Origin of the sequence: Nonomuraea sp. NBC_00507, from assembly GCF_036013525.1 — a bacterium.
In the GTDB taxonomy this organism is placed as follows: Bacteria; Actinomycetota; Actinomycetes; order Streptosporangiales; family Streptosporangiaceae; genus Nonomuraea.
On the sequence record NZ_CP107853.1, the window covers coordinates 6906321 to 6963681 of the forward strand.

Consider the following 57361-nt stretch of genomic DNA (forward strand, 5'->3'; position numbering starts at 1 on the left):
GCCCGATGGCGGCCTGCGACCTTCTCGCGGGCGAGCGGGGTCCGGAGCCGCGCACGTTGACGAGCCTGCGAGCGGCCCTCTTCGGCGCCCCCGAGCCCGTGCAAGGTGATCGGGTGCTGGCGCCAGGCCGGGCCGAGGGTGTGCTGTCCGGGGGCAACCTGTCGTTGCTGGCGTCCATGTGCGGCACGCGATGGCAGCCGTCGTTCACCGGCAGGATCGCGTTCCTGGAGGACGTGGGGGAGGAGCCCTACCGGATCGACCGCATGCTCACCCAGCTGCTGCAGGCCGGGGTGTTCGACGGGGTGCGGGGGATCGCGCTCGGGTCGTGGGTCGACTGCGCCGACCCGTATCCCGTCCTCCAGGACCGTCTCGGACGGCTCGGAGTGCCTGTCCTGGCGGGGCTTGCGGTGGGACACGGGTCACCTCAGATGAGCGTGTGGCTGGGGAGACTTGGGGTTATCGATACCGAATCGTGCTCGCTAGCTGGCACCCTCAGGGATGGGGAGCAGGCAAGGTAGGAGGGACGAATCCGACAGAAAGGGACACGGCGCGTGAGTTTGTTCAAGCGTGACGGAGCCCGCCGGAGATCGCCGGAGTTCGGTGAGTCCCGAGCTCCGAAGCGCAGGCCCGTCGAGGATGTCGATCTCGACTCCCTGCTCGCGCTCGTCGCCGAATCCCGTGGATTCGCCTGCGAGTTCGCCCGTGACGGCGCCGCTGTGACACTCAGAGGCCCGTTGGCCGGCGACACCCCCCTGGTCGTGCGGCTCACCGGGCTGCGCCGCGAGGCCGGGCGCCGGGCCAGGGAGGACTGGCCCGTGCTGGTTTCCGAGCACCTCGCGCACGCGGTGGCCACCGCCGGCGAGCAGGTCGACGTGTGCGACCTGGAGCAGGCCGGGCCGCTGCTGCGCGTCCGCGTGGAGTCCGTGGACGAGGTGGGCGACCTGACCAAGGTGGTGGGCCGCCACCTCAACGCCGACCTGGTCGAGCTGCTCATCATGGGCTCGCGCCCGGTGCGTCCCGAGGAGGCAGGGTGCTGGCCCGTGCCCACGGCGCACGCGCTCGACCTGGCCGTCAGGAACGTCCGCGAGGACGAGCGGCTGCTTGCGGAGAGCATCGAACTGTCGGGCACGCCGGTGACGCGGCTGACCGCCCGCACGCCCTCCGCCGCCACACATCTGCGCTGGCTGGGCGACTACCTGCAGGTGCCGGGCGACGGCGTACTGGCCGTCCTCCCCGATCCCTACACGCTGCTCGTGCATCCGGTGGACGGCATCGGGGTGGTGCGGGCCATCGAGCGGCTGCGGGTCCACGCGCTGACCACGGACGGGCTCAGCCCTCAGGTCTACTGGTGGCACGAGGGCCGGTTGACGCTCATCAGGGCTGACATCATCGTGCAGCAGGGGCAGACCAGGCTCGTGGTCGCTCCGCCTCCGGAGTTCGCCCAGGTCCTGGCCCGCCTCGCCGTCTGACCCCGGACGCCTACGCGCGTCCCACGTACTCGCGCAGGTGGATCGCGGTCAGCGTGGTGCCGGTGCCGGTGCCGACCAGCTCGGCCGGCGGGCCGGCGAAGACCACCTGGCCGCCGTCGTGACCGGCCCCCGGACCCAGGTCGATGATCCAATCGGCGTGGGCCATCACGGCCTGGTGGTGCTCGATCACGATGACCGTGTTGCCGTCCTCCACCAGCCGGTCCAGCAGGGCCAGCAGCTGGTCCACATCGGCCAGGTGCAGGCCGGTGGTCGGCTCGTCCAGCACGTACGTCGTGCCGTTCCTGGCCATGTTGATCGCCAGCTTGAGCCTCTGCCGCTCGCCGCCGGACAACGTGTTCAGCGGCTGCCCGAGCCCCAGATAGCCGAGGCCGACGGCGGCCAGCCGCTCGAGGATCGTGCTGGACTGCCCGGTGGGGAAGAACTCGCGGGCCTCGGCCACCGACATGCCCAGCACCTCGCTGATGTTCTTGCCGCGCAACGTGTACGTCAGCACCTTGGGCGTGAACCGCTTGCCCTCGCACTCCTCGCACACCGACGCCACCCCGGCCATCATCGCCAGGTCGGTGTAGATCAGGCCGATGCCCTTGCAGGCCGGGCACGCGCCCTCGGAGTTGGCGCTGAACAGGCCCGCCTTGACCCCGTTGGCCTTGGCGAACGCCGCCCGGATCGGGTCGAGCAGCCCGGTGTAGGTGGCCGGGTTGCTCCGGCGCGAGCCGCGGATCGGGGACTGGTCGGCCACGACCACGCCCTCCAGTCCCGCGACGTACCCGTGGATCAGCGAGCTCTTGCCCGACCCGGCCACGCCGGTGACCACGGTGAGCACGCCGAGCGGGATGTCCACGCTCACGTCACGCAGGTTGTGCAGGCTGGCGCCGCGGACGGGCAGGTGGCCGGCGGGCTTGCGGACGTCCTCGCGCAGGCGTACCCGGTGGTCGAGGTAGCGGCCGGTCAGCGTGCCCGAGGCGCGCAGCCCGTCCAGGTCGCCCGCGTAGCACAGCTGCCCGCCGCCCGTGCCCGCGCCGGGGCCGAGGTCGGCCACGTGGTCGGCGATCGCGATCGTCTCCGGCTTGTGCTCGACCACGAGCACCGTGTTGCCCTTGTCGCGCAGCTGGAGCAGCAGGTTGTTCATCCGCTGGATGTCGTGCGGGTGCAGGCCGGCCGTGGGCTCGTCGAAGACGTAGGTGACGTCGGTGAGGCTCGAGTTGAGGTGGCGCACCATCTTCACCCGCTGCGCCTCGCCGCCCGACAAGGTGCCGGACTCCCGGTCCAGGCTCAGGTAGCCGAGACCGATCTCCACCAGCGAGTCCAGAGTCGACAGCAGCCCGTCCAGCACCGGGCCGACCGTCGCGTCGCCGATGTCGCGGACGAAGCCGGCCAGGTCGTTGATCTGCATCGCCGCGCACTCGGCGATGTTCTTGCCGTTGATCTCGGCCGAGCGGGCGGCCTCGTTGAGCCGCGTGCCGGCGCAGGACGGGCAGACGGTGAGCTTGAGCGCCCGGTCGGCGAACGCCCGCGCGGACGGCTGCATGGACTCCCGGTCCTTGCCCAGGTAGGTCCGCTTGACCTTGAGGACGAGCCCCTCGTAGGTGAAGTTGTTCGTGCCGTACTTGAGCTTCGTCGCGGGCTTGTGAAGGAGGTCCTCCCACTGCTCGGGGGCGAAGTCCTTCAGCTTGACGGCGGGGTCGTACAGGCCGGAGCCGGCCATGACCTGCCACTGCCAGCTGTCCACCGGGAACCCGGGGACCTTGATGGCCCCTTCGTTCAGCGACAGCTCCCGGTCGACGAGCGCGTCCACGTCGATCTCCGACGCCTTGCCCAGGCCCTCGCACTGCGGGCACATGCCCTCGGCCTTGTTGAAGCTGAAGTGGTAGGCGGGGCCGACGTACGGCTCGCCGATGCGGCTGAACATGATCCGCAGCATGGTGTGGGCATCGGTGGCGGTGCCCACGGTGGAGCGGGGGTTGGCGCCCATGCGCTCCTGGTCGACGATGATCGCCGCGCTGAGGTTGTGCAGCGCGTCCACGTCGGGGCGCGACAGGCTCGGCATGAACGACTGGACGAACGCGGTGTACGTCTCGTCGATCAGCCGCCGCGACTCGGCGGCGATCGTGTCGAAGACGAGCGAGGACTTGCCGGAGCCGGACACTCCGGTGAAGACGGTGAGGCGCCGCTTGGGGATGTCGAGGGAGACACCCTTGAGGTTGTTCTCCCTGGCGCCGCGGACCTGGATGAGGTCGTGACTGTCGGCGGCCGTGTGATCGCGGTGCAGGACGCTGCTCGCCCGGGGGTTGAAGTCCACGGAACCCTTCCATCGTCGGCTGACTGTTTATGCCGTAAGGGAATAGCCGGGACAGCCTACCTTGAACCGCGCGGTTCGCACGCATCTTCGATTCGTTCAGCTGATCCGCAGTCCTCGTTCCGCTCCCGTACGCCCCGGCGTCCCCCGCATGCCCCATGTTGTGGCGACATGAACAGATGGCATGCGGTGGTGGCCGCGACGACGGTGGGCGCGGCGATCCTGGCCGCGCCCGGTGTGGCCGCGGCCGACCGGGACAAGCGGTTCGACCTGCAGGCGCACCGGGGCGGGCTCGGGCTCGTCGTGGAGAGCTCGCTGCCGGCCTTCGCCAACGCGCTGGAGCTCGGCGTCGGCACGCTGGAGCTGGACGTGCAGATCACCGAGGACGGCGAGGCGGTCGTCACCCACGACCGGAGGATCAGCAACAGGAAGTGCCGCGACACGGCGCCCGCGGTGCCGGGGGACCCCGAGTTCCCCTACGTCGGCAAGTACATCAACACGCTCACCCTGCAGCAGGTCAGGACCATGGACTGCGGGTCGCTGACGCTGGCGGAGTTTCCCGGGCAGCGGGCCGTGCCCGGAGCGCCCATGGCGACCCTGCGTGAGGTGTTCGACCTGGTCAACCGGTATCGGGCCCACGGCGTCACGCTGAACGTCGAGACCAAGGTCGAGGCCGGTGCGCCGCACGAGACCGCGCCGCGCGAGCAGTTCGTGCAGGTGACGGCCGGCGAGATCCGGCGCGCCGGGCTGCTGCGACAGGTCACGATCCAGAGCTTCGACTGGGGCGCGCTCATGCGCATGCGGCAGGTGGAGCCGCGGCTGCCGCTGGTCGCGCTCACCAACCGCGACTTCCTGCAGACCGGCAAGCCGGGAGCCTCGCCGTGGCTGGGCGGCATCGACATCGACGACTTCGGCGGCGACCCGCTCAAGGCGGTCACGTCGTTCGGGGCGGACGCGTTCTCGCCGGTGCACGGGTTCCCGCAGAACGGCAAGGTGACCGACCCGACCTACGTCCCGTACGTCACCAAGGACATGGTCGACCAGGCGCACGCCCTCGGCCTGAAGGTGATCCCGTGGACCATCGACGACGAGCCGACCATGAACAAGCTCATCGACGACGGCGTGGACGGCATCATCACCGACTACCCGGACCGGCTGCGCACGGTCATGGCCGAGCGCGGGTTCAGGCTGCCCCGGCCGTACAAGCTCCATCAGGGCTAGGTTTCCGCGGGCCGAACAGCTCGTGAACGATCGGTGCCCCGCCGCTCGATGATCTCCTGAAAGCGACAATTGAAGCAGTAAAGGGGGATCTAAGGAGCGTCGGTGGAGGCCGTGCTGGAGCTGCTGCGGCGGCTGGTGGAGTTCCTCGGTGGCGTGGGCCCGGTCCTGTTCGGCATCGTGCTTCTGCTGGTGGCGCCGTACGTGGACCGGTTGCTGGTGCGCCGCAAGCGCATCGGCTTCCGCGTCCTGTACAACTCCAAGATCGGACTGGGCCCCGAGCAGCACAACGGCGGGGCCGACCCGGCCGAGCACGGGCCGCCGCAGCTGCGCCAGGTGGCGCGGCTGCTCGACCGGATGAGCATGGTCGTCATCCGCATCCGCAACAGCGGCAGCTACGACATCGACCCCGACGACTTCGAGCGGCCGCTGTCGTTCACGTTCGGCGGGCGGCTGGTGTGGAACGCCAGGGTGTCCGACGCCAGCACGGGCGAGCTGCGCGAGCGGCTACGCGAGGGCCTGGCCTTCTTCCCCGACGAGGGCACGCCCGCCAAGGACGGCCTGGTCACGGTGCGGCAGCGGCTCTCGGACCGGATGGCCCGCTGGCTCGGCGCCTCGTCCCAGGGGCAGCCCCAAGGACAGGATGCCGAGCCGGCGTGGCACGGCGTGCGGCTGGACGGACTGCGGCTCAAACGCGGCGAGAAGGCCAAGCTCGTCGTCGTCCTGCGGGAGGCGAACTCCGGTGACGGTGACCTCACGAAGGTCGTCGGCCACACCGGCAAGCTCAAGGACGCGGGCCTCATCATGGACGAGCGCGAGAACCGCCGGGTCACGCTGCCGCGCGTGACCGTCGCGCTGGTGATCGCGCTGAGCGCCCTGCTCGTACTCAGCCAGCTCTCCACCCCGCGCAACCCCACTGTCGCCTGCGTGCCCGGCAACCTGCGCATCGTGGGGTCGACCGTGTTCATACCGGCGATGCAGGCCGTCGCCGACGAGTACGAGAAGGCGTGCGGCGGCGACAGCGAGATCGCCACCGAGCCCACCGGCTCCATCGAAGGCGTGCGCAGAGTGATGGAGGCCGGCGCGAACGACGGCCTCGTCGCGGTGGCGGACGGCAAGAGCAAGGACCACGACCGGCTGTACGCCGAGAAGCTGGCGATCGTGACCTACCACGTCGCCGTCAACAGCGGCGTGGGACTCAACACGCTCAGCGTCGACGACCTCCGCAAGATCAACAGTGGCACCTACACGAACTGGAACCAGCTCCGCGACGACAAGACGTCCCTGCCCATCCGCATCATCAGCCGCGACCAGGACTCCGGCACCCGGCAGCTGTACGAGCAGCAGGTGCTGCGCACCGGCGAGAACGTGCTCTCCTCCAACGAGTGCCTGGAAAAGGACCGCAACCCCGCCGCGCCCGTCATCCGGTGCGAGCGCCAGGGGAACCCCGACGTCATCCGCAAGATCAGCACGGTTCCCGGGGCGATCGGGTACGCCGACGAGCCGGCCCTCGAGGCGGCGCGCAAGGCCGGCACGATCACGGCGCTGACCCTCGACGGCAAGGCCTTCGACGCCTCGACCGCCGTGCAGGCCGGCTACCCGTTCTGGACGGTCGAGTACGTCTACACCAAGGAGCGGCCCGCTCCCGGCTCCCTGGCGGCCGCGTTCCTGGAGTTCGCGCGCTCGCACGCACTGGCCCAGGTGCGGCTGTCGTCGGCGGGCTTCGACCCGTGCGTGACGAAGGAGGGCCTGGAAGAGGCTTGCGAGCTGCGCTGAGCGGCCTCACGCGGACAGCGGGTTGGCGTGCCGGTGATGCAGGCCGATCACGGGGATCTCGTGCAGGCTGCCCGAGTACAGGAACTGCGTCATCCCGATCAGCAGCCGCCGCACGTCCTCCTGCGGCCGCACGACCAGCCGCAGGAACTGGCTGGTGGTGCCCAGCTTGTTGCCGCACTCGCGGACGTAGACGCCGTGCTCGGTCAGCAGGTGGTCACGCAGCGGCACCCCGTCGTGCCCCGGCGGCAGCTTCACCAGCAGGAAATTGCCCTGCGAGGCGAACACCGACAATCCCGGCATGGTGCTGAGCTGCTGGAACATCGCCCGCCTGTCGCTGGCCAGCCGCTTGAGGCTCTCCTGGTACTCCACGTCGAACTGCTTCATCATGAACACGATGACCTCGGCGAAGGAGTTCAGGTTCCACTTGGGCAGCGCGTCGCGGACCCGGCCGGCCAGCGCCGGGTTGGCGACCATGTAGCCGAAGCGGATGCCGTGCAAGCCGAAGTTCTTGCCCAGGCTGCGCAGCACGATCACGTTCGGCCGCACCGCGGCCTCGGCCGCCACGCCCGGGTACGGCTCGGCGTCCACGAAGTCGCCGAAGGACTCGTCGATGATCACCAGGTCCAGGTCGATGAGCTTGTCCATGAGCCGCACGACCTCGTGTTTGGGCAGGTAGCCCCCGTCCGGGTTGTTGGGGTTGCAGATGACCGCGACGCGGGAGCCGCGCGTGCGGATGAACGAGACGTAGTCGTTCACGTCCAGGGTGAAGTTGCGGCTCTCCAGCAGCGGATACATGTCCACCCGTTTGCCCGTCTCGAGCGGCTGGTCGGTCCAGCGGCCGAAGGTGGGGATCGGCACCGCCAGGCTCTCCCGTACCAGGAGGTGGTCGATCCAGGTGATCAGCTCGGTCGACCCGTTGCCCATGGCGACCGTCTTGGGGTGGAGTCCGAGCGTGGAACAGAGCTCCGCGGTGATCGTGCCCGCGTCGCTCGGATAGAACTTCAGTATCGTCTCCAGATTCCTCCCGAGGTGCTCGAAGATCTCGGGCGTCGGGAAGTACGGGTTGCACGGTATGCAGAAGTCCACTGGGGCGCGCTCTCCGGACGAGCTGCGCATCAGTGTGAAGTACGACGGGCTGTGCGCCTGTGTACGCAAGAGGCTGAGCTCCACGACACCTCCATGGAACACGTGTCCGATGTGTGTAGGTACGCGCCGATGGGTCGACCGGTTCACGGCGGTCTGCACGTGTTCGGTCGGACATTCGGCGAAAAGGGCGACAGAAAATCGAAAACGGCCGGGCGGGAGGCCATTGGCCGGATCGCCCCGCGGGTTCGAGCACGCGCCGGCCCGGCCCGCCGGTTATTCGCCGGTGAAAATCTTCCGCCATTGTTCGGCGGGGAATTTCCGGCCTCCGCCTGGAGGCCGCTCGGCGTCGCCTCTCACGCGTTGTACAGGCAGGACAGGCGGACGACTACGGAAAGTAAACAATCGGTGTCCCGTATGGAGGCATTTGCCGTTGTTGGCGGGCAATCCTCCGCGAGTTGCATTGACGTTAGGTCACCACTCTCCCTTTTTTCTCATGCGAGAATGCATTGACATGGAAAAGTGATCTTGTAAGCATCTGGCGTGGGCGTGCTTTCTGAATTCGCCGCGGGAGAAAGAGGGGCGCGTACATGGCTGCCGAGTGGACCCTGTTGCCCGCCGTGCTCGTCCGCAGCGCCGGGTTCCCCTGGGAGCTCGTCGCCTCGCTGGCCTACCCACGGGCGGCGGAGACCGCCGCGGCGGTCGTACGGCTGGAGCGGCAGGCGCTCGACCTGCTCGCCTGCCCGCAGGCAAGCGGCCGGCTGCCGCGTGGGCTGCGCGGCCGCCTGCGCCGGCTGCGACCCCTGCCACCCGGCACGCCCGGCCCCGCCGACTGGCTGGCGAGCTGGAACCGGGTGACCGGCCTGCTGGAGGACGCGCGTCTCGCGCTGGCCGACATGGTCGCCGCCGACGGCGCGCGGGCCAGGACGGCCACCGCCGCGATCGCCGCCGACGAGCGCTTCCTCGACGCCCTGGTCAGCTCGGCCCCCGCCGCCTACCGCGACCTGCGGCGAGGCCAGGCCGAGACGGCGCGGCAGCTCGCACCGCACCTGCAACGGCTGGCCACCCGGTGCGCCAGGACCGGGTTCTACGCGCCCATCGACTTCGCCCGCATCGAGCCCGGCCGCGACAGCGGCTACACCTGGGCGGGCCACCGCGAATGCGCCCGGCGGATCGCCTACCCCGCCGGCCGCATCGGAGAGGCGCTCCAGCAACGCATCCTCGCCGACCCCGCGCTCGTCGCCGGGCTCGTGCCACGGCGGCGGACAGCGACGGGCCCGGGGACGGGCCCGGGAATGAGCACGGGGCACGACGGCACCGCCCTCGCCGGGCACTGCGACGGCCGCCGCACGCTCGCCGAGATCGCCGCCGACACCGGCACCGGCCTCGAGCGGGCCTCGGCGGCGCTCGCCGTCGCGGTGCGCCGCGGGTTGCTCACCCACGACCTGTGCCCGCCCGCCACCGTCCCCGACCCCCTCGGCTGGCTCCGCGACCGGCTGCCCGGCGAGCAGACCCCCGCCGCGCCGGAGCCGGGACTCGTGGCCGCGCAGGGGGTGCCCGCGCAGCGGCGACGCGCCTTCGCTCGCCCGCGGCCGGCCGCCGGGACCGACCTGCCCGTGAGCCGTCGCGTCAGGGAGATCTCCGACCTGCTCGAGCGTTACCCCAGCGCCTCGCCCGACGTGAAGCTGGCCCTGCAGAGCAGGATCGAGGCCCTCGCCGGCGGCGGCCAGCGGACCGGGCGCGACGAGCACGTCGTCGTGTACGAGGCCGCGGCCGGCACGCTGCACGTCACCATAGGCGACGCCCTCGCCGCCGACCTGCGCGAAGGCGTGCCCGCGGCACTCGGCCCGCTCGCGGAGGAGGCCGAGCAGACCAGGCTCCGCACCAACCGGATGCTCGCCGGGCGGCTCGGCGCGGGCACGTTCGAGCTGGCCGAGGCGCTGCGGGCCGCGGGAAACCTGGAGATCCAGCGCGGCGACCGGATCGCCGGACTCGTCGGCGACGTGGCCCCCGACGCCGTCGCCCTGGACCTCGCCGGGGTGTTGGCGGAGCCGGTCCCGCCGGCCGCGCCGGTGTTGTGCGCGGCCGACGTCATGGTGGCGGCGCCCGCGCTGGAGGCGTACGAGCCGGGCGTGACCCCGCTGGTGCTCGGCGGATTCCACCACGCGCCGCTGCTCACGCCGTGGGAGCTGCGCTTCCACCGGGACGGCCGAGCCCCGGGGAGCTCCGGCGAGCGCCGGAGCGCGGCCGCCATCGCGCGGGCGCTCCGCGGATTCACCGCGCTCAACGTCATCTCGCCCCGCGCCGACGGCCTGCCCTCGCCGGAACTCCCCGGGCCCGTCCTGGAGTCCGGGGGCGCGGCGGCGGACCCGCGGCGGCGCCGCGTCGGCCTCGACGACCTGTACGTGCGCAGCGACGGCCACCGAGCCGTCCTGCACGCCAAGGGCACCGACGAGCCGCTGATGATCCACAACGGCGAACCAGGGCACGCCCTGCACACCGCGTTCGGCCTGCCGAGACTCCAGCCGCCCACCCTGCCGGACCTGCCCCGGACACCCCGCCTGACATGGGGGAATGTCGTCATCTCGCGGCAGCGGTGGCGGCTGGGCAGGATCGCGTTCGACGCGCTCGGCCGGGCCGGGGGCGACCGCGACCTGCTGCTGGCCATGGCCCGCCTGCGCGACCTGCACCACCTGCCCCGCACGTTCTTCGCCGCCGCCTTTGCCCCCGCCTTCGCCGCCGCCGAGCGAAGGCCCGTCTACGTCGACACCCGCGCGCCCGCGCTCATCGAGCAGCTGGCCCGGCTGGCCGGCACGGCCGAACGGCTCACCTTGACCGAGACGCTGCCAGGACCGGAGCAGTGCTGGCTGCGCGACGGCGGACAGCACTTCGCCGCCCGGCTGCGCTGCGTCTACCTGCGGCCGGCGTCGCGTGCGGGGGAGCGCGGCCGGTAAATCGGTTGCCCCGGCATCCGACGGGATGCTGTACTCACTCGCAGCGACAGTCCAGCGATCAAGGAGGCCCGAGATGCGGGAAGCGTTCATGTCCCCCCAGCACCGTGACTCCTTCGACGCAAAGGGCATGACGCTTCTTGAGACGACCGTCCGACCAGGGGATTCCCCCGCATAGCACGTCCGTCCTGCGCCTGCTCCGGCCAGGACCCCGCCCCGCCGCCGCGCTCGCCGCGGCCATCGCCGCCGCCACCGCGCTTCCGCTGGCGGCGCCCCAGATCACTCGCCGCTTCGTCGACGACGCGATCGGCGTGTACGTCGTCCAGCGCGACTAGGGCGGCCATGCGTGCCGTCCGCCTGGGGTCGGTCACGGTTCCTCCTCGATCGGTTGGCCGTCCTCGGAAGCCCTGGAATTGCGCCTGGACCGGACAGGGTAATTCCGAGGACGGCCGGGCCCCTGCTCTCGGAGCCGACCAAGGCCGGAGCAGGGAGTTTTAGGTCTTCTCGGCCTCGCTCCCGCCGTCGCCGTCGGTGTTGGCGAGGACGTCGCGGGCGACGTCGGGGAAACGCTGGATCAGCTCACGCAGCATGGCCTCGTCGTCGGCCTCTGTGGCCGGCTTCGGGGCGGGCTTCCGGCGCTGATTTCGGGGTGGCGCCGGGGCGGGGAAGGGAGTCAGCTGCCCGAGCCGTTTGCGGCTGAGTTGTGCATGGAACGCGGCCTGGCGATTTCGTGTCGTCCACCGCTGCGCCAACCTGACGATCCCGCCTGCGGCGCGCACCTCTTGCTGGAGCAGACGTTCCAACTCCTGCTGGTCCTCACCGTCCTCGACGGCCTCTTTGACGGCGCGCATGATGTCGTCTGGCGTGACCGTCTCCAGACGATCCAGCCACCACGAGCTGTCATAGTCGCCGATCATGCCGGTCCCGCCGTTCCAGTGACCGTGGCCACCTTCGCCAGCCACGCGGCGCACAGGGTGCCGAGCATCTCCTCCGACTCGCCCCACAAGGTGATCGTCCACAGGGCTTTGCCGTCGTCGCCCCGGTCCGGAGTCGGCCAGCAGGTGATGCTGTACTCCGGCGGGTCGGGCACGAGCTGGTTCACCTGCTCGTCGGGGAGCCGGCCCTTCCAGACTGCTGCCCACTGCCGGTGGTACAGGTCGTAGCCAGGCAGTGCCCTGGCGGGCTCGGCGAGCTCAACCCGGTGCTTGGCGAGGATCTCCAGCGTCTGCCCGGCCGTCAGCGCCTGGGCGTCGTTCTCGACCATCTCGGAGTCGCCTGACGAGATGTGCGTGACACGCAGGCCGTAGGAGTCGGCGGCGACCGTACAGCCGGGGACCTCGGGCAGATTGCTCATGTCGTGCCTCCCGTGCGGAACGGCGTCTCGCCAGAGCAGGAGACCCACACCCACTGCGGGCGTTTGAGCGCGGCGGCAGGACACCGACTCCACCGATGCAACTCGTGCCGCCGCTGCCGCGCCGACCCTGGGCGCGGCGGCACGACGGCGGACGCCTGGGGGCTATCGCCACCGTGCCAGTCTGGGGTCGCTGGCTGGTTCATGAGGCTCGCCGCCAGGCGTAGGCGATGCGCACCATCGGCGCTTCAACGCGCTCCAGGGCCTCGAAACTCGGCGCAGTGATGACCGTGCCGCTGGCCTTGTGGACGGCGGTCCACGTCTCGTTCGGCAACTGCTCGACGTCGCGGAATCCGACGATGCGATGTTCGGTCTGCCGGCGCCGAGTCACGGCCGCGCCGCCGGCAGACCTGCTCGTGGCGCTCGCGCGGGGCGAATGCGTGGGGGATGCGGACCCGTGACTGTCCATGTCCCGGACGCTACGACGGCGCTAGGCGCAGCTTGAAGCATTGTGCGCGAAGATGCTCCAGAGCCTCGCTCAACCCTAGAGGGAAGCATCCTGGCGCATCTTGGGCTTTAGTCAGGCGCGAGGACGCGGAGAGCGGACTCGATAAGGTTGCGGGCTTCGGAGCCGTAGACCGCGAGGCCCGCGAGCGTGGCGAACGAGGTGAGGTAGGTGGCGACTTCGGAGGGCTGGCTGATCGTGAGGGCGGCAGTGAGGGTCTCTACCGATACCCACCGGTCATCGAAGATCCAGAATCCATGGACGGGTGCCACCGGGTAGACCTTCTCGAAGGGGATCACGCCGAGGTGGACGGTGCGGAGGGTGGAGGCGATCGCCAGCTTCTCCAGCTGGCCGGCGAGGACATCTGGAGGGCATAGCCGAAGGCGTAGCACCGCTTCGGTCATCACAAAGTGGAACCGTCGCCCAGACGCATACAGGATCTGCTGGCGGGCCATCCGGGCGGCCACGGCCGCCGCGAGATCATCGTGGGCCTCATCCGACGTGATCGCCTCGCGGAGCCGATAAGCCGAGTACTCAGGTGTCTGTAGGAGCCCCGGCACGAAACACGACTCGAAGTTGCGGATCACCTGTGCTTCGGCCTCCGCTTCGGCGAAGGTCTGCTGCTGGGCCACCATTCCGCGGCGGAACATCCGCCGGAATTCGACGTACATGCCCTCAAGCGACCGTAGTGCAGCGATCAGCTCCGGGACTTGCTCGGGTGCGCCGCACGTGGTTGCCCAGGCTTCGATATCGGCGTCGGACGGCGTCTGTTTGCCACTCTCGATCTTGTAGACCTTGGTGCGGTGCCAGCCGTGAGCTTCGGCGAGTTGCTGGCCATTGAGTCGAGCATCTCGTCGAAGCTCACGCAGGCGGAGCCCGAGCGCATCACGGGCTCTCTCGTAGGTGGACATCCTGCTTGGTGTACTCCTGCCACGGGACGGCGTAGTGCTGGGCCACGTCCCGGTAGTAGCAGTGCTTCACGACCACAGCGGGATCGGTGACGAGGTCGGCGCCGAGGAGGACGTCGTCGTCGCCGAATCTCAGGATGAGCAGCGTAGTGGAGTCGATCAGCCAGAAGTCATGGCCCGGCAGGTCGAGCTCTGCCGCCCGATGGCGAGGCAGATAGCGGATATCCTCCCCGGCCTCGACGTTGTAACGGGCGAGAGCGAGGCCGAAGCGGGTGTAGTCGCTGTGCGGCTTGCTGACCACGCGGACCCGTTCCATGCGCTGCCCGTCGGCGATCCGCGGGGTGAGCATCTCGATCCAGTCGTCCATGTACGACTCGTCGAGCCCTCCGCCGGTCAGAAACCGGCGGAGGATCGGGGCCTCGTCGGCCTCGTTGTAGGCCTCGCGGGTCTCCAGCCGGAACGCGGTGTGGCGGAAGGCGAGGACGAGGCCGGCGAAGTCCTGCCCGGCGGGGACGAACCTCACTCGCCCTCCGGGGCCGGAGCGAAGCGGAGCAGGTTCGCGGGGATCTCAACGACGAGCTCATCGTCGCGAAGATCCACGACATCGGCGAGCGCCTCGGGGTCGTGGACCTTCTTGCCCTGGACGACGATCGTGCCGCGGTCGGTCTTGTACAGGGCAGGGCAGCCTGTCTTACCTGAGGACGTGCCGAGGAGCCTGAGCCTCATGGTCATCCGCCTTCGTAGGGGAGCGGGTATCGCCTTCGATGCTCGGCGATGCGGTGATGTGCGTCAAGATGCACTGCTCTTGGATGCATGCTCAGCTGGCCCGCCGATCCGGCACCCCGGCGGCCTCCAGGCGCTGACGGCGCCGCGTTCCTCGTCCCCGGCCGCGCTGCCTACGCGGGCCAGGTTCCGCGCTGTTCTCCGAGACCCTGCGCGAGAACCTGCTCCTCGGCCGGCCCGCCACCGACGATGAGATCGGCCGCGCGCTGGAGCTGGCGGCGTTCGAGGCGGACCTGGCCGAGATGCCGGACGGCCTGGACACGGTCGTCGGCCCGCGCGGCGTGCGACTGTCCGGCGGCCAGGTCCAGCGGGCCACCGCCGCCCGGGCGCTGGTGCGTACGCCGGAGCTGCTGGTCGTGGACGATCTGTCGTCTGCCCTGGACGTCGAGACCGAGCGCCTGCTGTGGGACCGGATCGCCGGCCGCGGGCCGGAGACCGTCCTGGTGGTGTCTACCGGCAGGCCGCACTCGAACGCGCCGACCAGATCATCGTCCTCGACCGCGGCCGCGTCGCGGGGCGCGGTCCCCTCGACGAGCTGCTGGAGCATTGCCCGGAGATGCGCCGCCTGTGGAGCGCCGAGCGCATCACGGAAGCCGAGGAAGGATCGGGCGACTGAGTCCCTTACCCGTCCGTCTTGCCGACGGCCGCCAGGACCTGGTCGAGCTTGGTGTCGAGCGACTGCAGCTTGGCGTCAACCGACTCGAACCTGGCGTTGACCGATCGGAACTCGGTGTCAACCGACCCGAACCGTTTCTCCATAAGCTCAGTCAGCCGCCGCTCGAGGTCGTTCAGATCCTCCTTCGTCGCGAGGGTGGAGCGACCGGCAATGATCTCCCCGAACACCGGCTCGGGGTAGGCCAGGACCTCCTGACGGATCACTGCGGGAAGCGTCTCCACAGCCGCCTTGATGTCCGCCACGTCGGCGCCAGTGCGGAAGGCCCAGGCCTCCAGGCGCTGGACGCGGTCGGCGATGTGGGCTTGGTGCTGTTGAGCGGCCATGCCGTCATGTTAGAAGGCTCACGGGATGAGAGGGGGCCGAAGCCGCACGATCTGTGGATAGGCCGGAGGCCGCTCTGGCGGCAAACGAGACCCCACCGACATTACGGTCGAGTCCTCAGGTGATGGGCCGCGGACGCTTCAGTCAGCCCTGGCGCGAGGCGACTGGTGACTGAGTCGGGCACCATGGACATGTGACTCCAAGCACGACGAAGTCCCCACTCGCGGACCAGGTGGAGGCGGCCGAGTCCAGCGATCCGCGTCAGGCGGCCGACATCGCCTTGCTGGCCGAGCTGGCCGAGCTGGTCGGACAGGGAGGCGTGGCGGTGCTGAGCGGGGCGGGCATCTCGACCGAGTCGGGCATCCCCGACTACCGAGGCCCGACAGGCCGGGCCCGTCGCGCCGAGCCGATGACGTACCAGCGTTTCGTCGGCAGCGCGGAGGCCCGCCGCCGCTACTGGGCGCGCAGCCACGTCGGCTGGCGCCAGATCGGCCAGGCCCGGCCCAACGCCGGCCACCGCGCCGTGGCCGCGCTGGAGCGCCACGGCCTGCTGTCCGGCATCATCACCCAGAACGTGGACAGCCTCCACCAGGCCGCGGGATCCCGCCGCGTGATCGAGCTGCACGGCGGCCTCGACCGCGTCGTCTGCCTGTCATGTCAGGAGCGCACCTCGCGCTCGGACCTGGACCACCGCCTACGTGAGGCCAACCCGCACTGGCACGCGATCGGCCACCAGATCAACCCCGACGGCGACGCCGTGCTCACCGACGAACAGGTCGAGGGCTTCCAGGTGGTGGACTGCACCGGCTGCGGCGGCCTCCTCAAACCAGACGTGATCTTCTTCGGCGAGAACGTGCCCCGGGCCCGCGTGGACGAATGCTTCGGGATGGTGGCACGGGCCCGAGCGTTGCTCGTGCTCGGATCCTCACTGGCGATCAAATCAGGCCTGCGATTCGTCACCAAGGCCGCGGCGCTCGGCCTCCCCATCGCCATCGTCAACCAGGGCCCGACCGGCGGCGACGCCGACGCCACGCTCACCTTGGACGCCCCGCTCGGCGCCACCCTGACCGACCTGGCCACCCAGCTCGGGGCACAATAGCTCGCATGCCTCCTCGATCATGCCTGTGCGGCCTGCCCGCCTCCTACCAGGACTGCTGCGGCAAACTCCACCGCGGCGAGGCAGTCGCCACCACCGCCGAGCAACTCATGCGCTCTCGGTTCACCGCGTTCGGCGTCGGGGACGCGGCCTACCTCCTGCGCACCTGGCACCCGTCCTCCCGCCCCGCCCGGCTGGATCTGGACAAGCGGGTCCGCTGGATACGCCTGGAGATCCTGGAGACCACCGGCGGCAGCGTCGTCCACACCGAAGGCACGGTCCGCTTCCGCGCCCACTTTGTCGACCGCGGCAAGCCAGGGGAGATGGAGGAACACAGCCGCTTCGTCCGCCTCGACGGCCGCTGGGTCTACGCTGGCGCCGTATAGACCCTTGAAGTGAACGAGTACCGGCTTGATCGTGCGAAATGGACACCGTCCGGCACCGAACTCATCGCAAGCCTGCGCCAGGTGCCCAGCACGCCAGCCGGAACTGCCGTCCCGCCGACACTATTCTGAACGGTCCTCAAGCGAAGCCAAGGTACTAGGCACCGCTGCGAGAAGGACCAGGCCGTGCAGCTAAACATACAACTATTGACGTTTAAGGATTCTCGAGTGTTATCAATCCGCCGCGGTTGCCGTCGGGCCCATGCGATCAACGGAAGCAGGCGAACCCTCGGGTTCCTCTGTGTCTCGCTCTTACTGGGAGCCTCTGGCTGTGGGGTCCTGTGCGGACATCAGGCCCCCGCCGTTGCCGGGCACGGCGGCAAGATCCGCGTCATCCGAGGGTAGTGATACCCCTCCTTCAACTCCGCGAACCGAGTTGAAAAACACTCAGTCTGTGCCGAGCTTCTTAAGCTGTGTGTAGAGCGCTGCTGGAACATCTGCTTGAACGTAACGATTGTCAACCTTGCAGGCGGCGCCGAAGGCAGTGACCGCGGCGGGTGGACCTTGCCTGTAGTGGAAGATCACTGAGATGTATGGCCCACTGCATTGATGGTCCACTGGCTGGAGGGGTAGCTTGTTGAGAGTTTTTGCAGTCTTGATGGCGACCCTGCGGCCATGCGTCTTGTGCTCAGCGTTCTTCCTGATGCTGCAGACTGTCACCTCTATGGGGTCGTCCGGAATGAGGTGCTTGTCCTGGCCGCGCCGACCAGTGCCAATATCGCACGGGTCTCGAGGAGTGAGTCTCGCCCACTGCCCAGTGTCGTACGCGTGTTTGACAGCATCCCCGATATAAGCGGTTGTGTGGATGCGTCCGTTCGTTGTATTTGTGCACCCACTGATGCCATACGCCGTGCCGACCCAGGAAACGCGTCCGTCTTGATATGACAACTTGATGAGGTAACTCTGCGTAAGAGTGGCAAGCAGGGGGCATGCCTCGCGACGTGGCGCCGTTGGTAGATGGTTGAGATCGGCCGTCATAGTAGCCAAACCGGTCTGGAGGGTACGCGCCTTGCCTTGATGAGCACCATGGACGTCGTATAGGCAGATTTCGGCGCGTGGTGGCTGTCCCGGTACCAGTGTTGATGCGGTGCTTTCGGGCGTTGGGACCCAACCGCCGACGTCGTGAGCGCCCCACCGAGGTGGGCAGGTGGTCTGATGGACCGGCGCCGCAGCGAGGCTGGGGGCGGTGCCGTGACCGTTGGCACATCCTGCGAGAAGCAGCAATATGAGTACGGTGGACCGGCCTCGTCGGATGGTCAGCATATCTGGTCGGACGTCTCCGGAACGTTTTCGGTTGCAAGGGCCCAGCCTGCTTTGCCGGCGGCTGGGCCCAGAACGGTACCAGTTACCCTGTGCTAGGTGACGGCACGAGATTGAGGCTCGAGAAGCCGGATGCGGCCCTGATGCGACGCCACCCCATGAAGGCCAAGGTCTCCCTGACGCCATCGCCGTCACGATCTATGATGGCATTCTGGATGCCGATGGCGGAAACTTGATTGATGTCGCTGCCGTTCAGCATGAAGGCTGGACAGCCGCCGTCTCTTCCCTTCTGGACAGAACTCCCGCCTGAATCCTTCCCTCAGCGGCAAGCTGGGAGAGACAGCACCCAAGGCCAACCCGACGGTCCGCGATCTCCTGAAATTACAGCCGGGCAATCCGCCGCGCTCCTTCAAGATGGCCAGATCCCACCACCCGTTCGGATGATGACCTGATAAATTCCGTCTTCCACCCTTCGGATAAGCACTTCATATCCTTACACCGCTCGCACCCCCGGAGTCCTCCTGCAGGGCAACCATCGGCGCTACCAACTCATCGCGCGGGCGGAGGATCCCAACTCCAGAATCACCTGGGATACTGAGATCTTCATCAACAACTTTAGGAAATGATGCGCCCCTTCAACAGCCGGAACAGGAAGAAATGGCCCACAATCGATATCTGGCAGCCCGCCGGCCGGGGTGACATCAAAACGCTGACGGTCGAATCCCTGGGTGCTCTCGTCGCGACGGCGCAGCGCCACCAGTGGAGTGCCGAAGGGCGGCCGGAGTGGCTCCGGGCGCACCGCGACAGGCTCAGGCAGCTGTTCCTCGTCATATTCGGGAAAGAGGACGCTTCCGTATATCGCTGCATCGTTGCGGTCATCCTGAACGACGACAGCGAACACAGCTTCACCCTCGACGTCGCCGCCGACGACTTCGATGCCCTGCCCGACCTCGGCTACGATGCGCTCGTTACGCTCGGGCACTCCTACATCGCACGATTCGAGCACGTACCACTGGATCCATCCCAGGAAGCGGCCTGGCGAAGCCTGGAGGACGGCGATGGCGGATAGATCTCCTACGGCTACCAGGTCACCTGCTCAGAGCCGGCTTGTTCATATCCCGTTCCGGGCCTCGCATCAACCGGTTCGCTCCCCAGTGAGCCCGAACGCCACTCCAACAGCCAGATCCCTTGGATAGTGTGCAGCCGACATAAATACGAGAGAAGGCCACCGCTTCTGATCATTAGCGCGGCTTGCGCGCCACCGCCCCCACGAACGTGTGATAGGTGATCCCGGGCTCGGCCCGGTCCTCGGCGTCCGGCCGCCACTCGGGGAGCGGCACCAGCCCCGGCTCCATCAACTCCAGACCGTCGAAGTACGCGAGAATCTCCTCGCGCGCACGCCACCGCCCCGTCCCCAGCGACTCGTTGAAGATCTTCTCGGCCGAGTACGCCTGCCGGGACACCTCGGGAAGCGCCTCGCCCGGATTGTGGAAGTGGGACACGGCCAGATAGCTGCCCGGGGCCAGGCGGTCCATGATGCGCGCCGTGATCCCGCCCGGATCCTCATCGTCGGCCAGGTGGTGGAGGATGGCGAACATCAGCAGGGCCACCGGCTCGGTGAAGTCGATCAGCCGCGTCACCTCGGGATGACTGAGGATCGCCTCCGGATCCCTGAGGTCTGCCTCGACCACCGTGGTGGTGTCGTCCACGGCCAGCAGCGCGCGGCCGTGCACCAGCACGATCGGGTCGTGGTCCACATAGACGACGTGCGCGCGGGTGGTGACGGACTGGGCGATCTCGTGGACGTTGCCCTGGGTCGGGAGGCCTGAGCCGAGGTCCAGGAACTGGCGGATGCCGGCCTCGCCCGCCAGGTAGCGGACCACGCGGGCGAGGAACTCCCGGTTGGCCCTGGCCGCCTCGGGCGCGTCCGGGGCCACCTCCAGCGCCCGGCGCGCCACCTGGCGGTCGATCTCGTAGTTGTCCTTGCCGCCGAGCATGAAGTCGTACACGCGGGCCACGCTGGGCTTGGTCGTGTCGATGCCCTGCGGTGCGCGCTCGTGCTCGCGGTCGCTCACGGCCGGCTCCTCATGGGTCAATGGGGATTTGTGTGATCTTACTTCGCCGTTCCCGGAAAATCGTCGTTTTTCGGGAATGCGTCACACGGGCCCCATTAAGGTCAGGCCGATTCTCTGACCACCAATTCCGTCGGCAGTATCACCGGGTCGACGTGTTTCGCCCCGTCCAGCAGCGCGAAGAGCAGCCGGATGGTCTCCTGTGCCATTTCCGCCAGCGGCTGCCTGATCGTGGTCAGCGGCGGATGTGTCGAGAGCGCCACCGACGAGTCGTCGAAACCGCCCACCGCCACGTCGTGCGGCACCCGGCGCCCCGCCGCCCGCAGCGTGGCCAGCGCTCCGGCCGCCATCAGGTCCGAGGCCACGAAGACCGCGTCGATGTCGGGCGCCCTGTCCAGGAGCTCGGCCATTGCCCGCTCGCCGCTGGCCTGCGTCCAGTCGCCGTGCGCGATCAGCTTCGTGGTCGCCTTGCGGCCGAGCACCTCGGCGAAGCCCTCGAGGCGCTGGATGCCGCCGGGGGTGTCCATCGGGCCGGTGATCATGGCGATGCGTTTGCGGCCCTGGCTGACGAAATACTCCGTCATCTGGCGGGCGCCGAGCCGCTCGTCGGCGGCCGCGTACGGGATGACGTTCTCGTGGCCGATGACGGCGCCACAGGAGACGGCGGGTGGCCCCGAGGTGAGCGCCTCGACCAGGGGGTCGCCGGCGTGCGTCGAGACGAGCAGCACGCCGTCGGCGTGGCCACCGCGCACGTAGCGGACCACCCGCTCGCGGTCGCCCTCGTCGCCGGCCAGCATCATCACCAGCGACATGTCCCGCTCGGCCAGCATCCTGATGGCGACGCGGATGAGCGTGCTGTAGTTGGGGTCCTCGAAGAGCTTCTGGTGCGGCTCCGACAACACCATCGCCACCGACCCGGTCCGCTGCGTGACCAGGCTGCGGGCAGCCCGGTTGACGACGTAGCCGGTCTCCGAGATGGCCCGCTCGATGGCCACGCGCGCCGCCGGGCTCACGTACTTGTCCCCGTTGAGCAGGCGGGACACCGTGCCGCGGGACACGCCCGCGGCGGCGGCGACATCGTGGATCGTGGGGCGTTTCATTTGACGGCTCCGGAGGACAGGTCGGTCCTCCAGTATCGCTGCATCGTGAGGAAGAGCGCGATCAAGGGGACCAGCGACAGGAACGCCCCGGTCAGGATGAGGTTGTACAGCGACGGCTGGTTCGCCCCCGACTGCAGCAACGTGAACAACCCGACCGTGAGCGGGAACTTGCCGTCGTCGCCGAGCATGATGAACGGCAGCAGGAAGTTGTTCCAGATCGCCACGAACTGGAACAGGAAGATCGTCACCATGCCGGGCACCATCAGCGGGATCGCCACCCGCCACATCAGGCGCCCCTCACTGGCTCCGTCGATGCGCCCCGCCTCCAGCAAGGAGTCCGGGATGGCCGCAGCGGCGTAGATGCGGGCCAGGTAGATGCTGTACGGGTGCAGGATCTGCGGCAGCAGGACCGCCCAGTAGCTGTCGGCCAGGCCGATCTTGGAGAACAGCAGGTACTGCGGGATCGCCAGCACCACGGCCGGCACCAGGATGCCGCCGATGAGCAGGTTGAAGATGAGGTTCCTGCCGGGGAAGCGGTACTTGGCCAGGGCGTACCCCGAGACGGCCGAGACCGCGGTGGACAGCAGCGCGCCGCCGCCCGCGTAGATGAGCGTGTTGGCCGCCCACAACCAGAACACCCCGTCGCGGTAGGCGAACAGCTGTGTCACGTTGTCGAAGAAGCCGGTGCCGACGGCCAGCGTCCCGGTGCTGAACAGCTCGGCCGGCGACTTGGTGGCCGCGATCAGCACCCAGAGCACCGGGAACAGGCAGTAGATCGCGCCGATCAGCAGCAGCGCCGTCGGCGCCAGGCCGCCGAACGCCGCCTTGCCGCGCGGCCTGCGATGCGAGACAGCGGTCATCAGCCCTCCCCGAAGGCGCGGTTGCGGACCACGCGCAGGAACCCGAACGACAGGACGAGTGAGATCGCCGCGATGACGATCGACGTGGCGGCGGCCGAGTACAGGTCGCCGGTGACGAACGCGTCGCGGTAGACCTTCATGAGCGGGCTCCACGTGGAGCTGATCGTGTTGGTCAGCGGGCGCAGCGTCGTCGGTTCGGTGAACACCTGGATCGTGGCGATGATCGAGAACACGGTGGTCAGGATGATCGCGGGGACCAGGATCGGGATCTTGACGCGGATCGCGATCTGGAACTCGGAGGCGCCGTCGAGCCGCGCCGCCTCGTACAGGTCGCGTGGGATCGCCCGGAGCGTGGTGTAGAGCACGAGCATGTTGAAGCCGACCCCGCCCCACACCGCCACGTTCGCCATGGAGTACGTGACGGTGGTGGCGCCGAGGAAGTCGACGTCCAGGATCTCCCTGATCGGGCTGAGCGAGGGCAGGTAGAGGAACCCCCACAGCAGGGTGGCCGCCACCCCCGGCACGGCGTACGGCAGGAAGATCGCGATCCGGGAGAACCGCGCCAGCCGCACCCGCGCCGAGTCCAGCAGCAACGCGAACAGCAGCGCCAGGCCGAGCATCACGACCAGCACCAGCGCGCCGTAGCCGAGCACCCGCAGCCACCCGTTCCACAGCTCCGCGTCGGACAGGGCGGCGGCGAAGTTGTCGAACCCGACGAACACCTCCCGCCGCGAGCCCTTCCCCAGGCCGAGCCCCGACACCTTGCTCCTGAGCATCGCCAGGTAGACGGTGTAGCCGATGGGCACGGCCAGGAAGAGGGTGAACAGGACGATGGCCGGGGTCAGGAAGACGTAAGGGGCCGAACGCTTCATGACGCGATCTGGAAGCCGGACTTGCGCATGTCGGCGACCGTGGCGTCCTGCATGGTCTGAATGGCGGCGGAGAACGGCGACTTGCTCTGCAGCGCCTTGTCGAAGGCGTCCTTGAAGGAGTTGTACGTCACGCCGACGTTCGGCCCGAAGGTGAACCCGCGTGCGCCGGCGGACACGGTGGCGGCCTGCTGCCAGAAGTCGGGCTGGTTGGAGAAGTATTCGGGGGCCTCGCCGAGCGCCGACTGAGCCTTGGTCGAGGCCGGGTAGATCGCGGCCTCCTTGACCAGCAGCTCCAGGGCGGCCGGGTCGGTGTTGAGCCAGGTGGCGAACTGCGCGGCGGCGGCCTTGTTCGGCGTCTTGGCCGACACGGCCACGGAGGAGCCGCCCCAGAAGCCGCTGAAGCTCTCACCGGCGTTCCACTGCGGCAGCGGCGCGATGGCCCACTTGCCCTTGGCCTTGGGCGCGTTGGTCGACAGGACGCCCGGCGCCCACACCGCCGACGGCCAGCTCAGCAGTTTGCCGTCGTTGAGCGCCTTGTTCCACTCGGGGGTGAAGAACGGCATGTCGTCGATGGCGCCCTCCTTGACCAGGCCGTCCCAGTAGTCGGCGACCTTCTTGGTGGGCTCGTCGGCGATGTTGACCTTCCACGACTCGCCGCTGATCGACCACCATTGCGCGCCGGCCTGCTGGGCGAGGCCTGTGAACGCTCCCGGGTCCTTGCTGGAGAACGTGCCGAGGTAGGCCTTGGGGTCCTTCTTGCGCACCGTGCGGGCCGCGTCGGCGTACTCCTGCCAGGTCTTCGGCACCGCGATGCCGTACTTGTCGAACAGGTCCTGGCGGTAGAAGAGCATCATGGGGCCGCTGTCCTGCGGGATGCCGTACACGCCCTCGGTGCCGAGCGTGACCAGGTTCCACAGGCCCTCGGAGAACTCGCCCTTGACCGCGGCGGTCTCGGCCTTGAGGTCGGCCACCGCGTCGGCGGCGATGAACGACGGCAGGTGCTGGTACTCGGCCTGCACCAGGTCCGGCGGGTTGCCGGCCTTGCTCGCGGTCAGGTACTTGGCGGCCGCGTCGTCGCCGCCGGCCTGCTTGCTGACCGTCACCTGGATGTCCGGGTGCGCCTTGTTCCAGACGTCGACGATCTTGTCCATGTTGGGGGCCCAGGTCCAGTAGACGAGCTTGACCGGTCCCTGGGCGGCGGCCGTGGGGCTCTGCGCCGCCTCGGTGCTTTGAGCGGGCTCGCCCGACCCGCAGCTCGCGAGGGTGGCCGTGAGGGCGACGGCCAGGGCTGCTCCAAGGCGGTTGGCGCGCATTGCGTACCTCCGTAGGGGGTTCTGTGAACGTGCACAGAGTGGAACAGTCCGGAAATACCCGTCAAGGGGTCGTTACGGTCTCGTTAACCTCCAGGGCGAGCAGGAAAATTCGAGGTCACTGTTCCCTCAAAGGCAGGTCGTGCCTTACTGTGCACGTTCACAGAAGCTTCTCGAGGGGGATGGATGTATCCGGAGCGTCCTGCTGGCATCGCCTACGGCGGGGACTACAACCCAGAGCAGTGGCCGCGCGAGGTCCTCGAAGAGGACGTGGCTCTGATGCGCGAGGCCGGGGTCAACCTGGTCAGCGTGGGCATGTTCTCGTGGGCGCTGATGGAGCCGGCTGAGGGACGCTACGAGTTCGGCTGGCTGGACGAGGTCATCGACCGGCTGCACGCCGCCGGGGTCGCGGTCGACCTGGCGACGCCGACGGCCGCCCCGCCTGCCTGGTTCGTCGCCGCGCACCCCGACGTGCTGCCGGTGACCAGGGAGGGCACGCGGATCGGGTTCGGCGGGCGGCAGAGCGCCTGCTCCAGCGCCCCGGCCTTCCGTGAGGCGACCGCGCGCCTGGTGCGCGCTCTGGGCGAGCACTACCGCGGCCACCCCGCCGTGGTCATGTGGCACGTGCACAACGAGTACGGCGCGCCGCTCGGCGAGTGTTATTGCGAGCACAGCGTGGCGGCCTGGCGCGAGTGGCTTCGCATGACATATCAGGATATTTCGGCTTTGAATGACGCCTGGGGCGCCACCTTCTGGGGCCAGACCTACACCGACTGGTCCCAGATCGACGCCCCCCGCTTCAACCACACGGTCGTCAACCCGGCCCAGCGCCTCGACTACGCCCGCTTCAGCGACGGCCAGCACCGCGAGCACTACGCGCTCCAGCGCGACATCCTGCGCGAGCTCACCCCGGGCATCCCGGTCACCACGAACTTCGCCGGCACCGTCAACTGCAAGTCCACCGATCTGTGGCAGTGGGCCCGCGAGCTCGACGTGATCGCCAACGACCACTACCTCGCCGCCGAGCGGCCCGACAACCACATCGACCTGGCCATGTCCGCCGACCTGGCCCGCTCGGTGGCGGGCGGTGCGCCGTGGATGCTGATGGAGCACTCGGCCGGCGCGGTCAACTGGCAGCCGCGCAACATCGCCAAGCGGCCGGGGGAGATGCGCCGCAACAGCCTGGCGCACGTGGCGCGCGGCTCCGACAGCGTGCTGTTCTTCCAGTTCAGGGCTTCGCGGTTCGGGGCCGAGAAGTTCCACTCCGGCCTCGTCCCGCACGCCGGCACCGACTCCGAGCAGTGGCGCGAGGTGGTGCGGCTCGGCGCCGACCTGCGCAAGCTCGCCGATCTGCAGGGGAGCCGGGTGCGGGCCGACGTGGCGATCGTCTGGGACTGGGAGTCGTACTGGGCGCTGGAGCTCGACTGGCGGCCGTCGGTGGACCTGACGTTCCGGGAGCGGGTGGACGCCTTCTACGAGGCGTTGTGGCGGGAGCACGTCACGGTGGACTTCGTGCACCCTTCCGCTGATATTTCGGGATATCGGGTCGTGGTGGCGCCGAGCTCGTACCTGCTCACCGAGGCCTCCGCCAAGAACCTCCACCGGTACGTCGAGGCCGGCGGCAACCTGCTCGTGTCGTACTTCTCCGGCATCGTCGACGAACACGACACCATCCACCCCGGCGCCCACCCCGGCGCGCTGCGCGAGCTGCTCGGCCTGTCGATCGAGGAGTTCCACCCCCTGCGCGCGGCCGAGACCGTGATGCTGACCGGCGGGGACACCGCCCGCATCTGGTCGGAGCGCGTCCGTCCCGCCGGCGCGGCCTCCGTACGGGACTTCGCCGCCGGCCCCGACGCGGGCCACCCCGCCGTCACCCGCCACGACCTCGGCGCCGGCACCGCCTGGTACCTCGCCACCGCGCCCGTTACCGGCCTGCGCGACCTGCTCGCCCAGGTGCTCGACCACGCGGGCGTCTCCCGCCCGCGCGGCCTGCCCGACACCCTCGAGCTGGTCCGCCGGGGCCGGCACGTCTTCCTGATCAACCACGGCGACGAGCCGGTGACGGTCGAGGGGGTGACCGGCACGAGCGTGTTCGACGGTGTACGCCACGACGGGCCGGTCACCGTCGCGCCCGGCGCGGTCACCGTCGTCGTGGAATCCCCCCACCCCTAGGGAGACCCGATGAAACGCATCCTGACCGCACTGCTGTTAGCCGCCGCCCTCGTCGTCGTGGCGCAACCGGCGCAGGCCGGGGCCCGCCTGCAGATCAGGGGCGCCGACATCTCGAGCCTCGCCAAGTCCGAGGCCTTCGGCGGCGTCTACCGCGACGCCCGCGGCCGCCCCGCCGACGCACTCCGCATCCTGTCCCAGGCCGGGCTGAACTACATCAGGCTCAAGGTGTGGGTGAACCCCGCCGACGGCTACAACACCAAGACCCAGGTGCTCGCCATCGCCAAGCGGGCCAAGGCCCAAGGCATGAAGCTGCTGGTCGACTTCCACTACTCCGACACCTGGGCCGACCCGGGCAAGCAGTTCAAGCCCGCCGCCTGGGAGGCGCTCCCGTTCGACCAGCTCAAGCAGGCGCTGTACGACCACACCTACGACGTCCTCGACGCGCTGCGCCGCCAGGGCACCACGGCCGACATGGTCCAGGTCGGCAACGAGATCAACGGCGGCCTGCTCTGGCCGGACGGCTCCAACTCCACCTGGGCCAACACGGCCGCCCTGCTCAACGCCGGCTACGACGCGGTCAAGGCCGTGTCCACCTCGACGAGAGTCGTGCTGCACCTGGCCAACGGCGGCGACAACGGCCTCTACCGGTGGTGGTTCGACAACGCGAACGCCAACGGCATCCGGTACGACGTGATCGGGTTGTCGTACTACGCGTACTGGCACGGCACGCTGGAGGCGTTCCGAGCCAACATCAACGACGTGGCCACCCGGTACGGCAAGCCCGTCGTCGTGGTCGAGACCGCCTACCCGTTCACCACGGCCGACGACGACGGCTGGGAGAACATCATCCTGTCGCCGGAGCCGTACCCCGGCTACCAGGCCACCCCGCAGGGCCAGGCCGCGATGCTGGCGAAGGTCGCCGACATCGTCCGCCAGGTGCCGGGCGGGCTGGGTCTCGGCCTGTTCACCTGGGAGGCCACCTGGACCGGCGTCAAGGGCAACGGCTGGGACCCGGCCGACCCGTCGTCCGGCAACGGCTGGGAGAACCAGGCCCTGTTCGACTACTCCGACCGCGCCATGCCTGCCATGCGGGTACTCGGCCACAGCTGATCCACGGCCCTCGTCCCGTCCCGTCGTCGAGGCTCACGGCGGGACGGGACGCATTGACGCAATGATTGCGTCATGCTGTTCCCGACTCCCGCGCTCACCGACGCCGACCGGAGAGTTCTCGAAGAGATCGAGGTGGCTCGGCAAATACTCCGCCACCAACTGCAGTCCACGCCGAGTAAGCGGACCGAAGGGCTGCGTAAGTTCCTCACGGCCGACGCCGTCGCCGCCTCCAACTCGATCGAGGGCTTCAAGGTGTCCACGATCGATGTGGAAGATCTCCTCGAGGGTGAGCGAGACGTGGACGTCTCCGATGAGAACCGCGAGGAAACCCTCGCCTACCAGCGGATGATGACCTACATCCAGACCCTCCATGATGTGGAGGACTTCTGCTACAGCACGGGGTTCCTGAACGCTCTGCATTGGATGCTCCAGGGGCACAGGCACACGCAGCGCAAGCCTGCGGGACAGTGGCGCCGAGGGCCTGTCTATGTCACCGACGCGCGCGACCCCAGCATTGCGGCCTACACGGCCCCGGACGCGGAGGACGTCCCCGCGCTGATGCGGGAATTGTCCGGCTGGCTCAATACCGACGACGGCTCCCACTTGCTCATCAGGGCCGCTATGGCCCACCTCCATCTGGTCTCCATCCACCCATGGGCAGACGGCAACGGGCGTATGCCCCGCTCCCTCCAAACACTGGTGATCGCCAGGAACGGAGTGCTCGCACCCGAGTTCTCCTCCATCGAGGCGTGGCTTGGGCGGCCGGGCAACACCTGGGAGTACTACGCCGCGCTCGCCCGGCGCGGCTCCACGTACCGGCCAGATCAAGACGTCTCGGATTGGATCCGCTTCAACCTCACCGCCTATCATCAGCAGGCGCAGACCGTGAAGAACCGTCTTGACCGCTCCACCCGTGTGTGGACGCTGCTCGGCGACATCGCGGAGCGGCGAGGCATGGACGAGCGCATCGTCACCGCTCTGCACGATGTGGCCATGTCCGGCCGCGTCCGCCGCAGCCGATATGAACGTGCCGAGGGCCTCAGCCTCCAGCAAGCTCAGCGGGACCTGCGCGACCTCGTCACAGCCGAGATCCTCACCCCGATCGGCCGCACCCGTGCCCGGTTCTACACGGCTGGACCCAACTTCCCCCAAGCCGCCCTGGACGCCGCCCGCACGCCCCTGCCCCTCACCGACCCCTACAATCCCTGATCGCGTTGTGCAGGCACAAGCCGTGCCGACCAGGCGGGCGCCGGCGATTCAGCGACTGCCACGCGCGGCATGGCCGTCGGCGACACCCTGACGGTGCTGGCCCAGGGCCGAGGTCGAACGGGCCCTTTGGATCACCCGGTGACGTTGACATGATGGGCGGCATGACGCCCGATGAGCTGCTCACCACCACCCGCAGCGTCCGCAAGCGCCTCGACCTGACCCGCCCCGTCCCCCTCGACCTCGTCCGCGAGTGCCTGGAGATCGCCCTCCAGGCCCCCACCGGCGGAAACCGGCAGGGCTGGCACTGGATCGTGGTCACCGACCCGGAGGTACGGAAACAGATCGGCGACTACTACGGCCGCTCCTTCCGCGCCTACTACGAGTCGGGGGCCTCCGCCGGGTCGCTGTTCCAGGACGACCCGGAACGGGCCGCCACGCAGCGACGCGTGGCCGGCAGCTCCGTCCATCTCGGCGAGCACATGGGCGACGTGCCCGTGCTGGTGATCGGCTGCATCACCCTGCCCGGCGGCGGGCTGCCCGAGGGCAACCAGGCAGGCCTGTGGGGGTCGCTGCTGCCGGCCGCGTGGAGCTACATGCTGGCCGCCCGCGCCCGCGGGCTCGGCACGGCCTGGACGACCCTGCACCTCGCATACGAGAGTGAGATCGCCGAGTTGCTCGGCATTCCCGCCGACGTACGCCAGGGCGTGCTCCTCCCCACCGCCTACTACATCGGGGACACGTTCAGGCCCGCGCCGCGCCGGCCGCTCGACGAAGTGCTGCACCTCGATCGCTGGTGAATGGAGGGCCCGTGACATCTCTGCCGCTGCTGCCGACGTCGCTGGTAGGAAGCTACGCCCAGCCCGAATGGCTGATCGACCGCGCCAAACTGGCGGGCCGGTTCCCGCCCCGGGTGCGGGCCAGGGAGCTCTGGCGCATCCCGCCCGAGCAGCTCGGTCAGGCCCAGGACGACGCCACCGAGCTGGCCATCAGGGCCCAGGAGCGCGCCGGTCTCGACATCATCACCGACGGGGAGATCCGCCGCGAGAGCTACTCCAATCACTTCGCCACCGCCCTGGAGGGCGTCGACCTGGACAATCCGGGTACGGCGCTGGACCGCAGCGGCCACCCGAACCCCGTCCCGCGCATCGTCGGCCCCATCCGCCGCCCGCTCCCGGTCGAGGTGGACGACCTGCGGTTCCTGCGCACCCACACCGATCGCCCGGTCAAGATGACGGTGCCGGGACCGTTCACGATGAGCCAGCAGGCGCAGAACGACCACTACCCGGACGCCGAGGCGGCCGCGATGGACTACGCGGCGGCGGTCAACGCGGAGATGCGCGACCTGTTCGCGGCCGGGGCCGACATCGTGCAGATCGATGAGCCGTACATGCAGGCCAGGCCGGAGGCGGCGCGGGCGTACGGGCTGGCCGCGCTCAACGCGGCACTGGATGGCGTGGTCGGCACGACGGCGGTGCACATCTGCTTCGGGTACGCGGCGATCATCCACGAGCGGCCGGAGGCGTACTCGTTCCTGCCGGAGCTGGCCGGCTGCCCGGTCCAGCAGGTGTCGATCGAGACCGCGCAGTCCGGACTGGACCTCGGGGTGTTGTCCGACCTGAAGGACAAGACGATCATTCTCGGGGTGATCGACCTGTCGAGGCCGGACGTGGAGCCGATGGAGGTGGTGGCGGGGCGGGTGCGCAGGGCGTTCGAGTGGGTGCCGCCCGAGCGGATCGTCATCGCGACCGACTGCGGCATGAAATACCTGCCGCGGGCGTCGGCCGCGGGCAAGATGCGGGCCATGTCCGGCGCCGCGCGGCTGCTGCGCGGCGAGCTCGGCGGCTAAGATCATCCGTGTAGCCCCGACCCCGTCGCAAGGAGCCGGCTGTGCCCGAGAGCGAGCAGGAAACCGCGCCCCCAGGGATCGACACCACCAAGCCGAGTGTCGCGCGCGTCTATGACTACATGCTCGGCGGCAAGGACAACTACGCGATCGACCGCCACGTGGCTGAGATGGCGTTGAAGGTCGCGCCGGACGCGCCGGAGGCGGCCAGGGCCAACCGGGAGTTCCTCCGCCGCACCGTCCGCTACCTGGCGGGCGAGGCCGGGATCCGGCAGTTCCTCGACATCGGCTCCGGCCTGCCGACGCAGGGCAACGTGCACGAGATCGCCCAGTCCGTCGCCCCCGGCACGAGGGTCGTCTACGTCGACCACGACCCGATCGTGCTCGTCTACGGCCAGGCGCTGCTGGCCGCGGACGCCACCACCACCGTCATCGAGGCCGACGCCCGGGAGCCCGAGAAGATTCTCGGCGACCCGCAGGCGCGCGCCCTGATCGACTTCAGCCGCCCTGTCGGGCTGCTGTTGTTCGGGCTCCTGCACCACCTGTCCGATGACGAGGACCCCGGTGCCATCCTGGGCCGGCTGGTGGCCCCGCTCGCCCCGGGCAGCCACGTGGTGATCTCCCACTTCCACAACCCGGGCGAGGCCCACCCCGAGGTGTCGAAGCAGGCCTACGCCGCGGAGAAGATCTTCAACGAGTACCTCGGCACCGGCCGGTGGCGCACCCGCGACGAGCTGCTCGCCTACTTCGGCGGCCTCGAGCTGGTGGACCCCGGCCTGGTGCCGCTTCCGGAGTGGCGCCCCGACGACGGAGACACAGCCACTCCGGGCATCACCTACCACACCTTCGTCGGGGCCGTGGCCAGGAAGCCCTAGCCGGGCAGCTTGCCGGTGGCGACCACGTCCCGGTACCAGTGGGCGCTGTCCTTCCAGGTGCGCTCCATCGTGTCGCGGTCCACGCGCACGATGCCGAACCGCTTGGCGTAGCCGTGCGCCCACTCGAAGTTGTCCATCAGGGACCACACGAAGTAGCCGCGCACGTCCGCTCCGCCCTTGATCGCCTCCGCCACGGCGGTCAGGTGCCGGTGCAGGTAGTCGACGCGGTCCGCGTCGTGCACACGGCCGTCGGCGCCCACCGGGTCGGGGAACGCGGCGCCGTTCTCGGTGATCATCGTGGGCATGGACGGGTAGTCGCGGTGCAGGCGCAGCAGCAGCTCGGTCAGGCCGGTCTCGTCGATGTTCCAGCCCATCTCGGTGTACGGGCCGGGCTGGTGCACGAACTCGACGTCCTCGCAGGCGATCCACGGGGACGCGGCGCCGTCCTGGTGCCCGTCGGCGGTCTCCCGCGCGCTCACCCCGTCCCACTGGCGCACCAGCGTGGGGTTGTAGTAGTTGACGCCGAGCATGTCCAGCGGCTGGCAGGCGGCGGCCTCGTCGCCGTCGCGCACGAACGACCAGTCGGTCACGGCGGCGGTGTCCTCGATGAGGTCGCGCGGGTAGGCGCCCTCCAGCATCGGGCCGAGGAAGGCCCGGTTGGACAACCCGTCCGCCTTGCGCACCGCCTCCGCGTCGGCCGCCGACACGCCGCGCACGTGGTGCAGGTTGAGCGTGACCGACATCTGCGCGGACGGGGCGGCCACTGAGCGCAGCGCCTGCACGGCCAGGCCGTGGCCGAGGTTGAGGTGGTGCACGGCGGCCAGCGCCGCGGCGGGCTCGGTCCTGGCCGGGGCGTGCACGCCCGAGGCGTAGCCCAGGTAGGCCGAGCACCACGGCTCGTTCAGCGTGATCCACGTGTGCACGCGGTCGCCGTACGCCTCGCCCATGAGGGCGGCGTACTCGGCGAAGCGCAGCGCGGTGTCGCGGTGCGGCCAGCCGCCCGCGTCCTCCAGCTCCTGCGGCAGGTCCCAGTGGTAAAGGGTGGCCACCGGGGCGATGCCCCGCGTGAGCAGGCCGTCGATCAGCCGGTTGTAGAAGTCGACGCCCGGCTGGTTGAGGGGCCCCTGCCCGCCCGGCTGCACGCGCGGCCAGGACAGGGAGAACCGGTAGGCGCCCACGCCGAGTTCGGCGAGGATGTCCAGGTCCTCCTCCAGCCGGTGGTAGTGGTCGCAGGCCACGTCACCGGTGTCGCCATTGGTGACCAGGCCGGGCGTGTGGGAGAAGGTGTCCCAGATCGACGGGCCGCGCCCGTCCTCGTTCCAGGCGCCCTCCACCTGGTAGGAGGCGGTGGCGGTGCCCCACAGGAAGTTGTCGGGGAAAGTGGTCATGGTGCTCCTTCAACAATGATCTCGATCTCGTCGGTGCCGGGCTCGGCGGCCACCCGCACGCCGCCGGGCGTCGTCTCCACCCGGGGGTGCCGGGCCTCGCGCACGCCGGCGAGCAGCAGGCTCCAGCGGGCGGGCGCGCCCTGCAGGCGGCGGGCGCGGATCCGGTCGCCGGTGCGGGACACCTCGAAGACCGCGCCGGCGCCGCCGTCGGCGTCCGGGACGGTGACGGTGCGGACGTCGCCGTCGGCGAGCTGGTGCGCCTGCAGCGTGACGTCGTCGGCGTAGTCGTAGTCGGGCCGGTCCTCGCGGGACCCGATCGGCAGCACCGCGCCGGGCCGCACCAGCAGCGGCAGGCTGTCGAACCCGTGCCGCTCGCTGCGCCAGCCGGGGCCGGTGACGGTCTCGCCGTCCAGCAGCCGCGTCCACACACCGTCAGGGACGTAGTACGAAATGTCGCCCTCTGTGGACAACACCGGCGCCACCAGCAGGTCCGGCCCCAGCATGTACTGGGCGTCCAGGTAGTCGCAGCCCCGGTCGTCGGGGAACTCCAGGTGCATGGCCCGCATCACCGGCAGGCCGTCCGTCGTGGCCTGCACCGCGGCGCCGTACAGGTAGGGCATCAGCCGGCTCTTGAGCCGCGTGAACGACCGCAGCACGTCCACCGACTCCTCGTCGAACAACCACGGCACCCGGTACGAGCCGCTCCCGTGCAGCCGGCTGTGCGACGACAGCAGCCCGAACGCCACCCACCGCTTGAACACGGCCGGATCGGGCCGCCCCTCGAACCCGCCGATGTCGTGGCTCCAGAACCCGAACCCCGCCATGCCCAGCGACAGCCCGCCGCGCAGCGACTCGGCCATGGCCTCGTAGGTCGACTCGCAGTCGCCGCCCCAGTGCACCGGCAGCCGCTGCCCGCCGACCGTGGCCGAGCGCGCGAACAGCACGGCCGCGCCCCGCTCGGCCAGCACGTCGTGCACGGTCTGGTTGTAGAGCAGGGAGTAGTAGTTGTGCATACGCTCGGGATCGGAGCCGTCGGCGTAGACGACGTCGGTCGGGATGCGCTCGCCGAAGTCGGTCTTGAACGCGTCCACCCCCATGTCGAGCAAGCCGCGCAGCTTGCCCGCGAACCACTCCCTGGCCGACGGTGAGGTGAAGTCCACCAGCGCCCGCCCCGCCTGCCAGTGGTCATCCTGCCACACCGTGCCGTCCGGCCGGCGCAGCAGGTGCCCGGCCGCCATGCCCTCGTCGAACAGGCTGGACGCCTGCCCGATGTACGGGTTGATCCACACGCAGACCTTCAGCCCGCGCTCCTTCAGCCGGCGCAGCATGCCCTCCGGGTCGGGGAACACCTCCGGGTCCCATTCGAAGTCGCACCACCGGTACTGCCGCATCCAGAAGCAGTCGAAGTGGAACACACTCAGCGGCAGGTCCCGCTCGGCCATCCCGTCTGCGAACGACGTCACCGTGGCCTCGTCGTAGTCGGTCGTGAACGACGTGGACAACCACAGCCCGAACGACCAGGCGGGCGGCAGCGCGGGCCGGCCGGTCAGCGCCGTGTAGCGGCGCAGGATGTCGGCCGGCGTCGGCCCGTGGATGATCAGATACTCCAGGTCGTGGCTCTCGACGCTGAACTGCACGCGCGAGACCGTCTCCGACCCCACCTCGAACGACACCCGCCCGGGGTGGTTGACGAACACCCCGTAGCCGCGGTTGGTGAGGTAGAAGGGGACGTTCTTGTACGCCAGCTCGCTGGTGGTGCCGCCGTCGTCGTTCCAGATGTCGACGGCCTGCCCGTTGCGCACGAGCGGGCCGAACCGCTCGCCCAGCCCGTACACCAGCTCTCCGGCGCTGAGCCGCAGCTGCTCCACCATGAAGTGCCGGTCATCGGGGTCGTGCACGATCCCGAGGCTCTTGCCGTCGCTGCGGGTCAGCTCGCGCCCGCCGGCGCTGAAGGTCATCTCCCACGGCGTGTCCCTGCTCAGCCGCACCGTGAGCGCGCCGCTGGTCAGGGCGGCCGTCTCCGCGTCCACGAAGATCTTGACCTCGGGCGCGTCGTCGCGTACCTCGAAGGCGGGGGAGTCCGGCACGGACCCGGCGAAGTGCACCGTGCGGACGCGGATGACGTCCGGCATCGGCGACGACACGTCCACCCGCAGGACCGGGCCGTCGATGGTGTTGCCGCGGCGGGTGATCGGCCGGGTCGGCGCGAGCACCCGCAGCGAGGCGGCGTCCGCGGTCACGTCGTGCGCTGCGACGGCGTACGCGGCCCGCACGCCCGCCCGCATGCGCCAGTGACCGTCCTTGAACTTCATCCTGATCCGTTCTCGAGGGGGACTTGATCAACCGTGCGGGCGCAGCGCGGCGACCGCGCGAGGAGCCAGCGCGACCTGGCCCTCCGAGGTGGCTCCGGTCAGCAGGTCTTCAGCCGCCTCCGGGATGGGCACACGCACCGGCTCAGGGCCGTGGTTGAGCAGGAACAACACGTCGCCGCGGCGGACCGCCTCGACGCCCGGCGGCAGCCGGACTCCGTCGGGCAGGACCCCGCGCACGCCGGCGTCGGCCAGCGCCCGCGCGGTGATCTCGCCGAGCGCGGCGGGCTCGGGCATGGTGGCGACGTACCAGGCGACGCCGTCGCCGGCGCGGTGCCGCAGCACCGCAGGATGCCCCGTTTCGCTGAACGTGGCCACCGCTTCGGCGCCTTCCGCGGCGATCAGCTCGGTCCAGGTGTGCGCGGTGAACTCGGGACCGCCGTCCCATCGGCAGCGCACCTCGCCCGCGACGGGCTGCCACTCCTCGCCGGACGCGCCGAGCACCGCGCGCAGCGGCGCGGGGAACCGGCCGGTGCGGATGTGCGCCCGCTCGTCGGCGATCCCGGAGAACGGCCCGACGACCAGCACCCCGCCGCCGCGTACGTAGCCCGTCAGCGCCGCCGCGTCCGCGTCGGTCACCAGGAACAGGTTCGGCACCACGACCAGCGCGTACGCGCTCAGGTCGGCGGAGGGCGGCACGAGGTCCACGCTCACGCCGCGCTCCCAGAGCGGCACGTAGTAGGCGAGCAGCTGGTCGGCGGCGCCCAGCCGGTCGCTGGGGCGGCCGCGCTCCTCCAGCGCCCACCAGCTCGTCCAGTCGAAGACCATCGCCACCCGCGCCGGCACCGGCTGCCCCGCCACGGAGGCGAGTTTGCGCAGCTCCTGGCCGTGCGCGCGGACCTCGGCGTGCAGCCGCGTGTCCGGCCCCGCGTGCGGCACCATCGCGGCGTGGAAACGCTCGGCGCCGAACCGGGATGCCCGCCACTGGAAGTAGCACAATCCGTCCGCGCCGCGGGCGAGCGCCTGCAGCGACTCCAGCCGGAGCTGGCCGGGCGGTTTGGGCAGGTTGTGCGGCCGCCAGTTGACGGCGCCGGCGGACTGCTCCATCAGCAGCCACGGCAGCCCCCGGCCGAGGCCGCGCATCAGGTCGTGGGTGAGGGCGGTGCGGGCGGGGGAGAGCGGGTCCTCGGGGTCGGGGTAGCAGTCGTTGGAGACGATGTCCTCCTCGCCGGCCCACGCCCAGGAGTCCACGGGCTTGAACAGGCCCATGAAGTTCGTGGTGATCGGCACGTCCGGGGTGCGCTCGCGCAGGACGTCGCGTTCGGCGCGGTAGCAGGCGAGCAGCGCGTCGGAGCAGAAGCGCTGCCAGTCGAGCTGCTGCGTCGGGTTGATGATGTACGGGGCGCGGCGGGGCGTGATGATCTCGGCCCACTCGCTGTAACGCTGGCTCCAGAACGTGGTGCCCCACGCCTCGTTCAGCGTGTCCAGGTCGCCGTACCGCTGCTGGAGCCAGGCCCGGAACGCGGCCGCGGTCTCGTCGCAGTGGCAGACCTGGCCGTACTCGTTGCCCACGTGCCAGAGCGCCAGGGCGGGGTGGTCCGCGTACCGGTCGGCCAGGTCGGTCACGATCGCCAGTGCCCGCTCCCGGTAGACCGGGGACGACGGGCAGAACTGGTTGCGCGAGCCGTACCAGAGCCGGTGCCCGGACTCGTCGACCGGGAGCGTCTGCGGCCAGCGGTGGCCGAGCCAGGGCGGCGGCGAGGCGGTCGGCGTGGCCAGGTCCACTGCGACCCCGGCCCCGGCCATCAGGTCCATCACGCGGTCCAGCCAGCCGAAGTCGCGCGCGCCCGGCTCCGGCTCGAGCCGCGCCCAGCTGAAGACGCCGACCGTGACCAGGTTGACCCCGGCGGCCTTCATGAGCTCGGCGTCCTCGGCCCACACCTCCTCCGGCCACTGCTCGGGGTTGTAGTCGCCGCCGAACAGCAGCCCGCGCTCGCGGGTGAGCGTGTGCATCCCCGGCCGCGCCGTCATGACAGGCTCCGGGGCGGAGCGGAGCTGTCGCCGATCACCAGGCGGCAGGGCACCAGGTGCTGCCGCGGCGGGCCGGCGCCCTGCAGCCGGTCGATGAGCATGTGCGCGCCCAGCCTGCCCAGCTCGGTGCTGGGCGGCTCCAGCGTCGTCAGCTTCGGGTTGAACATCTCGGCGACCCTGGCCGACGACAAGACCAGGATCAGCGTCAGGTCCTCGGGGATGCGCCGGCCGTGTGCGGCCGCCGCCGCGATCACTCCGGCGGCCGCGTGGTCGTCCATCACCGCCAGCGCCGTCACCTCCGGGTGCGCCTGCAGCAGCCGCTCGAACGCCTCCCGGCCCTCCTCGGCGGACCCGGGCCGGTAGCCGTCCACGTAGTCGATTCCCGCGGCGCGGGCCGCCGCCGCGAACTCCTCGCCGGCCCGAATCGCGGGGCCGTAGCCGTCGGCGTACAGGTCGGCCGAGAGGTTGAAGAAGGCCAGCGTGCGATGCCCCAGCCCGGCCACGTGCGCCACCGCGTCGCGGGCCGTGGCCGCGAAGTCGATGTCGGCGTAGTCGATCGAGCCCGGCTCCCGGGTGCGCCCTATCATGCTGAACGGCACCCCGGCCGCCGACAGGAACGCGGTCCGCTCGTCGTCCAGCCGCACCTCCATCAGCAGCACGCCGTCCACCAGCCCGAGGCCGGTGAGGTGGCGCAGCTCGTCGATCGGGTCGGCGCTCTCCGGCGACAGCAGCAGGTGATAGCCCAGCTCGCTGGCCGCCTCGGCGGCACCGGTCGCGAACTGCATCTCGGTGAGGCCGAAACCGCTGCGCGGGGCGGGGAACAGCAGCGCCAGGATCCGGGTCCGCTTGCTCTGCAACCCGCGCGCCAGCAGGTTGGGGCGATAGCCGAGCTCCGCGGCGGCCTGCTCGATGCGCAGCTTGGTCGCCGCGGCCACCGGGCGGGTGCCGTTGAGCGCCGCCGAGACGGTGCTGACCGCCACCTGAGCCCGCTCGGCCACGTCACGGAGCGAAGACATGCTCCTCCCGCGATACCGTTGTCGAAACGTTTCGCATACCGTAGGGTCGGTTTAGCGGAGATGTCAATGGCGTTAAATCGGATGGCCGGAAACCCCGCTACGATCAGCCGGGTGCTGAGAGTCTCCGTCCCAGGACCACCAGAGCCGCCGATCATCGGCCATCTCGCCATGGGGGAGGAGCCCGGCCGGCCGGACGCGATCACCGTCGACTCGCGCACCCTGCGGCGCGGCGGGCGCCCCTGGTTCCCGGTCATGGGCGAGTTCCACTTCGCCCGCTACCCGGCCGCCGAGTGGCGGGAAGAGCTGCTCAAGGTGCGGGCCGGCGGGGTGACGGCCGTGGCCGCCTACGTCTTCTGGAATCTGCACGAGGAGCGTCGCGGCCACTACGACTGGCGGGGCGACCGTGACCTGCGCCGCTGGGTGACGACCTGCGCGGAGGCCGGGCTCGACGTGGTGGTGCGGGTCGGGCCGTGGGGGCATGGCGAGTCCCGCAACGGCGGCTTCCCCGACTGGCTGCTGGCCGAGGACTGCACGCCGCGCACCGACGACCCGCGCTACCTGGCCCTGGTGCGGCCGTTCTTCGCGCAGATCGGCCTGCAGGTGCGCGGGCTGACCAGGCGCGACGGCGGGCCCATCGTCGGCGTCCAGTTGGAGAACGAGCTGTACGACCAGCCCGGCCACCTGCTCACGCTCAAGCGCCTGGCCCAGGAGGCGGGCATCGACGCGCCGCTGTGGACGGCGACCGGCTGGGGGCACGCCCAGCTGCCGCCCGGCGAGGTGATCCCGCTGTTCGGCGGGTACGCCGAGGCCGCCTGGGACACCCCGCACGACGGGTGGCCGCGGCAGAGCCGGGCGCACTACTTCTTCGGGCCCGGCAGGGACGACGACTCGATCGGCGCCGACCTGCGCGGCGACGGCCCGTCCGGCACGGACGAGAGCCACCTCGCGCGCTACCCGTTCGCCACCTGCGAGCTGGGCGGCGGCATGTACACCTCCTACCACCGGCGGCCGATCGTCGCCGCCGCGGACGTGGCCGCGTTGTCGCTGGTGAAGCTGGGCAGCGGGTCCGTCTGGCAGGGCTACTACATGTTCCACGGCGGCTCGCAGAAGATCGGCGAGCTCAGCACCCTCCAGGAGTCGCACGCCACCGGCTACCCCAACGACTGCCCGATGATCAACTATGACTTCCAGGCGCCTCTGGGGGAGTACGGCCAGTTCCGCGAGTCCTACGTCCGCCTGCGGCTCCAGCACCTCTGGCTGGCCTCGGACGGCGCCGACCTCGCACCCATGACGCTCACCATGCCGCCGGACGCGCCCGCCGACACCGCCGACCGCGATTCCCTGCGCTGGTGCGTGCGCTCCGACGGCCGCTCCGGCTTCCTGTTCGTCAACAACCATCAGCCGGTTGAGACGCTGCCGGCGCACGAGAACGTGCAGTTCGCGGTCTGTCTGGGCGGCAGAGACCTGGTGGTGCCGCGCCGTCCCGTCACGGTGCCGCCGGGCGCGTACTTCGTCTGGCCACTCGCCCGCCCGGTCGGCGCGGCCACCCTCCTGACCGCCTCCGCCCAGCCCGTCTGCACGCTCGACGGCCCCGTCCTGGTGCTCGCGCAGGTCGCGGGCATCCCGGTCGAGCTGGCCTTCGACGCCTCCACCGTCGCCGCGATCGACGGCCCCGGGCTCGACCACCGCGGCGGCGCGCGGGCGACGGTGACGCGAGACGGCCCCGACGTGGTGGTGAGCGGCCTGCGCCCCGGCCCTGGCTGCCTGCTGCGGGTCACCGCCGCCGACGGGTCCGTGGCGCACGTGCTGGTCCTGGACGAGGAGAGCGCGCTCACCGCCACCCGCGCCCAGGCCTGGGGCGCCGACCGGCTGCTCCTCAGCCGCCGTCCCGCCGTCATCGACTATCAGCGGCTGGTGTTGTACGGCGGCGAAGGCACGAGTCCGGCGCCGCGCGACGGCGGGCACGGATCGGACGGCGGGCGTCCTTTGGACGGCGGACGCGCATCGGGCGGGGGGCACGGATCGGGCGGCAGGCACGGATCGCTGGGCGGTCGCGAGAGCGGCCGTCACGCCGGTGACCGGCTGCGTGTCTTCCCCGCCTTGACGGCGGCCGACGACTCGCCCCATGTGGCGACCGACGGCGTCTTCAGCGTCATCGAAGCGCTCGCCACGGATGCGGAGCCGATTGCGGCCGTCGCCGAGCAGGTGGCGGCGGCCGGGCCGCCCAGGCGGACGGTCATCGACGCCAAGTCCGGCCGGGCCTCCGCACCGGCCGACGCGGACTTCGACGCCGCCGCCGTCTACCGCGTCACCGTGCCCGCTGTCCTCCTCGACGGCGACGACGAGGTGCTGCTCCGGCTCGACTGGTCCGGCGACGTGGGCCGCGCCTCCATCGGCGGCCGCCTGGTGGCCGACCAGTTCTGGCACGGCGCGCCCTGGGAGATCGGCCTGCGCCGCTTCCGCCGCGAGCTCCTCGAACACGGGGACGTCGAGCTGCGCCTGCTGCCCTTCCCCGAGGACGCGCCGGTCTACGTCTCCCCGCAGGTCCGCTCCGCGAAGGGAACCCTGGAGCTGCGCTCGGCGACGTTCGTCCCGGTGCCGCGCACCACGCTCACGATCTAGAAGCCGCCGGCGCACCGCGATGCGCCGGCGGCTCCTTCCCCGAGTAGTGACTTCTCAGCAGGTGGAGTTGGTCTGCGTGAGCAGCGCCAGCCTCCATGGCAACGAGTTGTAGTCGCCGCTCGCGTTCGGGTCCATGCCCTGGTAGAGGTAGCGCATCTGGCACGGGCTGATCGTCAGCGTCTGGTCGTTGCTGTCGCGGATCATCTCGCCGTGGCTGATGTCCCTGGTCCAGGCGGTGCCGTCGAAGGTGACGTTGTTCGCGCGGGCGAACGGGTTGCTCTCGGTGTCGGCCAGCGGCGTCCACGTGCCGCCGATGCTCGTGGAGGTCCAGGAGCGGAAGTACCGCCTGCCGTCGGAGCCGATGGCCTCCACCAGCAGCAGATACTGGTCCGTGCCCTTGACCTTGTAGATGTTGCTGGCCTCCCACAGCCGGTACTTGTTGGAGTCCTGCAGCACGATCTGCGTGTTGGTGAAGCCGTTGGGGAAGTTCGCCACCGTCGTCTCCGAGCGGTAGAGGTGGCCGTTGTCATCGGAGGAGAACAGGTAGCACTTCGCGGTGTCGCAGATGACCCACATGTCGACCCAGTAGCCGCTGCCGATGTTCTGCCGGATGATGTCCGGCATGCTCGAGTAGAAGTGCTGCGGCGCGCTCCAGGACCGCGGGTTGGAGATGTCGGTCGTGGTCGAGTACGAGGCGTTGCCGGTCTGGTAGACCAGGTACCACTTGTTCTGCGGCGCGAAGTAGAACACCTGCGGCGCGGCCCGGTAACCGGTGCCGATCGCGCTCTGGTCCAGGTAGTGGTGCTGCGCGGCGCCGGCCTGGGCCCAGTCGGTGAAGTTCGTGTAGACCAGGTTGTAGCCGGCGCTGCTGGCGGTGCTGGCGAAGACGTGCCAGCGGCCGTTGTGGTAGACGACCGACGGGTCCTTGACCGCCGCGATGTTGCTGTGGGCGGCGTCGGGCTTGGGAGCGATCAGCGCGCCGGTGGAGCGCCAGCGGAAGCTGCTCGGCAGCGTGCCGGTGCCGCCCGTGGGCGTGACCGTCGGCGTGACCGTCGGCGTTGCGGTCGGCGTGCTGCCGCCGGTGCAGGGGGTGCCGTTGAGCGCGAAGTCCGACGGCACCGGGTTGGCGGAGCCGTTCCACGAGCCGTTGAAGCCGAACGACGTGCTCGCCCCGGTGGCGAGCGAGCCGTTGTAGGCGGCGTTGGAGACGGTGACCTGGGCGCCGGACTGCGCGACGGCGCCGTTCCACAGCTGCGTGATCGTCTGCCCGGCGGTGAACGACCAGGTCAGACGCCAGCTGGTGAGCGGATCACCCAGGTTGATAACGCTAACATTCACGCCGAAACCATTCGACCATTGGTTGGTCACCGTGTACTCCACACGGCAGCCGGGCGCGGCCTGCGCGGTCGGTGCGGCGATCAGGGCCAGGATGACCATCGTGGCGGCGGCCGCCGCGGCGATCCAGGACCGGGGGCGGTTGAGATGCACTGCGTCCTCCGTGTCGTAGCCGGTGGTCGACGAGCGTCTCAGGGATATTTCCGGCCAATCAATCAGAAACTTTCGGCCCCAGTCACTCCCGCCGCCTGCCTGGGACATCGTGGCAGGCGCGCGGCCGGCGAGGTGAAACTTTCAATGCCCGGTATGATCCCTTGCCGTCCGCGTGGAAATTGTTCGACACTCGGCGGAAATGTTTCGAGGAGCGAGGCCGGGCCATGGGCAGAGGGTTGAAGCTGATGATCGTCGCGGCTCTCGGCGCAGGGGTGCTGACGACCTCGCCCGCCATCGGCGACGGCAACGCGCCGAACGGGCACTGGGTGGACACCTGGACCGCGATGCCGCAGCTCACCGAGCCCCACAACCTGCCGCCCGCGCCGTACACGGCAGGCAACCTGGTCCTGGCAGACAGCACGCTGCGGCAGACCGTGCGGGTGTCGGCCGGCGGGCAGCGGATCCGGCTGCGCTTCTCCAACGCCTTCGGCGGCGCGCCCCTGCCCATCACCCGGGTCACCGTGGCATTCCCGGCCGGCGGCAGGGCGGGCGTCAGCGCGATCCAGCCGGGCACCACCCGGCCGGTGACGTTCCACGGCCGTCCGTCCACGACCGTCCCGGCCGGCGCCCTGGTGGTGTCCGACCCGCTGGACCTGCAGCTGCCCGCAGGCTCCGTGCTGGCCGTGACCGTCTACCTCGCCGAGGGACAGGCCTCCAGCGCCATCACCTCGCACCCGGGCTCGCGCACCACCTCCTACCTGGCGAAGGGCAACCAGGCCGACGCCGAGGACCTCGCCGGGGCGACCCCCGTCGACCACTGGTACTTCCTCAGCTCCATCGAAGTGTGGTCCAAGCGCTCCACCGCGGCGCTCGTCCTGCTCGGCGACTCCCTGACCGACGGCAGGGGCTCCACCACCAACCTCAACAACCGCTGGCCCGACCAGCTCTTCGACCGGCTGGGCCGCTCCGGTCCTGCCATCGCCAACCAGGCGGCCGGCGGCAACCGGGTGCTGAACGACGGCCTCGGCCCGGCCGCCCTGGCCCGGCTGGACCGCGACGTGCTCGCCCGCAGCGGCGCCGCATGGCTGATCGTCTTCGAGGGCGTCAACGACATCGGCACCGCCCCGGCCACGCAGGACGCCCAGAAGAAGGTCGCCGACGAGCTGATCGCCGCCTACGACCAGATCATCGTCCGGGCCCAGGCACGGGGCTTGGCCGTCTACGGGGCGACGCTCACCCCCTTCGGCGGCAACTCCTACGACGACGCCCAAGGGCTCAGGGACGCGACCCGGCAGGCGGTCAACGACTGGATCCGCACGAGCGGCAGGTTCGACGCCGTGATCGACTTCGACCGGGCGGTCCGCGATCCCGCCGACCCCCGGTGGCTGCTGACGTCGTACGACGTGGGCGACGGCCTGCATCTGAGCCCGGCCGGCTACCAGGCACTCGCGCACGCCGTGCCCGCCCGGTTGTTCCACCGGTGACGGACGCGCTCACATGGTGAGCTGGCGCCGGCGCTCGCTGCGCCACTCGACCGTCAGCACGGTCGCGTCGTCCTGCAGGCGGCCGCTCTGGTGCCGCAGGATGGCCTGGATCAGCCGGCGCAGCGTCTCCGGCGCCGACACGCCGTCGGCCTCCTGGCGGATGACGAAGTCGACGAAGCGCTCCAGCCCGAAGGTCTCCCCGTCCGGGCTCTGCGCCTCGATGATGCCGTCGGTGTAGAACAGCAGCCGGTCGCCGCGCTGCAGCTGGTAACGGAGTAGACCCGTGGAGATCCCCAGACCGAACCCCATCGGCGGGTCCGGGATGGGGGCGCTTTCCAGCGTGGTCACGCACTGGCCGCCGCGGATCACCAGCGGCGGATGGTGGCCGCGGTTGACCCAGCTCAGCTGCCCCGTACGCAGGTCCAGGCAGGCCAGAATGCCGGTGGCGAACCGGCCGGTGAAATGTTCCTTGATCGCCGCGTCCACGGCCTCGCTGATCGCGGGCAGCTCCATCCCCAGGCGGCGGTTGTGGCGGCACGACCCCATGGCGACGCTGGCGGTCAGCCCGGCCGACGTGTCGTGCCCCATCGCGTCGAACAGCGCCAGATGCAGCAGGGAGCCGTCGACCGCGTAGTCGTAGGCGTCGCCGCCCATCTCGTAGGCGGGCTCGAGCGCGGCGCTGACCACCACGTCGTCGCTGGCGAACGTGCCCGGCGGCAGCAGGGTCCACATCACCTCGGCCGACAGGGTCATCGGCCGGGCGCGGACCAGCCGGGCGAAGGAGTCGCTGTACGGCCGCTTGCTGATCATCAGCACCGCCACCAGGGACGCCAGCTGCTTGACCCGCCATTCGACCAGCTCGTCGTAGGCGGACACGGTCGCCCCCAGCACCCCGACCCGCTCGGTCCCGTCCAGCAGCGGCACCCACAACCGCCGCCCATCACCCGCCGGCACGGTCTTGGCCTGGATGATCTCCACGACGCGGAACGCGCGGCCCGCCATCGTGCTGTCGATCCTCATGGGCTCGAGCGGCTCCCCGGACGGGCCCAGCTGCCCCGGCAGCGGCACCAGGAGGAGTTGCTGCAGATCGGTTGCGTAGATCACGGTGTCGGAGCAGCCGAGCAGCCGGGCATGGGCGGCCACCAGGGCCGGCAGGTCCTCCATCGCGGCCAGGTGCGTGGCCTCGAGCAAACCGCCCAGCGTACGCTCACCGTCACTTTGCAACGGCTCCTCCTCCCCCGTGCATGTGACCCATACCCCGCCCACCGCCCGTCACCCAGCGCGACCAGGGCGGCAGCGGCGGGGTCAGCGCCAGCCGAGCTCGTCGTAGAAGGCGTCGCGCGCCCGCGCGAACGCCTCCCGGTCCAGCACGGCGCCCTTGTAAGGCCCTTCGGCGACCGGCTCGTCGTGCATCCGCGCGGGCAGCTCGTCGCGCCCGCCCATGCCTTCTCGGGCGGCGTACGCCCGCATCTCGTCGAGCCGCCGCTGCCCGGCCGCCAGCAGGTCCTCCAGCGTGAAGTCCCGGCCGAGCACGGCGGTGACGAGCGCGGTCAGGCGATCGATGGTCAGCGGCCTGGTGGGGGAGGAGGCGAACACGCACAGGTTGAGCGCGTCCAGCCCGCTCCACAACCGCAGCAGGCGGGCGCTGCGCCGCCCCCGCTCGGCGTCGAGCACGCCCGCGGGCGCCGGCCGGGCTCCGATCCTGGCGGCCTCGGGGAAGCTGTAGGCGAGCCCCGCCACGGGATCGAAGTCGAGATCGTGCTCCAAAGCGTCGTAACGTGGCCCGTTGGGGGCGAGGGCGTACCCGAGCCCGATCCCCGGCTGGATGCGCGGGTCGAAACAGGGCAACTCGGCGCCCTTGACGGTCATCGCGTATGGCGCGGTCTGCGGCCCGAGCCGCGCGGCCGCCCGCGCCGCCCCCTCGGCCAGCAGGTCGCCGAGCTCGCCGGCGCGCCGCGCGACGTCCCTGATCAGCCCGGGCAGCGCCGCGGCGTCGCCGAACGCGGGCCCGCCCGGCAGCAGCCCGCGCTCGGCACATTCCATCGCGAAGGCCAGCGTCCCGCCGAGGGAGACCTGGTCGAGCCCGAGATCGTTGCAGAGGGCGTTGGCGTCCAGCACGGTGTCGAGGTCGTCGATCCCGAGATTCCACCCCAGCGACAGGAACGCCTCCTGCCCGAGCCCGCCCGACCGGCGCTCGTCCGCGGACGGAGAGGCGTACACCTTGAGGCAGTCGTTCGGGCACCCGGGACAGGCGCCCCTGAGCGCCACCGCCCGGCCGTCATAGTCCCGCACGCCGGGAACGCGCAATCCCCCTGGCAGTGTGAAGTTCCGGACGGAGGCGTACCCGGGGACCGGCGGCTCCCCGGCCCAGCCGGCGAACCCCGGCTCGCCGGCCTGGAGGGCGGCCAGCGGGTTGCCGGCGATCGCGTCACGGTAGTAGCGGTCGATCGCGGCGACCGCCGCCGGATCGGCGACCTCGGCCGGCGCGTCGCCCACGCACACGATCGCCTTGAGGTTCTTGGCGCCGAACACCGCGCCGATCCCATACCGCCCGGCGGCGTAGGCGTAGTCGGTGACGACGCTCGCGAACCGGACGAGGTTCTCCCCGGCCGGCCCGATCGCCGCGACGTGCGCGCCCTGCCCATGCCGCGCCCGGAGCGCGTAGGTGGTGGCGGCGGTGCCCAGCCCGCGCAACTCCCCGGCCTCGTGACACGAGACCTCGCCATCGCGGACCACCAGATAGGAAAGCCGCTCGGCGCGCCCCGTCACCGCCAGCGCCTTGACGCCGGCGCCCCGCAATCCCGCCGCGAACGGCCCCAGCGCATGCGCCTCCCCGGCCACCCCGGTCAACGGCGACTTGGCCAGGAAGACGCCCTTGGCCAGGCCGGGCGCGCGCGTCCCGCCGAGCACCCCCGCCGCCACGAACACCAACGCCCGAGGGTCGAAGGGGTCGAGCCCGGCGGGGGTGCGCTCGGCGATCAACCGCAGCCCGAGCATGGACCCGCCGTAGTGTCCCGGCTCGCCGAAGCGGTGCTCACGCTCGACGGTCCCGCTGGTCAGATCGACGATCGACGGCACGGCACGACCTCCCTTAGACGCTGCGGCGGCACACCATCACACAACACTTGCGCGTCGCAAGCCCAGCTGCGGGCAGGGGAGCCGGATGAAACGCTTCTTCAAGGCCATGCTGCCGCACCGGTCGGCACGTTCGCCCCGCGACGGTGACCGCGGGGCGAACCAGGGAGGGACGTCCAGATGACAGGAACCGTCGCCGTCGTGACCGGAGCCGCGCGTGGCGTGGGCCGCGGCATCGCGCTCGTCCTCGGCGAGACCGGGGCGACCGTCTACGTCACCGACCGCGAGAGCCGTGATCAGCGCCACTCCGATCTGCCGGGCACGGTCGAGGACACCGCCGAGCAGGTGGACGAGCGCGGCGGGCGCGGCGTTCCCGTCCACGTCGACCACGCCGACGACCAGGCCGTCGAGGCGCTCTTCCAGCGGGTACGCGCCGCGCACGGCGGCCTCGACCTGCTGGTCGCGAACGCGTTCGACGGCAACGCCCTGCCGTTCCACGGCGGGCCGTTCTGGACGCTCCCGCTCGACCACTGGCACAACATGATGCACCTTGGGGTACGCAGCCACCTCGTGTCCGCGTGGCACGCCGCCCCGCTGCTGATCGAGAGGCGGGGCCTGGTCGTGCTCACCGGGTACGCCGACGCGTCCGCGGAGGTGATCGCCGGTCACGTCTTCTACGACCTGGCCATGACGAGCGTCGCCCGCCTGGCCCGTACTCTCGCCCACGACCTGCGCCCGCACGGCGTCACCGCGCTCACCCTGTCACCCGGCCTCACCCGCACGGAGGCGATCGTCGCGGTGCTCGGCGACGACCTGCCGGGCAGCGACTCGGTGGAGTTCCCCGGTCGGGCCGTTCGCGCCCTGCTGGAGGACCCCGGCGTGGCCCGGCACTCGGGCCGCACGCTCACCGTCGCCGACCTCGCCAAGGAGTACGGCTTCACCGACGTCTGACCGCGGATTTCCCGGACCTCCCTGGGCGATCCACACGATAAGGCATGGGTTCGCTGCCTTACGAAAGCTTCTCGAAGAAGAACTCGTGCTTCAGGAACGACGTGTCGTATTCGCTGCCGGGATACGGCGGGTTGAGCTGCGAGGCCTGGAACAGCCGCCAGCCGTCCCGCAGGGCGTCCACCCCGGTCTCGTACGGCGGCTCGTCCCCGTCCCCCGTGGTCGGTTGGGTACGCCCGGTGCCGTCGTAGGAGGACCAGCCCACCACGGGCGCGTCCAGCGCGGAGGTGGCCAGGTAGAGAACGAGGACCTGCTGCTTCATGCGACGACCCTCCCGGGGCGGTTGTTCACGCGTGTCGTCCAGTAGTCGATGTCGAACGCCGGGTCGGCGGTCATCGCCCGCCACAGGCGCACCCGGTTGTGGATCTCCAGCCGCCCTGTCGCGTGCTCGTACCAGGGGAAACGCCGGTTCAGCTCGTCGGCCACGGCCGGGTCGGCCAGGTCGGAGGTGTCCCAGAGGCGCACCTGCGGCACGGTCGGGTTGAAACGGATCTTGAACATGTACCGGCGCTGGTCGCTGTCGTTGCGCCGGCCGCCGTGCCAGATGCCATGGTGCAGCAGCATCACGGTCCCGGGCGGGCAGGTCAGCCGGGTCTGCCCGCGCAGGTTCTGGTAGCGGCCGGTGTCGCTCTCGTTGATGCGGCGCAGGTGGCTGCCCGGGACCACCAGGGTGCCGCCCATGTCCGCGCTCACCTCGCGCGGGTAGTACATGAGCTGCACGTCGAAGGCGTCCATGCGGGTGTCGATGATGGCGTCGGCGTGCAGCGGCTGGGCCTCTCCGCCACGCGGCTCGCGCACGTGCACGGCGTGGTGGTCGACGGTCGGGTCCGGGCCGACCAGGGAGCGCAGGGCTCCGGCGACCGCGGGCACCTCGACCAGCCTGCGGGCGAAGGACCCTTCAGGGAAGGCGACGTCGAGCGGGGTCCCGTACGGCACGTGGGGGATGCCCGCCTCCAGCGCGTCGATCGCCTGCTCGTTCAGCTCGTCCGGGACGACCCCGTCGAGCCGCAGGTAGCCGGCCGCCACGAACCCGGCCACCTGCGCCGAAGTCAGCAAAGTGGTTCGCATGCCACGAACCTACGATCACGCATACGTCATGTAATGGGTTGTAATCATCGACTCGTGGTCGGTTTTCACCTATATATATGTGTCTATGCGCAGAGTCGCCCTCGCCCTGTCCGACCCTCCGGTCGTGGCCGGGGCGGGCGTGGGCGTGCACGGCGTCGTCAGCTCGCACGACGTGTTCAAACTGCCCGACCTGTGGCAACTCCACCTGTACGGCTACACCGCCGAGCTGGTGCTCGAAGGCACCACCCACCCGATCAGGCCCGGCCACGTCAGCCTCGTCCCGCCCGGCGCCGAGGTGCACTACCACTACCGGGGCAGGTCGGAGCACCTGTACGCGCACTTCCGCCTGCCCGGTGCCGGCGAGCGGCGCGACGTGGCCGTCATGCGCGACGCCGGGGACCAGGCGCCCCTCATCGCGGCCTCGCTGCGGCAGGCCATCGCCGCCGTGCCCGACACCCGGGCGCGGGCGTCGGCCGAGGTGTGGACGGTGCTCTGGCGGGTGGCCGGGCTGCCCGTGGCCGGCAGCGCGGACGCGGTCGTGGCGGCCGCCATCGAGCACATCGAGGCGGACCTGGCGGCACCGCTGAGCGTGCCCGGCATCGCCCGTGCCGCCGGGGTCTCCCACAACCACCTCACCCGCCTGTTCCGCGCGCACACCGGGCACACCGTCGTCGGCTACATCCGCCGCCGGCGCTTGGCGCGGGCGCTGCACCTGCTGCGCGAGTCGACGCTGGCGATCCCCGCGATCGCCGCCGCCGTGGGCATCCCGGACCTGCAGGCGTTCAACAAGGCCTGCCGCCGCGAACTGGGCGCCTCGCCCCGGGCCTTACGGGCCCAGGGCGGCCCCGCCGGCGGCCGGTGAGCCCGCGCGTCACTCGTACGGCGTCAGGAAGTCCTTCGGCCGCAGCGCCCGCGCCACGATCCGCACGTCACCGATCCAGCCGTAGTACCCCTGCCCGTACTTCAGCGCGAACTGGGTGCCCCCGATCGCGAACGGCCTGCCCAGTGTGGAGATGCCCTTCGACGGCTGGGCAGGGTTCCGGGCGATCTTCGATCCGTCCACGTACATCACGGTCCGCCGCGCGTCGTTGACGACCGCGACGTGCGTCCAGCGCCCGACCGGCAGGGAGTGGCTCCACGACGTGGGGTCGGCGTCCCGGTCGGTCGGATACACGACATACTGCAGGAACCGCTCGGGCGACAGGTTGAGGCTGCACGTCGGCTCCTCGGGCGACCAGCCACTGGTCTTGCCCGCGTCGCCGCTGCGGCCCTCCCAGCACAGGATGCCCATCCACGCGTGGTCGCCGGCGAACGGGTCCGGCAGCTTGATGAACGCCTCGATCGTGTACCCGGTCTCGAACGTCATGCTGTTGATCGGGGCGGCGGCCGACGACCTGAGCACGGCGCCCCGGTCGGGGCCCTTGCCGCCGTCGAAGCGCAGGCTGGCGTGGGCCGGCTGGCCCTCGTGGTGCTCGGCCGACCACTTCAGCACCCCGGGGCCGCTGGCGTGCAGCAACTCCATGGTCAGGTCGTTGCCGCCGTCGGTGAGGTCACGCACGACCGCGCCCGCGGGGACGACCGCGCCGTCCGCCCCCGCGCCGCCGAACCCCTCGGCGTCGAACCGCCAGTACGCCACCGTCCCCCTCGGCATCACGGCCTTCGCCGGCCGGGCCGGAGGCAGGGTGCGCGGGGCGAACCCGGCGAACCGCTCGTCGAAGTCGATGTGGATGCTGAAGCGGTCCACGGGCCCGGTCAGCTCGAGGTTCTCCGCCTCCAGGAGCGTGCGGTCCTCCGGGTCGCGATCGAGCAGCCACGGCGACAGGGTTTCCACGTCGATCACGTTCCGCACCAGGTCGAAGGCGTAGAGCCGGACCATGCCCGCGCCGCCGTAGTAGCGGTCCTGGTAGTTGGCGATGTGCACGTGCACGTCGTGTCCCGCGTCGTTCTTGAGCACCGTCCGGCCGGGCGGCCAGTAGTGACCGTTGAGCGTCAGGAAGATCTGGTCGTTGCGCCGGATCAGCGTGTCCCACAGCCGCTGGCCGTACTGCGACAGCGCCGCCTTCCCGGATGCGTCGGCCCAGGCCAGGTCGTGCGTGGTGAGGATGGCGGGCAGCGTGCGGTTGGCGTCGAGGACGCCCTGCGCCCACTGCAGGCCCTTGTCCGAGATGCGCCAGTCCAGCGCCAGCACCAGCCATCGCCTCCCGCTCCCGCCGGCCTCCAGCACGTGGTAAGTGTTGTAGCCGTCGGGCGAGGCGCCGCGGAACGTCGGCATCCTGGCATACCTGGCCGGGCCGAACGCCCGCAGGTACGCGCTGTCGCCGCGCTGGTCGTCGGTCGAGGACCGGACATCGTGGTTGCCGGCGAGCACGCTGTAGGACAGCTTGCCGTCGATGGCCTTGAACGCGTCGCCGGCCAGGCCGATCTCGTCCTCGGTGCCGTGCTCGGTCACGTCACCCAGGTGCGTCATGAACGCGATGTTCCTGCTCTCGCGCTCCTCTCCGGTGAGGAAGCGGAACGTCTGGCGTACGGGGGCGGGGTCGGAGCGGTCCTCGTCGAAGAGGTACTGCGTGTCGGGCAGCACGCCGATGGTGAAGCGGGGGTTGTCCCGGTCGTACCTGCCGCCGGTCGCGGCTTGGGCAGGGGTGGCGCTCATGCTCAACAGGGCTCCGGCGGGCGCGGCGACGGCCGCCTGGAGTAACGTGCGGCGGCCGAGCGAGGGGTGGGTCATGGGGTTCTCCGTTTCAGGATGCCGCGCAGCACCATGAGCCGCGCACTCCGGTAGGTTGGCCGACCATGGAGGAACGCCAACGCCTGAACCGTCCACGACGCCCCGCCCGCGCCGTAGCCGCGGCCGTGGCCCTCGCCTGCCTCGCCTCCTGCGGCCATGCGGCCCCCGCGGGGGACGCCGGCGCGTCCGGGAGCAGCCGATACGCGGCGTCGTCGCCGGCGACCCCCTCTCCCAGCACGACGGCGAGCCCGTCCGCGGCCGGCGACCTCCCCGCCCCCGGCGCGGCCGTCCCCAAGGACGCCGCCCGGCTGGCCGCCGCCCTGCGCAAGACCACCACCGCGCTGCACGCCGCCATCGACCGCTGGTCCAAGAAGGGCGAGCCGCCCCAGGACATCCAGCTCCTCGCCCTCTACCAGCAGCGCATCTACCGCCACGCCGCCCGCAACCCCGCGGTCGCCTCCCAGGCCTTCGCCCGCCTGCCCGCCGCGCTCGCCGCCCAGGCCAAGGACAACACGACCGCGATCCGCGGGCTGCTCGCCCTGGCCCACCCCGTCAAGCCGTCCGCCACGTTCAAGGTCGCCGCCCCTCGCCCGGCGGCCGAGCTGCTCGGCTACTTCAAGAAGGCCGAGCGCCGATTCGGGGTGGAGTGGGAGGTGCTGGCGGCGGTGATGTTCGCCGAGACCAAGTTCGGGCGGGTGAGGTCCGCCAGCCACACCGGCGCCCAGGGGCCCATGCAGTTCATGCCCGGGACGTGGCGGGCGTACGGAATGGGCGGCGACGTCCACGATCACCAGGACGCCGTCATGGCGGCGGCCAACTACCTGCGCGCCAGCGGCGCCCCGGGCAACTACCGGCGGGCCCTGTACGCCTACAACCATTCGCAGGCGTACGTGGACGCCATCCTCCGGCACGCCCGCCAGATCAAGCGGGACGCGAGGAACTACTACGTCTACTACAACTGGCAGGTGTTCGTCCTCACCACGGCCGGCGAGCGCCGCCTGACCGGTCCGCGCTGACCCAGGCCGGGCGGGTCGGCATCAACCACCGCATGCGGTGGGCCCGAAACCGGCTTGATCGGCTTTGCGGGTTGATGCCACCATCCTCAGATGCACGAACAGGAACTGCAGCAGATCGAGGCGAACGTCAGCCTCGCGATCGACCAGCTCGGACCTCTCAGTGACGTGAGCTTCGGTCTCAACCCGGAGTCCGTCGAGTGGGTCGAGGGCTTCATCGAGCGGCAGCGTTCCCGGCCGGACTTCGACCTGGAGCGGATCGGCGGCCTGGTCGGTGTGCTCGGCTCGTTCCTGGGCGCATGCGTCATCGCTGCCACGGGCGGCAGCTGGCACAAATCTGACGATGACGCATGGGGCGTGCTCCTTCCTGAAGGCACCATGGCCTTCCCGTTCGCGAAAATACGCAAGCAGTTTCGTGACGGGGTGGAAGCCGGCGAATCGATTGTCAGCTTCTACCGGATCGTGGTGGACTTCATCGCCACGGGGAAGATGCGGGAGGCACGTGAGGGCGGTGCCGGCCCGCACGCAACCTGATCCCTTCCCCGTGGCTGCGGCCCGGCTCGAGGCCTCGCTGCGCACCCGGACCATCCACGCCGCGACCTACGCGTGGTCGGCGCAGCAGGGTGTCGGGTTGGGCACCTCGGCCGGCGCGATGCGGCCGCCGGCGGCGGGCATCGCCTGCAGCGTCATCAGTCCGTCCCGCCACACCGGCCTGACATGGTCGGCCGTCGCGACCAGCACGTCATCGCCGGGCGGATCGGGGGAGGCGAGCACCACCACCCGTTCGATGGCGGACCTGCCCAGCAACTCGCCCACGCGCACAGTGCCCGTGAGCAGGTCACGGCCGGGATAGGCGACCACCCGCCCGCCCCGCCGCGCCTCGTGCTCCGCCGCCGCCAGCGCCGCCCCGTCCGCCAGCGGCCCGGCACGGTGCTCGCCGAGCACCCACGACACGTCCGCGGGAACGCCCGCGACCGACTCCGAGCCGGACGCCGCTACCGACGCCGCTACCGACTCCGCTACCGACTCCGCGGCTGATTGCGGCACGGCCAGCGAGCACGCCACGTGCGGGTCGCCGCCTGCCGCGTCCGCCGGGACGAAATGGGTGCATCCGATGGCGTCGCCCGGCAGGCCGAGCGCCTGCGCCACGGTGTGGAGCAGGTGCTCGGCCTGCTGAAGGGTTCGCGACCCCGCGTTGAAACCGAGGATCATCGGCGCGGAAGCACCCAGATTGGGTTGCTGTAGAACCAGAGGTCGTTCCACGGGTTGGCGTTGCCGTACACGTCGATCGCCGGCCCGTGCGGGTCCACGGCCGCGCCCAGCAGGCCCGGCGCGCTGCGCTTGCCGTCGGTGCCGCGCAGCCGCACGTACACCGGCCGGTCGATCACGCCCAGCTGGTACGTGAACGTCACGGTCCCGCTGTTCTTGTTCACCTCGTACGACTGCACGACCTTCGTGTTCGGCGTGGTGAAGGCGTCTTTGTCGGCGGCCGGGCCGGTGACGTCACCCTGGATGACGTCCACCCGGGCCAGCGTCGGCACGACCTGCGCCCAGTTCGGCCGCCCGGCGAGAGTGATCTCGATGGCCAGCTCGGCCCGCGCCCCCTGCCGCACGTGCAGGGTGTCGCCGAGGGTGACCCCGCGCTGCCCGGTCCCGGCCGCCCGCGCCCGCACCACCAGCCCGCTGATCAGCCCGCCGTGGTCGACCCAGATCCGCCCGGCGCGCAGACCCTCCATGACGGCCCGGTAGTCGAAGCCCTGGCTGCCGACGTGCGTCCGGCTGTAGTAGCCGGGCCAGAAGTCGCCGGAGCCGAAGTTGGCCACACCCTTGTAGATAGGGTCCTCGTACTTGCCGTTGGCGTTGAAATCGCTGCCCGGGCCGCGGTCGCTGGTGTCGCCGTGCACCCAGTGCGCGTCGGAGTTCGCGGTGATCCACCACGGCTTGCCCTCCGCCAGGAGGCTGTCCCACAGCCCGCCCACAGTGGAGGTCATCCAGTCGAACCCGCCGAAGGTCTTGTAGCTCTCGGCCGGGTACGCGCGGAAGGAGTCCGCGCCCGGGTTGCTGTCGTAGTAGCCGCGGCCGCCGCCCGGGCCGTTCGGCTTGGCGATGCCCGCCGCCTGGTGGCCGGGAGCGCCCTCCATGCCGACCGCGATCGACGGCTGGGCGTCCCGCCACCCGCGGATCTCGTGCGGCGAGTCCAGGCCCTTCCTGGACGGGTGGTTGGCGAGGAACAACGCGTCAGGAACCCGGCGCCGCCTGACGGCCTCGGCCAGGAAGTTCAGCCCGGCGATCGCCAGGGCCTCGTTCTGCGGCGTGCTCGCCCCGGCGCCCTTGATCGAGCCGTCGAAGGAGCTCTCGAACTCCTTCAGCGTCGCCACCTCGTTGCTGCCCGGGGCGACGAACACCGTGCCGTGCTCGGCGGCCGGGATGTTCCACTCCAGTCCCTGGAAGACCAGCGTGTCCTTGATCGCCTCGCGGGCGGCCACGATGTCCGGGTTGACCTTGTCCACGCCGATCTTCGCGTGCGTCGCGCCGCCGTGGTCGGTGATGACCATCCAGCCCAGCCCGTACGCGTTGCCGTGCCGTACCTGGTCGATGACCCGGTAGATGCCGTCCGAGCTGTACTGGGTGTGGATGTGGTGGTCGCCGGCCAGCCACAGGTAGCCGTCCTTCGGCTCCCGCCCGCGCCCCGCGATCTGCTGCTCGCCGTCCGCCGCCGCGACGCCCGGCGTCCCCAGCACGCCGGCGGCCGCGAGCCCCGCCCCGAGCAGGCCCGCCCGCCGGAACATCCGCCGCCGGGACAACTGCCCCGGAGACAGCTCGCCGTCCGGAATCGAAAGATCTCGCGCCGCCGCGCCGTCCCCTTCGTGCGGCTGCTCGTGCTTGTGGTCGTGCTCGTGGTGATGGTGCCCGTGGCCCATGACTTCGCGTTCTCCGTCCCGCCGGAAATGAGGGTGCACCGGCTACGGCGGGAGCGTGGCGGAACGGGATGAAGCGGACATGAACACCAAGAGATCAACGTCTGCCTGTGAGCTGTGAAAACAGGGGGCGTCGGCACGCGGGGAGGCCTGGAGGCGGACGCTTGGCCTCCAGGCGGTCGGCCTCGCCGCGTGGCGAGGATCTCGCGCCCCCGCTCCGGCGTGATCAGGGCCGCGACCTCGGGGTGGGCCAGCAGTGCGATCGGCTCGATGTGATCTTCGCCCATCGGTCGCCACACCGCCAGGGCTTCGCGCAGCATCGGCCACGGGTCGGCCCCTGGAGCGGCGCGGGCGGCGCGCACCGCGGCGTCGAACTCCGCGTTGCCGAACCGGACGCGGAACCCGGGCTCGGCCGCCCGCTCGGGGAAGCCGGAGACCAGCCGCCTCACCGTGTCGGACCCGAGCTGGGCCAGGGTGTCCCGAACGGAGAGATTGGAGAAGCGCCCGGCCAGCTCGTGCGCGGACAGCACCTCGGCCGTCAGGAGATCCTCATCCGGCCGCGCGGCGGCCTCGTCGCCGTGCCGCAACACCGACAGGATCGTCTGGCCCGCCGCATGATCGCCTCTTCTCGTCCCACTCGCGCTGAGTCTGGCACTGCGAGCGGTCCAGGGCGTGGAATCCGGCGTACAGGTCGTACATCAGTTCGTAGAAGGAGCCGTGCCGCTGCGGCCGAGGTCACGCCTCAGCCTCCGCTACCTGTGCGGCCGAGGCGGGGGCGTACCCGAGCCACTCGCGCTCATCTCAGCAGACGCCCCCGACATCGCGGGCGCGCAATCCCGGTCTCCTCGTGGAACCCAGCCGCGACGACACCTGCTTCGGAGGATTCGGGCTGCAACGGAGTCCCTCTGTGAACCGATGACTCTGTGGAGCGACCTGGCGACGGGGGGAGACGCGTGGGGCTGCACGGTGAAGCGGTCGAGCTGCTGCGAGACGCGCTGACGTGGTGGACGCTGCCGGCGGCGGCCTGGGTGGACGTGGAAGTGGTGGTCGGCAGGCTGGAGTCCTCGGGCGACGTGGCGGTCGAACTCGGCCACTTGGAGCTGGCCGGACCGATGCGGATCAGCACCTGGTACGGCGACCAGCCCGTGGTGCCGATGCCTGAGGAACTGCGAGAGCGGGTCAACGAGCTGATCCACACCCTGACCCTCGACACTGAGGACGCCGATGGAGCCTGCTGACTTGGCCAACCCCGCTCTGATCGTCCACGTGTTCGCCGGCGCCGACGGCCCGCAGGCCCGGGAGCACGAACGGCGGCTGCGCGAGATCTGGGACGCGCTCGGTGACCGGCTCGGCATGCCCGTGACGCATGCCGGGCCGATCGAGGTGCGCACCGCGGACGGGGACTCGGGACGGCAGGCGCTGCTGCGCCGGGAACGCGACATGCGCTGCCTGAGCGTGGCGTTGACGGGCGGGACCTGGCGGGAGCTGAACGAGCTGTGGCGCGAGTGCGCGGGTGACGCCGGCGCGTGGGCCATGGGCGAGTGCCGGCTGTTCGTCGCCTATCCGCGCACCGCGCCGACCGCGCGGCGGACGAACGCGGTCCTGCGGGCGCTGCCCGAGCCGTACTCGCGGG

General features: G+C 70.4%; 50 protein-coding genes (2 of these 50 only partly in view). 24 read left to right on the forward strand and 26 right to left on the reverse strand.

Going from position 1 to position 57361, the window contains the following annotated elements; all coding sequences use genetic code 11:
* Positions 1 to 518, forward strand: partial view of a S66 peptidase family protein gene (locus tag OHA25_RS33305; protein ID WP_327580881.1) — the 3' portion only. It extends 376 nt beyond the left edge of the window; 518 of the gene's 894 nt are visible here — the last part of the coding sequence; the start codon falls outside the window, past its left edge; the stop codon is at positions 516 to 518.
* Positions 519 to 551: 33 nt separating this feature from the next.
* Entirely contained in the window at positions 552 to 1469 is a 918-nt protein-coding gene (locus OHA25_RS33310; RefSeq protein ID WP_327580882.1) for a hypothetical protein, read from the forward strand.
* Between the two features lie 10 nt (positions 1470 to 1479).
* Here OHA25_RS33310 and OHA25_RS33315 read toward each other — a convergent pair whose 3' ends face one another.
* Positions 1480 to 3789 (reverse strand): excinuclease ABC subunit UvrA, encoded by a 2310-nt coding sequence (locus OHA25_RS33315; protein WP_327580883.1) that lies wholly within the window; start codon positions 3787 to 3789, stop codon positions 1480 to 1482.
* A gap of 168 nt (positions 3790 to 3957) precedes the next feature.
* On the opposite strand from OHA25_RS33315, the gene OHA25_RS33320 reads away from it, so the two are divergent.
* Together OHA25_RS33320 and OHA25_RS33325 are read left to right on the forward strand one after the other, a co-directional pair.
* Positions 3958 to 5007: a glycerophosphodiester phosphodiesterase family protein gene (locus tag OHA25_RS33320; protein WP_327580884.1), complete on the forward strand. Its 1050-nt coding sequence runs from the start codon at positions 3958 to 3960 to the stop codon at positions 5005 to 5007.
* A gap of 102 nt (positions 5008 to 5109) precedes the next feature.
* Complete coding sequence (locus OHA25_RS33325; RefSeq protein WP_327580885.1) at positions 5110 to 6780, forward strand: PstS family phosphate ABC transporter substrate-binding protein; 1671 nt, start codon at positions 5110 to 5112, stop codon at positions 6778 to 6780.
* Positions 6781 to 6786: 6 nt separating this feature from the next.
* Here the strand turns inward: OHA25_RS33325 and OHA25_RS33330 are convergent, their stop codons facing one another.
* Positions 6787 to 7950, reverse strand: coding sequence for a pyridoxal phosphate-dependent aminotransferase (locus OHA25_RS33330; protein ID WP_305921350.1), 1164 nt, complete (start codon positions 7948 to 7950; stop codon positions 6787 to 6789).
* Positions 7951 to 8453: 503 nt separating this feature from the next.
* Between OHA25_RS33330 and OHA25_RS33335 the strand changes: the two genes are divergently transcribed.
* Positions 8454 to 10817 (forward strand): hypothetical protein, encoded by a 2364-nt coding sequence (locus tag OHA25_RS33335; RefSeq protein WP_327580886.1) that lies wholly within the window; start codon positions 8454 to 8456, stop codon positions 10815 to 10817.
* A 137-nt stretch (positions 10818 to 10954) separates the two neighbouring features.
* Positions 10955 to 11149, forward strand: a complete 195-nt coding sequence (locus OHA25_RS33340; protein WP_327580887.1) for a hypothetical protein — start codon at positions 10955 to 10957, stop codon at positions 11147 to 11149.
* A gap of 159 nt (positions 11150 to 11308) precedes the next feature.
* Here the strand turns inward: OHA25_RS33340 and OHA25_RS33345 are convergent, their stop codons facing one another.
* The 6 genes from OHA25_RS33345 to OHA25_RS33370 form a co-directional block, all read right to left on the reverse strand.
* Positions 11309 to 11731 (reverse strand): hypothetical protein, encoded by a 423-nt coding sequence (locus OHA25_RS33345; RefSeq protein WP_327580888.1) that lies wholly within the window; start codon positions 11729 to 11731, stop codon positions 11309 to 11311.
* A complete protein-coding gene (locus OHA25_RS33350; protein ID WP_327580889.1) occupies positions 11728 to 12168 on the reverse strand; it encodes a hypothetical protein in 441 nt (146 codons plus the stop codon). Before OHA25_RS33350 ends, OHA25_RS33345 begins: the two co-directional genes overlap by 4 nt.
* A gap of 199 nt (positions 12169 to 12367) precedes the next feature.
* Entirely contained in the window at positions 12368 to 12634 is a 267-nt protein-coding gene (locus OHA25_RS33355) for a hypothetical protein (RefSeq protein WP_327580890.1), read from the reverse strand.
* A gap of 107 nt (positions 12635 to 12741) precedes the next feature.
* Positions 12742 to 13581 (reverse strand): helix-turn-helix domain-containing protein, encoded by an 840-nt coding sequence (locus OHA25_RS33360; RefSeq protein WP_327580891.1) that lies wholly within the window; start codon positions 13579 to 13581, stop codon positions 12742 to 12744.
* Positions 13556 to 14101, reverse strand: coding sequence for a DUF6879 family protein (locus OHA25_RS33365; protein ID WP_327580892.1), 546 nt, complete (start codon positions 14099 to 14101; stop codon positions 13556 to 13558). Before OHA25_RS33365 ends, OHA25_RS33360 begins: the two co-directional genes overlap by 26 nt.
* Positions 14098 to 14304 carry a hypothetical protein gene (locus tag OHA25_RS33370; RefSeq protein WP_327580893.1) on the reverse strand — a complete coding sequence of 69 codons (207 nt, stop codon included), beginning with the start codon at positions 14302 to 14304 and terminating at the stop codon, positions 14098 to 14100. The genes OHA25_RS33365 and OHA25_RS33370 overlap by 4 nt, the downstream gene beginning before the upstream one ends.
* Positions 14305 to 14764: 460 nt before the next feature.
* Between OHA25_RS33370 and OHA25_RS33375 the strand changes: the two genes are divergently transcribed.
* The gene (locus tag OHA25_RS33375) at positions 14765 to 14977 is read left to right on the forward strand and encodes a hypothetical protein (RefSeq protein WP_327580894.1); all 213 of its coding nucleotides are present in this window, start codon (positions 14765 to 14767) and stop codon (positions 14975 to 14977) included.
* Between the two features lie 5 nt (positions 14978 to 14982).
* Here OHA25_RS33375 and OHA25_RS33380 read toward each other — a convergent pair whose 3' ends face one another.
* Positions 14983 to 15360 (reverse strand): hypothetical protein, encoded by a 378-nt coding sequence (locus OHA25_RS33380; protein ID WP_327580895.1) that lies wholly within the window; start codon positions 15358 to 15360, stop codon positions 14983 to 14985.
* 191 nt (positions 15361 to 15551) lie between these two features.
* Between OHA25_RS33380 and OHA25_RS33385 the strand changes: the two genes are divergently transcribed.
* The 3 genes from OHA25_RS33385 (at position 15552) to OHA25_RS33395 (ending at position 19226) form a co-directional block, all read left to right on the forward strand.
* Entirely contained in the window at positions 15552 to 16457 is a 906-nt protein-coding gene (locus OHA25_RS33385; protein WP_327580896.1) for an NAD-dependent protein deacetylase, read from the forward strand.
* 5 nt (positions 16458 to 16462) lie between these two features.
* Positions 16463 to 16840, forward strand: coding sequence for a YchJ family protein (locus OHA25_RS33390; RefSeq protein WP_327580897.1), 378 nt, complete (start codon positions 16463 to 16465; stop codon positions 16838 to 16840).
* A gap of 1939 nt (positions 16841 to 18779) precedes the next feature.
* Positions 18780 to 19226 carry a hypothetical protein gene (locus tag OHA25_RS33395; protein ID WP_327580898.1) on the forward strand — a complete coding sequence of 149 codons (447 nt, stop codon included), beginning with the start codon at positions 18780 to 18782 and terminating at the stop codon, positions 19224 to 19226.
* 172 nt (positions 19227 to 19398) lie between these two features.
* Here OHA25_RS33395 and OHA25_RS33400 read toward each other — a convergent pair whose 3' ends face one another.
* The 5 genes from OHA25_RS33400 to OHA25_RS33420 all read right to left on the reverse strand — a co-directional run bounded on the left by OHA25_RS33400 (position 19399) and on the right by OHA25_RS33420 (position 24374).
* Positions 19399 to 20232: an SAM-dependent methyltransferase gene (locus tag OHA25_RS33400; RefSeq protein ID WP_327580899.1), complete on the reverse strand. Its 834-nt coding sequence runs from the start codon at positions 20230 to 20232 to the stop codon at positions 19399 to 19401.
* A 101-nt stretch (positions 20233 to 20333) separates the two neighbouring features.
* Positions 20334 to 21329 (reverse strand): LacI family DNA-binding transcriptional regulator, encoded by a 996-nt coding sequence (locus OHA25_RS33405; RefSeq protein WP_327580900.1) that lies wholly within the window; start codon positions 21327 to 21329, stop codon positions 20334 to 20336.
* On the reverse strand, positions 21326 to 22189 hold the full coding sequence (locus tag OHA25_RS33410; RefSeq protein WP_327580901.1) for a carbohydrate ABC transporter permease: 864 nt from the start codon (positions 22187 to 22189) through the stop codon (positions 21326 to 21328). Before OHA25_RS33410 ends, OHA25_RS33405 begins: the two co-directional genes overlap by 4 nt.
* Positions 22189 to 23061: a carbohydrate ABC transporter permease gene (locus OHA25_RS33415; RefSeq protein ID WP_327580902.1), complete on the reverse strand. Its 873-nt coding sequence runs from the start codon at positions 23059 to 23061 to the stop codon at positions 22189 to 22191. The genes OHA25_RS33410 and OHA25_RS33415 overlap by 1 nt, the downstream gene beginning before the upstream one ends.
* Positions 23058 to 24374, reverse strand: a complete 1317-nt coding sequence (locus OHA25_RS33420) for an ABC transporter substrate-binding protein (RefSeq protein ID WP_305921362.1) — start codon at positions 24372 to 24374, stop codon at positions 23058 to 23060. Before OHA25_RS33420 ends, OHA25_RS33415 begins: the two co-directional genes overlap by 4 nt.
* Positions 24375 to 24557: 183 nt before the next feature.
* On the opposite strand from OHA25_RS33420, the gene OHA25_RS33425 reads away from it, so the two are divergent.
* The 6 genes from OHA25_RS33425 (at position 24558) to OHA25_RS33450 (ending at position 31580) form a co-directional block, all read left to right on the forward strand.
* Positions 24558 to 26543, forward strand: coding sequence for a beta-galactosidase (locus tag OHA25_RS33425; protein ID WP_327580903.1), 1986 nt, complete (start codon positions 24558 to 24560; stop codon positions 26541 to 26543).
* A gap of 9 nt (positions 26544 to 26552) precedes the next feature.
* Positions 26553 to 27653, forward strand: coding sequence for a glycoside hydrolase family 53 protein (locus tag OHA25_RS33430; RefSeq protein ID WP_327580904.1), 1101 nt, complete (start codon positions 26553 to 26555; stop codon positions 27651 to 27653).
* 72 nt (positions 27654 to 27725) lie between these two features.
* Positions 27726 to 28862 (forward strand): Fic family protein, encoded by a 1137-nt coding sequence (locus OHA25_RS33435; RefSeq protein ID WP_327580905.1) that lies wholly within the window; start codon positions 27726 to 27728, stop codon positions 28860 to 28862.
* A 161-nt stretch (positions 28863 to 29023) separates the two neighbouring features.
* The gene (locus tag OHA25_RS33440) at positions 29024 to 29659 is read left to right on the forward strand and encodes a nitroreductase family protein (RefSeq protein ID WP_327580906.1); all 636 of its coding nucleotides are present in this window, start codon (positions 29024 to 29026) and stop codon (positions 29657 to 29659) included.
* An 11-nt stretch (positions 29660 to 29670) separates the two neighbouring features.
* Positions 29671 to 30708 carry a hypothetical protein gene (locus OHA25_RS33445; protein WP_327580907.1) on the forward strand — a complete coding sequence of 346 codons (1038 nt, stop codon included), beginning with the start codon at positions 29671 to 29673 and terminating at the stop codon, positions 30706 to 30708.
* 41 nt (positions 30709 to 30749) lie between these two features.
* A complete protein-coding gene (locus OHA25_RS33450) occupies positions 30750 to 31580 on the forward strand; it encodes an SAM-dependent methyltransferase (RefSeq protein WP_327580908.1) in 831 nt (276 codons plus the stop codon).
* Here the strand turns inward: OHA25_RS33450 and OHA25_RS33455 are convergent.
* Genes OHA25_RS33455 through OHA25_RS33470 form a run of 4 tightly spaced genes read right to left on the reverse strand, consistent with a single transcriptional unit; the run spans position 31577 to position 38324 of the window.
* The gene (locus tag OHA25_RS33455; protein WP_327580909.1) at positions 31577 to 32968 is read right to left on the reverse strand and encodes a GH1 family beta-glucosidase; all 1392 of its coding nucleotides are present in this window, start codon (positions 32966 to 32968) and stop codon (positions 31577 to 31579) included. The two genes, OHA25_RS33450 and OHA25_RS33455, sit on opposite strands and share 4 nt — an antisense overlap.
* Positions 32965 to 35280, reverse strand: a complete 2316-nt coding sequence (yicI, locus tag OHA25_RS33460) for an alpha-xylosidase (RefSeq protein ID WP_327580910.1) — start codon at positions 35278 to 35280, stop codon at positions 32965 to 32967. Before yicI ends, OHA25_RS33455 begins: the two co-directional genes overlap by 4 nt.
* A gap of 27 nt (positions 35281 to 35307) precedes the next feature.
* Positions 35308 to 37308, reverse strand: a complete 2001-nt coding sequence (locus OHA25_RS33465) for a beta-galactosidase (RefSeq protein ID WP_327580911.1) — start codon at positions 37306 to 37308, stop codon at positions 35308 to 35310.
* Positions 37305 to 38324 carry a LacI family DNA-binding transcriptional regulator gene (locus tag OHA25_RS33470; RefSeq protein ID WP_327580912.1) on the reverse strand — a complete coding sequence of 340 codons (1020 nt, stop codon included), beginning with the start codon at positions 38322 to 38324 and terminating at the stop codon, positions 37305 to 37307. Before OHA25_RS33470 ends, OHA25_RS33465 begins: the two co-directional genes overlap by 4 nt.
* Positions 38325 to 38435: 111 nt before the next feature.
* On the opposite strand from OHA25_RS33470, the gene OHA25_RS33475 reads away from it, so the two are divergent.
* Positions 38436 to 40946, forward strand: a complete 2511-nt coding sequence (locus OHA25_RS33475; protein WP_327580913.1) for a beta-galactosidase — start codon at positions 38436 to 38438, stop codon at positions 40944 to 40946.
* A 54-nt stretch (positions 40947 to 41000) separates the two neighbouring features.
* Here the strand turns inward: OHA25_RS33475 and OHA25_RS33480 are convergent, their stop codons facing one another.
* Entirely contained in the window at positions 41001 to 42434 is a 1434-nt protein-coding gene (locus OHA25_RS33480) for a non-reducing end alpha-L-arabinofuranosidase family hydrolase (RefSeq protein WP_327580914.1), read from the reverse strand.
* Between the two features lie 224 nt (positions 42435 to 42658).
* Here OHA25_RS33480 and OHA25_RS33485 point away from each other — a divergent pair, with 224 nt between their 5' ends.
* Entirely contained in the window at positions 42659 to 43918 is a 1260-nt protein-coding gene (locus OHA25_RS33485) for an SGNH/GDSL hydrolase family protein (protein WP_327580915.1), read from the forward strand.
* A gap of 9 nt (positions 43919 to 43927) precedes the next feature.
* Here OHA25_RS33485 and OHA25_RS33490 read toward each other — a convergent pair whose 3' ends face one another.
* Both OHA25_RS33490 and OHA25_RS33495 read right to left on the reverse strand, forming a co-directional pair.
* Entirely contained in the window at positions 43928 to 45109 is a 1182-nt protein-coding gene (locus tag OHA25_RS33490; protein ID WP_327580916.1) for a PP2C family protein-serine/threonine phosphatase, read from the reverse strand.
* A gap of 114 nt (positions 45110 to 45223) precedes the next feature.
* On the reverse strand, positions 45224 to 46996 hold the full coding sequence (locus tag OHA25_RS33495; RefSeq protein WP_327580917.1) for an aldehyde ferredoxin oxidoreductase C-terminal domain-containing protein: 1773 nt from the start codon (positions 46994 to 46996) through the stop codon (positions 45224 to 45226).
* 177 nt (positions 46997 to 47173) lie between these two features.
* On the opposite strand from OHA25_RS33495, the gene OHA25_RS33500 reads away from it, so the two are divergent.
* Entirely contained in the window at positions 47174 to 47944 is a 771-nt protein-coding gene (locus tag OHA25_RS33500) for an SDR family oxidoreductase (RefSeq protein ID WP_327580918.1), read from the forward strand.
* A gap of 58 nt (positions 47945 to 48002) precedes the next feature.
* Here the strand turns inward: OHA25_RS33500 and OHA25_RS33505 are convergent, their stop codons facing one another.
* Both OHA25_RS33505 and OHA25_RS33510 read right to left on the reverse strand, forming a co-directional pair.
* Positions 48003 to 48263 (reverse strand): hypothetical protein, encoded by a 261-nt coding sequence (locus OHA25_RS33505; RefSeq protein WP_327580919.1) that lies wholly within the window; start codon positions 48261 to 48263, stop codon positions 48003 to 48005.
* A complete protein-coding gene (locus OHA25_RS33510; RefSeq protein ID WP_327580920.1) occupies positions 48260 to 49069 on the reverse strand; it encodes a phytanoyl-CoA dioxygenase family protein in 810 nt (269 codons plus the stop codon). Before OHA25_RS33510 ends, OHA25_RS33505 begins: the two co-directional genes overlap by 4 nt.
* Before the next feature lie 85 nt (positions 49070 to 49154).
* On the opposite strand from OHA25_RS33510, the gene OHA25_RS33515 reads away from it, so the two are divergent.
* Positions 49155 to 49931 carry an AraC family transcriptional regulator gene (locus OHA25_RS33515; RefSeq protein ID WP_305921380.1) on the forward strand — a complete coding sequence of 259 codons (777 nt, stop codon included), beginning with the start codon at positions 49155 to 49157 and terminating at the stop codon, positions 49929 to 49931.
* 9 nt (positions 49932 to 49940) lie between these two features.
* Here the strand turns inward: OHA25_RS33515 and OHA25_RS33520 are convergent, their stop codons facing one another.
* Positions 49941 to 51797, reverse strand: a complete 1857-nt coding sequence (locus OHA25_RS33520) for a LamG-like jellyroll fold domain-containing protein (protein WP_327580921.1) — start codon at positions 51795 to 51797, stop codon at positions 49941 to 49943.
* A gap of 65 nt (positions 51798 to 51862) precedes the next feature.
* Here OHA25_RS33520 and OHA25_RS33525 point away from each other — a divergent pair, with 65 nt between their 5' ends.
* Together OHA25_RS33525 and OHA25_RS33530 are read left to right on the forward strand one after the other, a co-directional pair.
* Entirely contained in the window at positions 51863 to 52813 is a 951-nt protein-coding gene (locus OHA25_RS33525) for a lytic transglycosylase domain-containing protein (protein ID WP_327580922.1), read from the forward strand.
* 90 nt (positions 52814 to 52903) lie between these two features.
* Entirely contained in the window at positions 52904 to 53344 is a 441-nt protein-coding gene (locus OHA25_RS33530; protein ID WP_327580923.1) for a hypothetical protein, read from the forward strand.
* Positions 53345 to 53410: 66 nt separating this feature from the next.
* Here OHA25_RS33530 and OHA25_RS33535 read toward each other — a convergent pair whose 3' ends face one another.
* Positions 53411 to 54022 carry a hypothetical protein gene (locus tag OHA25_RS33535; protein ID WP_327580924.1) on the reverse strand — a complete coding sequence of 204 codons (612 nt, stop codon included), beginning with the start codon at positions 54020 to 54022 and terminating at the stop codon, positions 53411 to 53413.
* Positions 54019 to 55731 carry a histidinol-phosphatase gene (locus tag OHA25_RS33540; RefSeq protein ID WP_327580925.1) on the reverse strand — a complete coding sequence of 571 codons (1713 nt, stop codon included), beginning with the start codon at positions 55729 to 55731 and terminating at the stop codon, positions 54019 to 54021. Before OHA25_RS33540 ends, OHA25_RS33535 begins: the two co-directional genes overlap by 4 nt.
* Positions 55732 to 56681: 950 nt before the next feature.
* On the opposite strand from OHA25_RS33540, the gene OHA25_RS33545 reads away from it, so the two are divergent.
* Together OHA25_RS33545 and OHA25_RS33550 are read left to right on the forward strand one after the other, a co-directional pair.
* A complete protein-coding gene (locus tag OHA25_RS33545) occupies positions 56682 to 56966 on the forward strand; it encodes a CATRA system-associated protein (RefSeq protein WP_327580926.1) in 285 nt (94 codons plus the stop codon).
* Position 56967: 1 nt separating this feature from the next.
* Positions 56968 to 57361, forward strand: the 5' portion of a protein-coding gene (locus OHA25_RS33550; RefSeq protein WP_327580927.1) for a CATRA conflict system CASPASE/TPR repeat-associated protein. The gene runs 773 nt beyond the window's last position; 394 of the gene's 1167 nt are visible here — the first part of the coding sequence; its start codon is at positions 56968 to 56970; its stop codon lies off the right edge, out of view.

Coding starts and splice junctions, on each gene's coding strand:
- OHA25_RS33320 (WP_327580884.1), top strand. CDS start 3,958: ATGAACAGATGGCATGCGGTGGTGGCCGCGACGACGGTGGGCGCGGCG.
- OHA25_RS33335 (WP_327580886.1), top strand. CDS start 8,454: ATGGCTGCCGAGTGGACCCTGTTGCCCGCCGTGCTCGTCCGCAGCGCC.
- OHA25_RS33345 (WP_327580888.1), bottom strand. CDS start 11,731: ATGATCGGCGACTATGACAGCTCGTGGTGGCTGGATCGTCTGGAGACG.
- OHA25_RS33350 (WP_327580889.1), bottom strand. CDS start 12,168: ATGAGCAATCTGCCCGAGGTCCCCGGCTGTACGGTCGCCGCCGACTCC.
- OHA25_RS33355 (WP_327580890.1), bottom strand. CDS start 12,634: ATGGACAGTCACGGGTCCGCATCCCCCACGCATTCGCCCCGCGCGAGC.
- OHA25_RS33360 (WP_327580891.1), bottom strand. CDS start 13,581: ATGTCCACCTACGAGAGAGCCCGTGATGCGCTCGGGCTCCGCCTGCGT.
- OHA25_RS33370 (WP_327580893.1), bottom strand. CDS start 14,304: ATGAGGCTCAGGCTCCTCGGCACGTCCTCAGGTAAGACAGGCTGCCCT.
- OHA25_RS33380 (WP_327580895.1), bottom strand. CDS start 15,360: ATGGCCGCTCAACAGCACCAAGCCCACATCGCCGACCGCGTCCAGCGC.
- OHA25_RS33390 (WP_327580897.1), top strand. CDS start 16,463: ATGCCTCCTCGATCATGCCTGTGCGGCCTGCCCGCCTCCTACCAGGAC.
- OHA25_RS33395 (WP_327580898.1), top strand. CDS start 18,780: ATGATGCGCCCCTTCAACAGCCGGAACAGGAAGAAATGGCCCACAATC.
- OHA25_RS33405 (WP_327580900.1), bottom strand. CDS start 21,329: ATGAAACGCCCCACGATCCACGATGTCGCCGCCGCCGCGGGCGTGTCC.
- OHA25_RS33410 (WP_327580901.1), bottom strand. CDS start 22,189: ATGACCGCTGTCTCGCATCGCAGGCCGCGCGGCAAGGCGGCGTTCGGC.
- OHA25_RS33415 (WP_327580902.1), bottom strand. CDS start 23,061: ATGAAGCGTTCGGCCCCTTACGTCTTCCTGACCCCGGCCATCGTCCTG.
- OHA25_RS33420 (WP_305921362.1), bottom strand. CDS start 24,374: ATGCGCGCCAACCGCCTTGGAGCAGCCCTGGCCGTCGCCCTCACGGCC.
- OHA25_RS33425 (WP_327580903.1), top strand. CDS start 24,558: ATGTATCCGGAGCGTCCTGCTGGCATCGCCTACGGCGGGGACTACAAC.
- OHA25_RS33430 (WP_327580904.1), top strand. CDS start 26,553: ATGAAACGCATCCTGACCGCACTGCTGTTAGCCGCCGCCCTCGTCGTC.
- OHA25_RS33435 (WP_327580905.1), top strand. CDS start 27,726: ATGCTGTTCCCGACTCCCGCGCTCACCGACGCCGACCGGAGAGTTCTC.
- OHA25_RS33440 (WP_327580906.1), top strand. CDS start 29,024: ATGACGCCCGATGAGCTGCTCACCACCACCCGCAGCGTCCGCAAGCGC.
- OHA25_RS33455 (WP_327580909.1), bottom strand. CDS start 32,968: ATGACCACTTTCCCCGACAACTTCCTGTGGGGCACCGCCACCGCCTCC.
- yicI (WP_327580910.1), bottom strand. CDS start 35,280: ATGAAGTTCAAGGACGGTCACTGGCGCATGCGGGCGGGCGTGCGGGCC.
- OHA25_RS33465 (WP_327580911.1), bottom strand. CDS start 37,308: ATGACGGCGCGGCCGGGGATGCACACGCTCACCCGCGAGCGCGGGCTG.
- OHA25_RS33470 (WP_327580912.1), bottom strand. CDS start 38,324: ATGTCTTCGCTCCGTGACGTGGCCGAGCGGGCTCAGGTGGCGGTCAGC.
- OHA25_RS33485 (WP_327580915.1), top strand. CDS start 42,659: ATGGGCAGAGGGTTGAAGCTGATGATCGTCGCGGCTCTCGGCGCAGGG.
- OHA25_RS33500 (WP_327580918.1), top strand. CDS start 47,174: ATGACAGGAACCGTCGCCGTCGTGACCGGAGCCGCGCGTGGCGTGGGC.
- OHA25_RS33505 (WP_327580919.1), bottom strand. CDS start 48,263: ATGAAGCAGCAGGTCCTCGTTCTCTACCTGGCCACCTCCGCGCTGGAC.
- OHA25_RS33510 (WP_327580920.1), bottom strand. CDS start 49,069: ATGCGAACCACTTTGCTGACTTCGGCGCAGGTGGCCGGGTTCGTGGCG.
- OHA25_RS33515 (WP_305921380.1), top strand. CDS start 49,155: ATGCGCAGAGTCGCCCTCGCCCTGTCCGACCCTCCGGTCGTGGCCGGG.
- OHA25_RS33520 (WP_327580921.1), bottom strand. CDS start 51,797: ATGACCCACCCCTCGCTCGGCCGCCGCACGTTACTCCAGGCGGCCGTC.
- OHA25_RS33525 (WP_327580922.1), top strand. CDS start 51,863: ATGGAGGAACGCCAACGCCTGAACCGTCCACGACGCCCCGCCCGCGCC.
- OHA25_RS33530 (WP_327580923.1), top strand. CDS start 52,904: ATGCACGAACAGGAACTGCAGCAGATCGAGGCGAACGTCAGCCTCGCG.
- OHA25_RS33535 (WP_327580924.1), bottom strand. CDS start 54,022: ATGATCCTCGGTTTCAACGCGGGGTCGCGAACCCTTCAGCAGGCCGAG.
- OHA25_RS33540 (WP_327580925.1), bottom strand. CDS start 55,731: ATGGGCCACGGGCACCATCACCACGAGCACGACCACAAGCACGAGCAG.